The following is a 57,671-nucleotide window of genomic DNA, read 5'->3' as shown; positions in this document are numbered from 1 at the left end:
TATCTCCGTTTGCAAAATTAATTACAATAAAATCGGCTTCGGCTTTATTTAATTCAGGTATTAAGGCATCTTTTAAATCGTAAGCACTCATTTCGGGTTTTAAATCGTAAGTTGCTACTTTAGGCGACGGACACAAAATGCGTGATTCGCCTACAAAAGGTTCTTCACGACCGCCTGAAAAGAAAAACGTTACATGCGGATACTTTTCGGTTTCTGCCATGCGAATCTGTTTTTTACCAGCACTTTCTAAAACTTCGCCCAATGTATTTGTTACATTATCTTTGTTATAAACAACTTTAACATTATTATAGCTTTCATCGTAATTAGTAAGTGTAACATAGTTCAAATCTAATTTTTCCATACCAAACTCTGGCAGATCTACTTGTGATAACACTTCGGTTAGCTGTCTGCCGCGATCGGTTCTAAAATTAAAAAAGACCACAACATCGCCTTCATTAATTGTTGCAACGGGTTTATTGTTATCATGAACCATTACAATCGGGTCGATGAACTCATCGGTAACATCATTTAAATAACTGTCTGATATACTTAAAACCGCATTTCGCGAAGGCATTCCAATTCCCTTTACCAATAAATCATAAGATTTTTTAACTCGTTCCCAACGTTTGTCGCGATCCATGGCGTAATATCTGCCAACAACAGATGCCAGTTTTGCCGGAGAATTTGCTATGTGTTTTACTAAATTATCAATATGACCTGCGCCTGACTTTGGATCTACATCACGACCATCGGTAAAAGCATGTACAAAAATATCGTTCAAACCGAAATCATTGGCTGCATCTAATAATCCGAATAAATGATTGATATGTGAATGCACACCTCCATCAGAAACCAATCCTAAAAAATGAACTGGTTTGTTGTTTGCTTTCGCATAATTAAACGCTTCTTGCAAAACAGGTTCTACATTTAATGTTTTGTTTTGAACCGCCAGATTAATCTTTGCCAAATCTTGATATACAATTCTACCGGCACCCAGATTCATGTGCCCTACTTCGGAATTTCCCATTTGCCCGTCAGGCAAACCAACATTTAAACCGTCGGTTCGTAATTGTGCAAAAGGATATTTTTTATATAAACTGTCGATAAAAGGAGTGTTCGCATGATCTATGGCAGACACTTTTGGGTCGGGTGAATTTCCCCAACCATCTAATATCATTAAAAGGACTTTTTTGTTCATTTTGCTATTAAAAATATGGTTCAAATTTACTCATAGAATTTTAGATTTCGGTTTGTTTTTTTAACATTTTAGCAAAAACAAATGTTAAATATGTTTATTAAACATTAAATTAACAACTTGGTTTGTAATAAAGTTATTATATTTACGTTCAGAAGTTTAAACAACATTAATATAAGAACAAATGAATTTTAAATTATTGCCTATAATGATGGTGGGTCTATTATCGTTCAAACCAATGATAATTAATGATGCCAACGGAGATAACAATGGAAATGGAAATGGTAAAAAAGTTACAGTAGTTACAAAATCATCTACTATAAAATCTAAAGAGATTGCAGCTGTAACAAAAACAAATTTAAAATCTACAACAAGTAATTTAAGTGCTTTTGATAAATTAGTTTTATCGGAATACTTAGATTTAGACGAAAAAAAATTCGACAAGCCGGAAATGGAAAGCTTTAAAGCGGCATTTAAGGGTTACTACAAACTTAAAGAAGAAGGAAAATTAAACAAAGACCTTCTTACTATTATTGATTTTACTAAATCATCAACCGAACGCAGAATGTGGGTTATTGATATGAAATCGAATGAAATTCTTTACCAAACAGTGGTTTCACACGGAAGAAACAGCGGTAAAGAATATGCAACAGATTTTTCTAACACACGCGAATCGTACAAAAGCAGCCTTGGTTTTTATACCACCGCCGAAACTTACTTTGGAAAACACGGTTTATCGTTACGTTTAGATGGCTTAGAACCAGGTATTAACAGCAACGCACGCGAACGTGATATTGTAATACATGCTGCCGATTACGCGAATGAAAGAATGGGAAAAAATCAAGGTTATTTAGGCAGAAGCTTAGGTTGCCCTGCATTACCTAATGATGTTGCACATGATATTATAAACCTTATTAAAAACGAAAGCTGTTTGTTTATTTACCATGCAGACCAAAAGGGTTACCTTAATGCATCTAATTTATTGAATTAATCTTTTATACAATTTATTATCTAAAGAGTAAACGTCGTTAAGAATTTTTACATCGCCGGCATCATTGATTACGGCTGTAAAATACACTTGATGGATGTTTACTTTTTGGTTTAATTTAAAGTTTTTGGTCTTTTCTTTTACTGCCAATGTATCAATTTCGCTTTTTAATATATTTTTTCCTTCTATTTTAAATATTTTTTCCGCTAACCTAAACGGATCCTCTACACGAATACAACCCGAGCTTAACGCACGATTGTTTTCTATAAAACGTGTTCTGTTATTGGTATCGTGTAAATAAACCATGTGTTTATTGGGAAAATCGAACTTTATCTGACCCAAAGAATTTAGTTTACCGGTTTGTTGTACGTAACGATATGATCCATAATTAGCAGGAATCCAATTTTCGGGGCTTACTTGTTTTCCGGTTTTTTTGTCAAAGATTGTTAAACGGTTCGATGCGAAATAACCTCGATTAGCCGATGCTTTTGGAACAACGTCATTTTTAAGAATTGTTGGTGGAACTGTCCATTTTGGATTTACGATAATTCCGTTAAAAGCTGATGAAAGTATCGGGGTTTTACGTTCCTTTTTACCTATAATTATTTTGTATGAATCGGTTACTTTACCATTTTCAACCAATTGCAAATTATATTGTGGTAGATTAATCCAAACATAATTTTCGCCTAAATCGGGCGCTAACCATTTAGTTCGTTCAAAATTAACCCACACTTTTTTTCGCAACAATCCTTCGGCAGACAAGGTATCTTTAGAAGTTATGGGAACATACTTTGCGAATGCTTTTTTGTATTTTAGGTAGAGTTCGTTCTTAGGTTTGATCTCTTCTAAAGCATCATAAACTTTTTGATCTGCAACTGATTGGTTTAACAATGCTGCATAATCATTTTCCGGAATGTAAGGTTCCCAGTCGCCATAAAGTTTTTTTGGGTTTACTTTGCCTGTTGCCAATTGTTTTGCTATACGAAAAAAGTTTTCGCTGAAAATAACATCGGCTTTCTGTAATTCAGCAATACTTAAAACGTTATAGTTGTAATGTGCAGAAATTAATTTTTTTAAGGGATATTTTTCGGGCAAAACGGCATCATATCTACTATCAATAATAGCAGAAATTAAATCATTTCTATTTAAACTGTCTTGCCAAATAGTTTCAAAATTATTATCGGTATAAAACTTTACAACATTTTCATCTTTTCCAAACAGCATGATTTTTTCTACCCTTACAGTTTTTTCTGCATTTGATAAATTCTGTTTAGAATTGTTACTTGTACATGCAGAAAAAATAAGTGCCCCAACAATAATTTTTCTAATATTCATTTTTAAAAAACAGTTAATCTTCTTTCGGTACAAATTTAAACATAATTCTGTGAGAACCAATGTATGGAATTACCACCTGCTGCACATTTAATCGGTATCCGTTCTTTTTGTAAAAATTTACGGCATAATCGCGTGCAAAACACCAAATCATTACAGAACCTTTTCGGGAAATGTTTTCTTCGGCAAAATGCAACAAGCGTTTACCTATATTTTTATGTTGATGTTCTGGTAAAATAGACAACCCTGTTAAACGATACACCGGATGTACTTTGTAATTGTTTGTTTTTTTAGACATCATGGTTACGGCACCAACCAACGTATTGTTTAAAAATGCGCCAAAATGCTTGGTACCTTCGTCTAAATCGCCTTCAAAATGACAAACTTCTATTGGCTGACCTTCTTTTAATACGGTATGACGAATGTTTATAACATCGTTTGCTTTTATTTGTTTAAATGTTAACATGCAAAATTTATATTTTCAACAAGGTACTAAATAAAATAGATGTTATCATAATTAATCATTATTTTTATAATCGCAAAATTAACAGCTACCTCAAATGAAAAATTTATTACTTCAAAATATATCAAAACATATTACATTAACTTCACAAGAAGAAGAATTAGTATTAAATGCGTTTGAATCTGATAGCTTTAAGGCAAAAACTGTTGTTATTAAACCTGGAGACGAAGCACATTTCACTTATTTTGTTTTAAAGGGAATTTTACGCAGTTACACTATAGATGATAATGGTGCAATACATATTTTAAGTTTTGCAGTACCTGGATGGTGGGTTGCTGATATGTATAGTTATTTAACTGAAAAACCTGCAATTTTATATATTGATGTAATGGAAGATTGTGAAGTACTTATTTTACAAAGAAGCCATGCCGAAAGATTATTTAATGAAGTACCAAAATTAGAGCGTTTCTTTAGAATACTTACCGAAAACAATTTAATTTCTAACCAACAGCGCATTTTAGACAAAATGTCGTTAACTGCAGAAGAGCGCTATGAAAAATTCTTAAAAAAACATACCGATATTATTAACTGCTTACCTCAAAAAAATATTGCATCTTACATTGGCGTTACACCTGAATTTTTCAGCAAAATGAAAAGTAATTTACTACGCAAAAAATAGCTTTTAAACACTTGTTGTCATTTCTTAATATAGGTTAACAGCCAATTCATTTTTGTAAACTAACTTTACATTATTAAAATTAAAGAAAACAATGGCACAGTATATAATAGATTTAGGAACATCGAGAGGATATGCCGATCACGGTTGGTTAAAATCTTATCATACCTTTTCGTTTGCAGGATATTTCAACCCAGAACGTGTTAATTTTGGAGCTTTACGAGTTTTAAATGATGATTATGTAGCAGCTGGCAGAGGCTTTGGCGCGCATCCGCACGAAAACATGGAAATTGTTTCCATTCCGTTAGAAGGAAAACTGGCACATAAAGACAGTACCGGATCTGAAGGAGTTATACAAAAAAGCGAAATTCAGTTTATGAGTGCAGGCACAGGTGTTACCCACAGCGAAATGAATGGAAGCGTAACCGAAGCTGTAAAATTTCTGCAAATATGGATCATTCCAAACAAAATGAACATTACGCCGCGTTACGGTCAAATGGAATATGCCGTAAACGATAACGAAATTAAAACACTGATTCAACCAACAACAGCCGAAGGTACTTTGCGCTTACAACAAAACGCTTGGTTTAAAATGGCAAAGTTCGATTCTGATAAAGAAACCACCATTACTGTTGAAGATCCTAAAAACAACGGAATTTATATTTTTCTTTTAAATGGATCGATCGAAGTTGACGGAAATTCACTTCAAACCCGCGATGCTATTGGAATTTGGGACACAGACAAAGTGAGTATCAAAACAAATGATAAAAGTGAATTTCTAATTATAGAAGTTCCAATGAACTTAAATTAATTTAAAAATATTTATATTATGAAAAAATGGACAATTGATCCTACACATACCGAGGTAGGTTTTAAGGTAAAACACATGATGTTTACTAACGTAAAAGGAAATTTTAACGATTATTCGGCAGAAATTGATTTTGACAATGATTTAAAAGAGGCCAATTTACAGTTTGAAGCGAAAGTTAATTCAATTTTCACAAACAACACAGACAGAGACAACCACTTAAAAAGTGCAGATTTCTTTGATGCAGAGCAGTATCCTACCTTAAATTTTAAATCTACAAAAATTGAAGGTGACGGAAACGAATACCAAATCACAGGCGATTTAACCATAAAAGGCATTACAAAACCTGTTACATTAAATGCAGAATTTAGTGGTTTAATGACCGATCCGTGGGGAAACACCAAAGTTGGTATAAACCTAGACGGGAAAATTAACCGTAAAGATTTTGGCCTAACCTACAACGCTGCGTTAGAAACTGGCGGTGTATTAGTAGGCGAAGATGTTAAGTTAAATGCAGAAATTCAGTTAGTTGAGCAAAAATAAAAGTTAATATTTAATTGTTTTTTTGTAAAGTACAATCTTTCAACAGATTGTACTTTTTTTATGCCGATACTTTTAGTAAATTGCAACAAAACATAAGTAATGAATCGTAAAACAATCATTATGCTGTGCTTATTAGCAGGTGCAGCTACACAACAATCGTGTAATAAGAAGGAAAACACCGTAATGACATCAGGACAAGAAAACCCTTTAATCGCCGAATGGAACACTCCGTTTGAAGTTCCTCCGTTCGATAAAATTCAGAACAGCCATTTTAAACCCGCTATTTTAGAAGGCATTAAAGATCACCAAAAAGACATTCAGGCAATTGTAGACAACAAAGAACAACCATCGTTTGAAAACGTTATTGTAGCTATTGATAATTCTGGCGAAACGCTAAAAAAAGTTACCACCGTACTTTACAATTTAACAAGCGCCAATACAAATGACGAATTGCAGAAGCTGTCACAAGAAATGGCTCCTACCCTTTCAGAACACAATGACAACATTTATTTAAACGATGCGCTTTTTCAAAAAGTAAAAAACGTTTACAATCAATATCAAATTACAAAACCCGAAACTTTAAAGCTTAGCTCAGAACAACAAATGTTGTTAGATGAAACTTACAAACGTTTTGTGCGTAGTGGCGCAAATCTTTCGGCAGAAAATAAAGACAAACTTAAAAAACTGAATAGTGAATTATCTGTTTTATCATTAAAATACGGCGATAATTTGTTGAACGAAACCAATAATTACGAATTGGTTATCGATAAAAAAGAAAACTTGGCAGGTTTACCAACCGAACTAATCGAAGCCGCTGCCGAAGAAGCTAAAGCCAAAGGCAAAGAAGGTAAATACGTTTTTACGTTAAGCAATTCTAGCGTAATGCCGTTTTTACAATATGCCGATAATCGCGAACTGCGAAAAACAATCTGGAATGCATATCAGGTTCGTGGAAACCAAAACAACGGAAACGACAATAAAGAAAATGTGCTTAAAATTGCCAATTTACGTATGCAAAAAGCACAATTGTTAGGTTATAAAAACCACGCAGAATATGTGTTAGAAGAAAGTATGGCGAAAAATCCTGAAGCTGTAAATACCTTGTTAATGAAATTATGGGCACCGGCTGTTAATAAAGCAAAACAAGAGGCTACAGACATTCAGGCTTTAATGCGCAAAGAAGGAATTAATGAAGATGTTGCGCCTGCAGATTGGCGTTATTATGCAGAGAAAATTCGTAAGGAGCGTTATAATTTAGACGAGCAAGAATTAAAACCTTATTTAAGTTTAGAGAATGTTCGCAAAGGAATTTTCGATGTAACCAATAAACTATGGGGATTAACTTATAAGGAATTAACGAACGTACCTAAATATCATACAGATGTTACGGTTTGGGAAGTGTTCGATGGCGATAAAAAATCATTAGGTTTATTGTATATGGATATGCATCCGCGCGAATCAAAACGTGGTGGCGCTTGGATGACATCGTACCGCAACCAGCAAATGGAAAACGGTAAACGTAAAAATCCGGTCATTTCTATTGTTTGCAATTTCACAAAACCAACCGCAACCACTCCGTCATTATTAACTTTTGACGAAACAACTACGTTTTTCCATGAATTTGGTCATGCGTTGCACGGATTGTTATCAAACGTAAATTACAGAAGCTTAGCAGGAACAAATGTTCCAAGAGATTTTGTTGAACTTCCATCACAAATAATGGAAAATTGGGCTGCGGAACCTGAAGTTTTAAAAATGTATGCAAAACATTACAAAACGGGCGAAGTAATTCCTGATGCATTAATCGAAAAAATGAAAAAAGCGGGAACTTTTGATCAAGGTTTTGCAACAACAGAATATTTAGCAGCATCGTTTTTAGATATGAAATACCACACGGCAACCGAAGAAATTAAAGACGATATAAATACGTTTGAAATTAACGCAATGAAAGAAGCCGGATTGATTGATGCAATTATTCCACGTTACAGAAGTACCTATTTCAGTCACATTTTTGCAGGCGGATATTCAGCAGGATATTACAGCTACATCTGGAGTGCCGTTTTAGATACCGATGCGTTTGAAGCATTTAAAACAGCAGGCTTGTTCAATTCTGAAAAAGCATTGATGTTCCGTAAATATGTTTTAGAAAAAGGAGGAACAGAAGATCCTGCAGAGTTATACAGAAAATTCCGTGGTGCTGACCCGAAAATTGAACCGTTGTTGAAAAAACGCGGATTAAACTAATAAACAAAAAGCTCGATTTTAAATTCGAGCTTTTTTATTCTTTAAAGTTATTTATTGTTCCATACTAACACCAACTAAAGTACAAGGAAGTTCATCCATCCAAACTTTACCATATTGCTCTGTTAAAACATCAGCCAGTTTTTTATTATTTGTTCTGGCTTTACTAAATAAAGAAACATCAACAGCACAACTTTCAAACTTAATATCAACGTTATACTTTTCTTTAAACTTAATAAATTCTTCTGTGTTACTTTGATCGATAATACTAAAAACAATAAAACGTGCTAATTCTTTTGGTTTAGACACTTCGATATTTTGTTTCGTTGCTTGCTGTTCTTGGCTTTGACCATAACTTAACTGTAAAGTCAGCAAAGCGATCATTAAAACATATTTGTTCATAAGGTTATAATTTATTGCAATATAACAAAAAAGCGTTTCAAAATTGAAACGCTTCTTGTTATTTTAAATTCTTTAAGTTAATCACTTCTTGTTCTGTAAGAAAGCGCCACTGTCCGCGGGCAATTCCCCATTTTGTTAAACCGGCATACATAACACGGTCTAACTTTATAACGTTATAGTCTAACTTTTCAAAAATAGCGCGAACCACCTTTACGTTCGATGTTTTCAGCTTCACGCCTACTTCACTTTTTGGTTGGTTTTCTACATACGAAATTTCTTCAACCCAAACCTTATGTTCGTTGATATAAACTCCAGTTTGAACCTTTTCTAAATCTTCGTACTTTAAGTTTTTATCTAACGAAACATGATATAGTTTTGAAGAATGTTGTGCGGTATTGGTGAATTTCTGAATCATTTCGTTATCGTTTGTAAACAACAACAAACCAACCGTACTTTTATCCATTCTGCCAACAGGACGTAATACCGATGTTGATGCATTTCGAACCAAATCATACGCACTTGATACATTTTCATCGTCAGCTGTAGAAAACCCTTTAGGTTTGTTCAATAAAACATATACCTTTTTTTCAGGATTCAGCAAAACACCGTCGAAAACTACTTTATCGCCCGGTTTTACTTTGTAACCCATTTCTGTAATCGCTTCACCGTTCACGGTAACGTTTCCAGACTGAATATACAAATCGGCATCGCGACGTGAACACACACCTGAATTAGACACATATTTATTTAATCGAATATCTTCGCTTTTTAAAACTGCAGGTTTTGCTGATGATGGTGATGATGACGCAGGTTTATCATTAGTCCACTTCTTAAACGGCTTATCGTCTTTTTTATATGGTTTGCTGAATTTTGAACCCGATACAGATTTGTCACCTGTTTTGTTTTTGTCAGACGAACCTTTTTTTGTAAAAGATGATTTTTTATTATTTCTATTGCCGCTGTTTCCGCCTTGCTTATTCATTATCAAAAATTTTTACAAAGATAAGAGAATATTTAGCATCTTTACCATAAGTTTTAAATTGTAAATATGTTATGAGAAACAAATGGATCATTCTTATTTTAATTCAGGCAGTAATTAGTTTGGTTGCCGGAATTCTGCTATCTAAAATGTCGTTAATCGGTCGTATTGGCGTATCAACTTTTTATACCGAATATGGTTTTTTAAAAGATTGGTATAAAGGTTTTGCAGCTGTTTTTATTGTACAGTTAGTACTTATAGCCGTTTTATGGGTTGTTAAACGTACCACAACTTATAAAAACTTTAGCTTGGTAAACCTTATTTTTATTGTTATCGGGTTAATTGGGTTGCTTTATACGTTTTACGATTTTACATCTACAAGTCATAAATACATGAACAGCCAATTTCATACAGGCGGATATTTATTTTGGGCAGGCTGGTTTGTTACATGTTTATTTTTCTTTTTTGCTCGTGTAAAACCAAAACCTGCTAGTGCTCCTGCTACAGATTATACAACAAACACGACTGATACAACAAGTAATTTATAATTTCAAGATACTATTTTTCGTAAAACATTCGTTAATAATTATAAATAAGCGCTTTATGAAAAATAGTATTTCTCTACTTTCTAATTTAATAGAATATTTACTGATTATTGCTGTGTTATTTTATTGGCACGGAACATCAAACCTATTAAACCCATTTGCTATTGGACTGTTAGTAGTTTTAATCTTTCAGATTATTTTAAAAAATAATGTTATCGGTGTATTGATACCTTGCGTGTTGATACTTTTATCTATGTATATGATTTTGGCACTATTATCTGAAGTAAATGAGTTTGAAAGTTTTAACAGCGATGCACAAAGATTATTATATATTGGTCTTGCCTATTTTCTGGGAACAATTATGGTTTCGTTTTTAATGATCTGGAAATATTTGGTGAGATCAACCAACAAAACACTTGCTTATAAATAAGGAATTACCAGATTTGTTCCGTTAATGATCACATTTGGATCGATCAATACAATAGAAAGTACACCAAAAAGAATAATCAGTTTTAAAAGAATGTGCAGTTTTTTATATTCGGTTTGTGTTGATGCCTGATACAAGAATATTAAAAACGCTAGCAACAATCCGCTGCTTATATAAAAGTAATACTGCATATACCCCACTTTATAGTAAGTTATTAATGCAAATGCAGGTAGTAAGGTTAACAGCACTAAAAAAGCAATTAAACTTTTAGAAACATTCGTACCAAAACGTACGGGAATTGTTTGATAATTATTAGCAAAATCGCCTTTTAAATTTTCCAGATCTTTAACCGATTCTCTAATAAAAAGTATTAAATAAAGGTAAAATCCGTGTGCGAAAATTCCCCAACTAAAATTTTGAAAGTGCATTAAAATCCCAAAAAACGGAAGCAAAACTAGTAGCGAAGCCGTTATATTTCCAACAATAGGAAAACGTTTTAATTTGTGCGAATAAAACCAAAGCAGAAATATATACACGGCATAGAAAAATGCAGCGCGCCACGAAACCAGCCAGGCAATAGCCACACTTAAAAAATTAAGGAAGAAATACACACGAAACTGCGTTTCTTTACTTATTTTTTTATCTAAATTTGATTTGTATGGTCGGTTAATAAGGTCTTTCTCTGTATCGTAAAAGTTGTTGATAATGTACCCCGAAGCAATTGCCAGCGAACTGCTAAAAATAATCAAGAACAAACCGCCATCGGTTAAAACACTAATGGCTCTCGATTGCGATTGAGAGCCAAAAATAAAGATTGCCGAGAGATATTGTGCCAACACCACAACGGCGATATTGTATCCACGAACTACCGAAAAGAAACTGAGAAATTTTAATAAAGTTCTTTTAAGTTGTCGTGTCTGTGTCATTTTTTAAAATCTGTAAACCAATTCTAATTTGTAATCTTTCAACGCTTCTTTTGCTTTATTGTAATCTGGGGCAAAACCTAAAATGTAGCCTCCACCGCCCGATCCGCACAATTTTAAATAATAATCGTTGCTATCAATTCCTTGTTGCCAAACGTTATGGAACTTTTCAGGAATCATTGGTTTAAAATGACTTAATGCTATTTTAGAAAGTTCTTTAGTATTTGTATAAAGGGTTTTAAAATCGCCTTTCAAGAAATTCTCTACCGCTGCATCTGTGTACTTTGCAAATTGCGACTTCATCATATTACGGAAACCTTCGTTCTTTAAATTATCCATAAAAATATTGACCATTGGTGCAGTTTCGCCAACCATTTCAGAATCAAGCAAGAAAACAGCTCCCGTACCTTCTTCTTTTTGTGACGGAATACCCGTTGGTTCGATATGATCTTTTGAATTGATTAAAATTGGCAGACTTAAATAACTGTTCAACGGATCCAATCCTGAAGATGTTCCGTGGAAAAACGATTCCATTCTACCGAAAATCTTTTTCAGGGTCAACAGTTTTTCGCGATTTAAATTCTCTAAAACCGTGATTTTATCTGAAGCATATTTATCGTAAATCGCTGCAACCAAAGCACCGCTGCTTCCAACACCATATCCTTGCGGAATGCTAGAATCAAAGTACATACCTGCATCAATATCTCTATTCAAAGCATCCATATCAAATTGCACCAATTCGGTTTCGTTTAACGTTAACTGATTTAAATAAGAAGCAAATGCTTTTAAACTTTGGTTTGATTTCAATGCAATTTCACTCGGATTGTCATCAATTTTCAATGCACCGTTGTAAAAATTATACGGAATTGCTAAGCCTTTAGAATCTTTAATGATTCCGTATTCGCCGAACAACAAGATTTTCGAGTAAAATAACGGTCCTTTCATATCGTTTTATTTTGTATAACAAATGTAATGATTATAATAATACGTTAACAAATTATTTATGAATTCCGTATACACAATGGCGGCAACCGTTTTTGCAACAGCGTCCTTTTAAAAAATGATAGGTTTCGGTAAAAACAAAGTATCCGTTTTCCATGTAAAAATGCAAACCTTCAACCATTTCTGTCGGTCTTTTAGGGAATTTGTTGGTCAGTGAGAATTTGGTTAACTCGTCAAACTTTTTTAAACAATCGTTACACAAACAATCATGTTGTGTTTTATCATAGAGAAACTGAACGGTTTCGTCTAATAATTCCACTTTTTGACAATCACAATTTGATATATCATCTACATTGCAAACAATTGGTTTGCGGCAATGGGTACAGTTTTCTTTTTGCATATTAAGTCTAATCTTTAGGATAAAACTTCTGTTCCAAAGCCCATTTCATCATGTATAAATTGATTATTCTGACAATATTTCGCTAATTCATCTGCAATAAATTTCTGAACATCAGCTTTGTATTTATTCGGATACAGCACATGCACATTGGCACCGGCATCTAACGTAAAACAAACCGGAATGCTGGTTGTTTCTCTGAATTTCCAAATTTGATTGATGATTTCCAACGTATTTGGTTTCATTAAAATAAAATACGGCATCGAAGTCATCATCATGGCATGTAAAGTCAATGCTTCACTTTCTACCAAAGCAATAAATTGCTCTAAATTACCCGATTTTAAAATTTCTTTCAGCTTTGCGATATTTTCATGTGCTTGTTGAAAACGACGTTCTGCAAACGGATGATTGTGCATTAACTCATGACCAACCGTGCTAGAAACCTGTTTTTCGCCTTTATCAACCAATAAAATAGTGTCCTGATAGTTTTCGAAAACAGTGTTTACTTCATACGGAAATTCAACTCCGAACAAATCAGAACTATTTTCAATACTTTCGGTTTCGCCCCAAACTACAATGTTTCCATTAATACTTCTACATGCACTTCCTGATCCTAATCGAGCCAATATAGAAGCTTTTTGCAGGTAATAATCTTCGGTTTCATTTGGATTTACCAATTTTTCCAAAGCAATGATGTTTGCAGACAAAGCCGCCATGCCCGATGCCGATGAAGCAATACCCGAACTGTGTGGAAACGTATTTTTAGTATCGATTGTAAAATGATAGTCTAAAATGTACGGGCACAAATCCTGAATGCGTTCAAAATATTTCTGAATTTTTGGTCGGAATGATTCTTTAGTCTGACCTTCAAACAATAAATCAAATGAAATACCTTTTTCAGATTTTTGTTCAAATTGTAAAGTAGTAATTGTTTTACAATTATTCAACGTAAAACTTAACGACGGATTTGCAGGGATTTGATTTTCTTTTTTGCCCCAATATTTTACCAAAGCAATATTACTTGGTGCTGAATAGGTAAACGAACCTTTGGTTTCTATTTTTGAGTACTCGTTGGTTTTGAATATATCTAAAGTTGTCATTTTATCTTTTTAATTATTTTTTTGGTTCTCGACAAGCTCGAACTGACGTATTATAACAATCTCGTCACTTCGAGTAGCGAAATAAAATGAAGCATATCGAGAAGTTTACTTCATAATGGTTAATTTTTATTTTCTTTCTTAGATAAATTTGGTAAATCTTCAAATCTTCCTTCAATTAAGGCTTTCTTTTTAGCTTGTGACCATTTTTTTATCTGTTTTTCGAAACTAATTGCTTGCTCAATATCCATAAAATTACAAAAATAAACTAATTTCAACGGACGTCGATTATAAGTGTACGAACCGTAAAATCTACCATCCTGATGTTCATCAAAACGTTTATAAACATCTGCTGTAACACCTGTGTAATAAGTGTTATCTGAACAAAGAAGAATATAAACGTATGATGTTTTCATTTAATAATTTATTTGTAAAAGTTCTCGACAAGCTCGAACTGACGTCGTTTATCATTGTTCCGTCAATTCGAGTAGCGAAATGAAATGAAGCGTATCGAGAAGTTCTAGAAAAGTTTGAACTGACGATACTTCAACTATTCTTTAATATTTTGCTGCAATGGCATTCGATGCCAGAAAACCTGTTGTCCAGGCATTTTGAAAATTAAAACCGCCGGTAATGGCATCAATATTTAAAATTTCGCCGGTAAAATACAAATTATCCTGCAATTTGCTTTCCATTGTTTTAAAATTCACTTCTTTTAAATCAATTCCGCCGGCTGTTACAAATTCATCTTTAAACGTGCTTTTTCCGTTCACGTTAAATTCTGCTTGTGTTAATTGTTCTGCTAATTTCACCAACTGTTTTTTAGAGACATCTGCCCATGTTAGATCTTCCGAAATCATTGATGCTTTAACGAGTTGCTGCCATAAACGGTGTGTAAGACTGTACAACGGATGTTTTATAATAGTTTTTTTAGAATGCTGCTGTTTTTGCTGCATTAATTCTTCCAGAACCTCATCGAAAACAAAATCGTTTGTCCAATTAATTATTACCTGAAAATGATAATTTTTATCGAACAATTCACGTGCACCCCAAGCCGAAAGTCTTAAAATTGCAGGTCCGCTCATTCCCCAATGCGTTATCAATAAAGGTCCGTTTGCTTTTAAAGTTGATCCTTTAACTTTTAACGAAACCATTTCGGTTGAAACACCCATTAAATCTTTAATTCGATCATCTTTAATATTGAAAGTAAATAACGAAGGAACCGGATTTACAATGGAATGATTTACCATTTTAAGCATATCCCAAATTTTAACGTTGCTACCAGTTGCCATAACCAGTTGTTTTGCCTGAAAAGTGTCTTTTGATGTTTCGATCTTCCAAAAATCGCCTTCTTTTGAAAGCTGCTGAACAATAGTTTGTTTTATGATTTTTATATCAAAATTTTCAGCTTCGTCTAAAAAACAATCAATAATAGTTTGTGAACTATCCGATTCAGGAAAAACACGCCCGTCTTCTTCAATCTTTAATGAAACACCACGTTCGCTGAACCATTCCATAACATCGCCTGTACAAAAGGCATGAAACGGACCTCTTAATTCACGTTCGCCTCGCGGATAAAACTTCGTTAAAACGTTTGGAATAAAACAAGCATGGGTAACATTGCAACGACCGCCACCAGAAATTTTGACTTTAGACAAGACTTCGTTGCTTCGTTCTAAAATTGCAATGCGTAAATTAGGTTGTTGTTCGGCTAAATTAATTGCGGTAAAAAAACCCGACGCACCGCCACCTACAACAATAACATCAAAATTGTGCATATAGTTCTACAATAATTTTCTACAAAATGTGGATTAAATAGTAAAATAAACATTCTTAAAAGCACTAAAACATTATTTTACTTTTGGAATGATTTATGCTTATAAAATTTGTATCTTACAAAGATAATGAATCATAATCTCTACATTAAAATTATTATGAAATTAAAAAGTTTAATTTTTCTACTTTGTGTATTTACTATTGCATCTTGTAAAACAACGAAGAAAAATACTGAAAAGCAGAACGAAACAACCGCTAAAAGAGAACTAATTAAATCTGATAAAAAAGAAGAAGTTTTTTATACAGAACAAGTTAAAAACGATTTTAGATCGGTTACAGAAACTGCCCAAAGAAAATTTTTAGAATCGTACAATGCAACAGATAAAGAATACTCTATTTTATTTTTTACTCAAGGTTTTACCGGAGAAGAAGTTGTGGTAAAAAACGATAAAAACACCCTTTACAAGGGCATGGTTTTTACTGATAAAAGTACGGGATTGGCAAAAAACATGCGTATTGTTAATACCGATGTTACCAGTATTTATGACAAAGCTACCAAGAAAACCATTTATTTAAACACAGATAAGGCTAGTAAGCATAAATTTATTTATGTTATGAAAGGAAATGTTACTGATGCTAAGCCTTATAAAATTACTTACAGCGACAAATTACGCCCTGAAAGATAAACGTAACTAATTTATATAAACAACAAACACGTTTGAAGAACACCGAATAATCGGTGTTTTTTTTATAAAATCATGTCTTTGTAAGAACGTATAGTTTTAAAACCTTTTTCTTTAAAATAAGTTGCTGGATTTTCTTTACTGGCAACCATAACAAAATCGCCACCCCAACCGCCAAGGCTTTTTACCAATCCGTTAAAATCTGGGAAAAGTTCTTTTTGAATGGTCGGTGTTTCTAAAATTTCACTTAAGTTTTGTTCGTAACGTTTAAAAAAAGATACAAATGTTTCCAAATCTTCAATGTGCAATAATTCGTTGGTCATTTGTGAAACCTGCTTTATTTCATCAGATAAATTCTTCTGTTTTTTTCTAAAATTTGCAATAGCATCTTTACTGTCGCGCTTTTTGTTCAGATACACAAAATAAATTTGATCTTTGAAACTAGGATCGAAAGAAACCTGCTCAACAATAGGTTCATTATTTACAACCTGATACGTTACAGGCGTGTTGTTTTGCGCGCAGGCAATATCGAAACCACTGCCACCAAACGATTTTTGCAGTAATTTAAAAGCATCAATTTGAAACCATTGTGCGATATTGTTTATTAAAGTAGATGATGTTCCCAAGCCCCAATTTCGAGGAAATGTCAATTTGGTTTCAACTAAAAAGCCGTTATTTTCTAATATGGAAGGATTCATTAAATGTGCCTGATGCAGAATATCAATCAGCGTGCTTCGCACTTTATCATCACTTGACTGATTGTTTGAAATAATATCGTTTACAGCAATTTCATCGTTGTACCAAACCAATCCATCGGCATCGTAACTTTTCCAGCTTAAGGTTTTGGTCTTTAAAGGAAAAACGCTTAAATATTGACCGAACTTTGTAGGTAATGCAAAAACCTTAGCGCCTTCTAACACATAATATTCGCCTAAAATAAACAGTTTGCCGTTGCTGTAAAATTCCATAATTATTTTTTTAAAACACTTTTCTTGTGAGAAACTGAAACAAGTTCAGCTTGACGTGTTACGTCACTTCGAGTAATTTTTTTTAAATTCTGTATCGAGAAGTTTTATATTTAAGTTCTCGATACTTCGGCGGGCTCAGCAACCACAAGCTCGAACTGACGAAATCTATTATTACTAACATTTTAAGATAAATCTGTGCATCTGTGGTATCTCACAAAGCATTTACTTTCGTAAACTTTCAATAAAATCGACAACTGCGCTGTGGGAAACCGTTTTTTCTGCGAAATGTTGTAAAACAGTCGCTTTTTCATCTACCGAAGCATTAAACTGATTCAAAATATTCATTAAGTGCATTTTCATGTGTCCTTTTTGAATACCTGTTGTTGTTAATGATTTTATGGCTGCAAAATTCTGTGCCAATCCGGCAACTGCAATAATCTGCATTAAATCATCGGCTTTTGGTTTTTCCAATAACTTCATAGCGAATTTCACCATTGGGTGCAGATTTGTTAATCCGCCTACAGTTCCTAATGCCAACGGAAGATCCATCCAAAAACGGAATTCATCACCCACAATTTCAGCATGAGAAAGCGATGTGTATTTTCCATCTTTTGCAGCAAAAGCGTGTACACCGGCTTCAATCGCTCTAAAATCGTTTCCGGTTGCCAAAACCACTGCATCTACCCCATTCATAATTCCTTTGTTGTGCGTTACGGCACGATACGTTTCTATTTCGGCAATGCGAACCGCCTGCACAAATTTCTCGGCAAACTCCTGCGGATTTTCTATTTCTTTTGATTTTAAATCGTCGATTTTGCATGAAACTTCGGCACGAACCAAACAATTAGGAACGTAATTCGATAAGATCGACATTACAATCTGTAACGATTCTTTTTCATCATTAGTAAACAAATCAAAATTTGATACTTCTTCACGCAAAACATTCGCAAATTCTTCTAAACACGAATTAATGAAATTAGCACCCATGCTGTCTTTTGTATCAAACGTAGCGTGCAGTTGGTAGTAATTTTCAAGTTCGGCAGTTTTATCTTTTAAAACAATAGCAAGAATTCCACCGCCGCGTTTTTCCATGTTTCGAGTAATGTTTGCAGTACGAGATCTAAAAACAGGTTGCAATTTTTCAATAAACTGCGCTAGATTTTGTTTAGATCCGCCAAACATAAAATGTACGTTGCCAATTTTTTCAGTAGATAAAACGGTTGCCTTAAAACCACCGCGTTTACTCCAGAATTTAGCTGCATTTGATGCCGCCGCAACTACAGAACTTTCTTCGATAACCATTGGCACCGTGTACGTTTTGCCGTTAATTACAAAGTTGGGCGCAATACCCATTGGCAGGTAAAAATTGGTAATGGTATTTTCTATAAACTCATCGTGCAGTTTTTGCAGTTCTTCGTTGCTGTTCCAGTACGATTTTAACAAATGAACCACCGTTTGGTCGTTCTTAAAGTAGGTTTCAACCAGCCAGTTTATTTTTTGTTGTTTTGTAAGTTTAGAAAAACCATTAACAATATTCATGCGGATTTTTTTTTGCAAAGATACGTTTTTTTGGTTTTGGGTTTTATGTTTGATTTTATTACTACAGATACACAGATTTATTTTATTAGAAAAGATAGATTTGTATATTTGGCGTTTGTACTACTGATTTTAGCAGATAAATTAAAATGGCAGAAATTAAAAATTCAATTTTAGCAGGAATATTTTTTGGAGTTTCAATGGGAGTTTTTTTTACTCTAATGTATGATAGTAAATATGGAATAGCTTCTGGAATAACTTCAGGTCTAATTTTTGGAATTGCGATATATCTGTTTACTACGTCTAAAGCGGTTCAAAACCAAACACAAATTGAAAATATTGAAGGACAAAAAATAATTTATTCTGGAGGCGCAAATCATTTTGTAAACAAGGAAGCTGTGGGAGGTAAATTATACTTACTTACAGATCGTGTTCAATTCAAATCTCATAACTTCAACATTCAAAATCATAGTCAAACCATCTTACTAAACGATATCAAAGAAATTGGATTTTGTTACACTTTAGGTATCGTTCCTAACGGACTTTTCATAACCACAAATAGCGGTATTGAAAAATATGTTGTGAACAATAGAAAGATTTGGAAAGATAAGATAGAAATTCAAGTACGAAATATTTCTAGTAATTAATCTCCGAGTTATAGCTCCTGAAATAATTCAAAAAAACGGTTTCCAAATCTTATCAACTTGAAAAACCAAAAAAAAGAAGTAATTTGCCCTTTTTAATTTTCAGCTTTATTTATGAAGAAAATTTTACTGCTGTCAACACTTATTACAGCATCAATCACTACTATACAAGCGCAACAACAAATAGAAGTTGCTCAAATTTGGAACGGAACTTTTAGAACCAACCAGCTAAACGCTTTAAATACGCTACATACAAAAAACCAATACAGCGTTTTAGATTATAACCAAAACGCCAAAACATTTACTATTGATGCGTTTGATTTTACTACGTTAGAAAAGGTTCAAACGTTATTTTCTACTGCCGATTTTCCTGAAATTAAAGAAATTTCTGATTATTCCATCAATAAAACCGACGATAAAATATTAATTGCAACCAACAGCAATCCTATTTACCGTCATTCGTTTACATCGGTTTATTATCTGTTCGATATCGCTTCAAAATCATTAATTAAAATTAGTGAGAATGCCATTCAGGAACCTTTGTTGAACAAAAACGGATCTAAAATTGCCTACGCTTTTGAAAATAATTTGTATGTTTTTGATGTTGCTTCTAAAAAAACGACGCAGATTACCAAAGACGGAAAGAAAAACGCCATTATAAACGGTATTACCGACTGGGTTTACGAGGAAGAATTTGCTTTTGTACGTGCGTTTGATTGGAATACCGATGGAACAAAACTGGCGTATATTAAGTTTGATGAAAGCGATGTTCCTGTTTTTTCAATGGATATTTATGGCGAAGAATTGTATCCGCAGCAACAGGTTTTCAAATACCCTAAAGCGGGTGAAAACAATTCAAAAGTGAGCTTGCATTTATACGATGTTTCAAAAGCATCAACTCAAAATGTAGCTTTAAATGCTGAAAAAGATTACTACATTCCACGCATAAAATTCACCAATAATGCGAACGTTTTAAGTGTTCAAACACAAAACCGTCATCAAAATCAGTTGAATTTGTTGTTTGTTGATGCTAATTCAGGCAAAACATCAACCATTCTTACCGAAAAAGACAAAGCGTATGTTGATGTCACCGATAATTTAACCTTTTTGAACGACAACAGTTTTATTTGGACAAGCGAAAAAGACGGTTACAATCATATTTATCATTACAATAACGACGGATCGTTAAAAAAACAGGTAACTACCGGAAATTGGGAGGTTACAAACTACTACGGTTACAACAAAAGCAACGAAACCATTTATTATCAATCGGTTGAAAACGGATCTACAAAACGCGATGTGTACAGCATTCAGTTAAATGGATCGAGCAAAAAACAACTTTCAACAGAAAGCGGAACCAACAGCGCAACTTTCAGTCCTGATTTTAAGTATTTCATAAACAATCATTCGTCAAGCACCAAAGCACCTTCGTATTCGCTTGTTGATGCATCGACCGGAAAAAACGTCAAAGAAATTTTAAACAATACCTCATTAGAGGAGAATCTTAAAAAGTTTGATCTGCCTAAAAAAGAATTTACCACTTTTAAAAACGAAGTTGGAAATGATTTAAACGGATACATTATTAAACCTAAAAATTTCGATGCTAAAAAGAAATATCCGGTGTTGTTGTATCAATATTCAGGTCCGGGTTCGCAACAAGTAGCTGATAAATGGAACGATTCTAACGATTACTGGCACATGATGCTATCTCAAAAAGGATACATTATTGTTTGTGTTGATGGTCGCGGAACAGGTTTTAAAGGTGCCGATTTTAAAAAGGTGACTCAAAAAGAATTAGGGAAATTCGAAGTTCAAGATCAAATTTTTGTAGCGAAACAATTGGTAAAAGAATCGTTTATTGATAAAAACCGCATTGGAATCTGGGGTTGGAGTTATGGTGGATTTATGAGTAGCAACGCACTTTTCCAAGGAAACGATGTCTTTAAAACGGCAATTGCAGTTGCACCGGTAACATCGTGGCGTTTTTACGATTCGGTTTACACAGAACGTTTTATGACAACCCCGCAAGAAAATGTATCGGGTTATGATAATAATTCCCCAATTACACATGCCGATAAATTAAAAGGAAACTTTTTACTGATCCATGGTACCGCAGATGATAATGTGCATGTTCAAAATGCGATGGTGTTAATCAACAAGCTGGTTTCATTAAACAAAGATTTTGACTGGTTAATTTATCCCGATAAAAACCACGGAATCTACGGAGGCAAAACCCGTGAACAATTATATACAAAAATGACTAATTACATTTTAGAAAAATTGTAAAAAAAATAATTTACTTTTATAAAATAATTTAAAGTTGACATAACTATGAATCAAATTGAAGAGAGACTTGAACCACACTTAAATAAATTAGGAGCAAGCAACAAAACCGTATTTGGGCATCCGGCCGCATTATTTGTATTATTTTTTACAGAAATGTGGGAACGTTTTAGTTATTACGGTATGCGTGCTTTACTAACCGTTTTTTTAGTATCTGAAATTTCTAAAGGAGGCTGGGGCTGGACAAACGCAGAAGCAATGGGACTTTACGGCTGGTACACCAGTTTGGTTTACGCAACACCACTTATTGGAGGAATGATTGCCGATAAACTAACCGGATTTAAAAAAGCAATTTTAATAGGTGCGTTGTTAATGACTTTAGGTCATGCGTCGATGGCGTTGGAAGGCTTTGATGCAAATTTCTTTTACATTGGTTTAGGTTTAATGATACTTGGTAACGGAATGTTTAAACCAAATATTTCATCAATGGTTGGCCAACTTTACCCAGACACTAGTTCTAAAAAAGACGCAGGTTATACCATTTTTTATATGGGAATTAATGCCGGTGCCTTTTTAGGATCTTTATTATGTGGATACTTAGGAGAAAAAATCGGATGGCATTATGGCTTTGGCTTAGCAGGTGTATTCATGTTCTTTGGAATGTTACAATTTTATTTTGGTCAGAAAATATTTGGGGTTATAGGAAACAATCCTAAAAACGATGTTCCTGAAGTAACTAAATTACAAGATGAGGTTGAAGAAGTTATAGAAGAAGAGCCTATACCTGCAAATGTTGTAAAAGACCGTTTATTTGTAGTAGCAGTTTTAATGATTGCGAGTATCTTTTTCTTTTTAGCTTTTGAACAAGCCGGTGGATCTTTAAGTATTTTTGCAAAAGATTATACACAGCGCGTTTTAGAAGGCAACACAGCAACCACTTTTAAATGGATTGATGCCATACTAACCATATTTCCAATTGCAGTTGTAACCTTTGTTTTGTTTTCCCTTGCCAAAAAAATATTTAAAGAATACCCTTTAACCATCTTTTTTACCTCAATATCGTTTTTATCAATTGCGGTATTAGGTTTATGGAAAGTACAACGAGAATTTACTGCATTAGAAACAGAAGTAACCGTATCGTGGTTTCAAATTTTAAATGCATTCTTTATTGTAATGTTTGCATCGGCCTTTAGTAAAGTTTGGGAAAAATACTGGAATCCATCAGGACCAATAAAATTTGCTTTAGGATTATTTTTAGTCGGATTTAGCTTTGTAGTAGTAGCTTATGGTGCATCAGACATACCACAAGGCGCAGTTGCTGGAGCAGTACGTGTAAGTATGCTTTGGTTGGTGTTAGCTTATTTCTTCCAAACAATGGGCGAATTGTGTTTATCTCCAGTAGGTTTATCTTATGTAAGTAAACTTTCTCCAAAAAAATTAATCGGATTAATCTTTGGTTTCTGGTTCTTGGCATCGGCTATATCAAACAAATTAGCTGGAATGATGGGCGGAATGATCGATAAAATTTCACAAGAATATTCTTTATCAACATTTTTCTTAATTATTGCAATTATGCCAATGGCTGTAGCTTTAATTTTGGTTTTAATGAATCCTATGTTGAAAAAGAAAATGCACGGAATTAATTAAAAAATCATCTAAAAATAAAATTCTACAAAAAGCTGTCTTAAAATGTCAGCTTTTTGTTTTTATATAAATCATTTTATATATTTAAAAAAATAACCAAATCTATGTACAACTATCCATTAAATTTTGTATTTAAAATAGCTACCATTAGTAATGATTTTAGTGCGACCGATGCTTCAGGAAATATACTATTTTATGTACGTGAAAAAATGTTTAAGTTTCGCGACCATGTAAAAGTATATACAAATAGTAATAAAAATCAACTTTTATATGATATCGAATCTAATAAAATAATCGATTTTCAGCAAACTTTTACCATAACGAATCATCAAAAGCAAGTAGTTGGAAAAGTGCGTAAAAAAACATTTAGTTCATTTATAAAAGCTACTTATCAATTACAAGATGCTCAAGGAAATCATATCTATACAATAAAAGAACGAAGTGCAATGGTGCGTTTTATAGATAGTATTTTTGGCGAAATACCTATAATTGGTATGTTGTCGGGTTATGTTTTTAATCCAAAATATGTGGTAACCGATTTGAAAGGAGTTGAATTAGTTGAAATGGTTAAAAAACCATCTTTTTGGGGTAGAAAATTTGAAGTACAAAAACTAAGTAACACTTTTTTTAACGATGAACAAGTAGTTTTAAGTTTAATGTTAATGGTTATTCAGCAACGAGACAGAGGATAATTTACTAAAATATAAATCTTTAAACATTTATTTTTTTGATATTTTTAATACTAAAAATTAAAATAGTAAAGCACATTTTATAATGAACGCAATAGAATACATCAACAAACTAACTACCGGTAAAAAAAACAAAGTGAACAAATTAACGGTGCGCGAGGTTGAAGAAGAAACAAAAAATAATTTTATTGCATTTGTCGATGACGAATTGCATAGCTTTGATGTAAAAATTCAACTTGTAGAAAACCAAATTATCAACGCTTTTTGTGATTGTGAATCAAAAGAAACCTATTGTTTACATAAAACCGCTGTACTATTAAATTTGTTAGATAATGAACCAACAACTACATTAAAATCTCCTCGAAAAAAGAAAACCGTAAAATTTAACGAAGCTCAAGAAATTCTTAAACAATTAGATAGCAACGAAATTAGCAATTGGCTTTCAATGGTTTTATCAAATAACAAAGAAATTGAAATGCAGTTTTTATTACATTTTTCAAAAAAAACATTGTCTTATGAAGTAGCCGATATTGAAAAACTAATTGTGAATAGTTTTACATCTATCATGCTTAAAAGAAAAAAAATCGAACTTAATGAGTTAAAAAAAATTCTAGAACTTTTAAACAAAGTACTTGCTCCGGTTTTTGATTATTTACAAACAGAAATTACCCAACGAAAAAGCTTAACCTTGTTATCAGCACTTGTAGAAGCGTTAATAATACAAGAAGGTAAATACACCGTTCCGGGCACTCGGTATGAAAAATACATTCGTTCGCTTATAGAAAAATTTGCGCTTTTGTTTAATAACGTACAAGACGAAGATGCTTGGAAAAAACAAGTAAAAGCAATCGTTGATGATTTTTTTAATACAGAAATTTTAATTGGAACTTACGCCACAGATCTTCTAGCTTTTACTCATTCATTTGCACCAACAAATCGCAAAAAATTCATTTCGGAATGTATCAAAAAAAATCTTTTGGAATATATTGAAGATGATTTTACACTGCGTTTAGAATTTAATTCTATTTTGTTAGACATTGTTACTGAGAACAACGATTTTGAAGCGGTAAATGAATATTTCACTATTTATCCTTATGAAAATGCCTTCAATATAAAATTTTTGAATGCTTTAAAAAACATCAATCCAGAGCTAACAATTGCGTATTGTTCAAAATGTATTTCAAGCAATAGTAAAATAGATTATAATTTACCGTATCTACTTATTTTAGAGGAAATTTTTACAAGCCAAAACAACCTTAAAAATTTAGCTTTAGTGAAACACGATAAATTTCAAATCGATCCAAATTTTGAAGATTATCAATTTATACAACAACATTTAGATGACAAAGAGTATTTGTCAAAATTTAGAGTTACCACCTTATCTAGATTTAGAAATTTATTTTATAAAGAAGATGTGCATGTAGATATTTATTTTGAAATTTTGCACAACGAGCAGAACTACAAAAAAATGCTAGAAGTTATTGAAAAAGATATGATTCCGTTTCGGGTACTAAACCGTTATTTAGATATTTTATTTAATCTTGATCATATAAGTTTACTGCAAAACATTTTTAATCGATTGATATTTATAGCTATTGAAGAACAACCAAATGAAAATTTTAATGAAACACAAGCTTTTGTAGTTAAGCATTATTCGCAGAATGATATTCAAGTGATTTTAAATGATGCTTGGTTTAAGAAGTATTCTTTTTATCCCAAATATTTAAAATTAGATATTCTTGAAAAATTCAAAGTTTAATTTTAAAAAAATAAAAAAACACCACAACGTTGTATGAGGCTTACGAATATTTTACTTTATTTGTAAGTTTTAAACTTTCTTAAAAATATGTTAGAAAACAAAAAACCTTCATTGTTTAGTACATTAGGCTCTTTTAATAAAAATTTCTGGATTGCCAGTTTCATGGAGCTGTTGGAACGTTGGGCATGGTACGGTATTTACACTCTTTTGGGTCTTTATTTGGTAGGATCTACCGATACGGGTGGTTTAGGATTTGATCACGTTCAAAAAGGAAACATTATGGGAAATATTGTAGGAATACTTTATTTTCTTCCCTTATTTTTTGGTGTTATTGCAGACAGAATCGGCTACAAAGTTTCATTAACAATTGCGTATATCATCATGATTTCCGGCTATTACCTGTTAGGCGAAGTAAATACGTATTGGAGTGTTTATATGGTTTTCTTGTTGGTTGCGGTTGGTGCGGCGTTTTTTAAACCGGTTGCATCGGCAATTGTTGCCCGAAATACCAATGAAACCACAGGAACAATGGGCTTTGGTATTTTTTATATGATGGTTAATATTGGTGGTTTTATTGGTCCGGCAATGTCATCGGGTTTACGAACTACATACGGTTGGAAGATTATTTTTATACAAGCTGCAATCGTAATTGGTATCAATTTAATCATTTTATTACTTTTTTATAAAGAACCAAAAGTCGAAAAACCTAAAAATTCAATAGGTGAAGCCATTAAAGAATCAATCTTAGGAATTTTTGAAGCCTTGAAAGATGTTCGTTTAGGCATTTTATTGTTGTTAATGGTTGGTTTCTGGACTATGTTCAATCAATTATTCAACACGCTTCCAAACTTTATAGAAGACTGGGTAAATTCTGCTGCAATAAGTAATTGGCTAAACGATAATCTGCCTGCATTAGGTGGTTTACTAACACAAGACGGACAAGTAAAACCGGAATGGTTCACAAACATCGATTCGTTGATGATTATTCTTTTCCAGATTACTATTTCGTTTTTTGTGATTAAAATGCGCCATATCAACGCGGTAATTCGTGGAGCTGTTATTGCAACAATTGGTATTGGTTTAACCTTTTACTCGGGCAATCTTTGGTTTACCATTATAGGAACCATGATTTTTGCTATCGGAGAGATGATGTCAAGTCCAACTGTATCATCTTTTATCGCTTTAATCACCCCAAAAGGAAAAGAAGGTTTATACCAAGGAACTTATTTTTTACCGGTAGCGGCAAGTTATTTTGTAACAAGTGTTATTTCAGGAAGTTTATATCAATCATGGTCTGATAAACTATCGTTATTGAAAAAAGAAATGGCTACCCGAAACATTGAAATGCCCGAAGTTGTTACAAAAGAACAATTTATAGAAGAAGGTTCAAAAGCATTAAACATCTCTATTTCAGCCTTTGAAAAACAATTCAACCTAAAAGCCGAAACAATTGATTGGGCTGTTGTATCAAATTCGTTAAAAGATTATGCAACTACAAAAAGTATCGATATATCACAAGTACATTTACCATTTTCTAAAAACGAATACTTTGCATTGGCAGAACAAAAATTAGGAATGGATCACTGGCAAATGGTTGATATGCTTTGGAATACCTACAACCCTAACAAAATTTGGTTTGTTATTGTAGGTATTGGGTTATTTTCAATTATATCATTATCAATTTACGACAGGTTTATCATTAAACCTCTAGAGCGTAAGCAACGAATGGTTTAAATGAAAAGTTCTTGATCTTTAAAAGCAATAAATTAAATAAATTAAGTATCTTTCAAAACTTTTTATAAAAACATTAAAACTAAATCAATGGCAACAGAAACAGCTAATCCTGATTTTTTTAAATCAAATGTTTTAGGACATCCTGCCGGATTATTCGTTCTTTTCTTTACAGAAATGTGGGAGCGCTTCTCGTTTTACGGAATGAGGGTTCTACTTGTTCTATTCTTAACAGCCGCATTAAGTGGCAACAATCCAGGAATGGGTTGGTCTGCAGAGCATGCAGGCGCATTATATTCAACCTACGCAATGCTTTTATATATTACCCCTATTTTTGGTGGTATTATTGCCGATAGATTCATAGGTTATCGTTGGGCAGTTGTTATTGGTTCTATTGTAATGACCATGGGACACGTTATTATGTTTTTCGATTCTGAAATTGCATTGTACTTTGGACTTGGATGTTTAGTAATAGGAACTGGATTCTTTAAACCAAATATGACTTCTATTTTATCTGAAATGTACAAGTCATTCCCAGAAAAAAAAGACGGTGCTTACACAATATTTTACATGGGTGTAAACGCAGGTGCCTTTTTTGGTATGATGCTTTGTGGATATCTTGCAAGAGAAATGGGCTGGCATTATGGTTTTGGATTAGCCGCGGTTTTCATGGGGTTAGGTACTTTGCAGTTTTGGTTGGCTAAACCATTATTCGGAAATATTGGTGATGTACCTAAAAAAGAAGCAAACACAACCAATGTTGTAGATTTAACCAAAAAAGAAGGTGAATCAGACGATGATTATGTTGAAAGAGTAAAAGACGGTAAAAGAAACCATTTTACAACTTTAGATTATATACTAATAGGTTTTACAACAATTGTAGGTTTATTATTTGCGTTTGATGCACCATTATATGTTATTGGCGGTATAGACTTTTTACCAACAGTTGATCTTTCTTCGTTAGGATTTGATACCGTTCGTGGAATGTATTTGTTAGTAATTCTTGGCTTATTTATCTTTATAGGATTAATTATTTCTAGGTTAATTAGATACGAAAAAGTAATTCGCGATAGAATGATCGCTGTTATTATATTCGCATTTTTTACCATTTTCTTTTGGATGAGTTTTGAACAAGCAGCATCATCTTTAGTATTATTTGCACGCGATAGCGTAGACAGATCTTTAGAAGGAACATCGTTAACTATTTTTAATATTGTAAATACTTTATTAACTGTTGTTCCATTATTATTTATTTCTTGGGTTCTTTATCTATTAGCTAAACAAACTTGGAATAAAGCCGCAACTACTAACATAGTGCTAATTATAACCTTTTTAGGTGTTTGGGCAGTTGCTCTTTGGATGTTATACAACGAATTTACTAAAGAAGCATCAGAGATCGATCCTACTTGGTTCTCTATCTTAAACTCATTCTTTATCATTGCATTTGCGTCATCTGTATCAAAAATATGGGATTCTAAATTTAATCCACCAGCAGCTGTAAAATACGGTATGGGATTAATTATTATGGCTATTGGTTTTGGACTATTAGCTTATGGATCGCACGGTATTACAGAAGGCATTAAAGTTTCAATGATTTGGTTAATCCTAGCATACCTTTTCCATACACTTGGTGAATTATGTTTATCACCAGTTGGTTTATCATATGTTTCTAAATTAGTACCTGCGCGTATGATTGCCTTTATGTTTGGTATGTGGTATTTAGCTATTGCTATTGGAAACAAACTAGCAGCATTATTAGGGGGACAAATTGATAATATTACACAACAATATTCATTATCAACCTTCTTCTTAATATTTACAGTTGTACCAATTGCAGCAGGTTTATTAGTAATGATGCTAAATCCGGTTCTTAAAAAATTAATGCATGGTGTTAAATAAGGCATGCTTTTTGAAAATAACAAATCCGATAGTTTTTGCTATCGGATTTTTTTTATATTTACGTAATTAATTTTTAAACAATGAAAAAAAGCATTTTTTTAGTATTATTTACTATGGCTTGTTTTGTTAGCCAAGCACAAGAAATTAAATGGATGAGCATGAAAGATGCACTTACGGCTCAAAAAAAGAATAAAAAACCTATTTTTATTGATGTTTATACCGTTTGGTGTGGACCTTGTAAAATGTTAGATAAAAACACCTTTTCTGACGCAAAGGTTATTGAAGTAATTAACAAAAAATACAACGCCGTAAAATTTAATGCCGAAGGTAACGACGAGTTTCAATTTGGTGGTACATTGTACAAAAATCCAGATTACAATGATGCTCGTAAAAATTCAAGAAACGGAACACATCAGTTTACAAGTTTCTTAAAAGTTCCTGGATACCCTACAATGGCTGTTATAGATTCGGAAGGAAAAATAACAAAAGGAATCGTTGGTTACAACACTCCAGAACAATTATTACCTCAATTATAATTTATCACATAACTTCCCTTAGTACGCATATCGTGGTAAGGGATTTTCCTTTTCTTAAAATATTCTACATACTCATCAACCAAATATTGATAGTTTCCGTTGTGCAGTAAAATCATTTTAGGTTGAACATTTTGCATTAATCGATCTAAATTAATTTTTGGATTTTGGTGTAAAACCACATAATCAAACTGCTGTTTAGGATACACTGCTAAACTGTCAATGATTAACCACTTTTTATCATTCAGAACAAAAGAATTTTGCAACGAATCAATACTTTTAACTTTTGAATTTGTATGGAGTTCGTAATTTTTCAAACTTTGTAATGTAAACTTATTTACTTTGCCAATTTGATGAATTTTTGACCCTACTCTATTAGTAATAACCACATTATTCGCATCGCTCATCACAACAACTTCTTGTTTGTTTTTATTTTCGGTTATATTTTTTAAAGTTATCAATTGAAAAAAAACTACAATCGAAAGAAAAACATAAACCTTATACAGTTCCTTTTTTTGGAAAAACCAAAACAGTGTAAAAATCATTAATAAAGCCAAAACAGTTTGTAAGATTGTGATATGATAATCAATTGTTTTAACTGAATAATAATCAGATAATCTGCTTAAACTATCAAAACAAAAAGTACTAATCCAACTTAAAAACGGAGTGAAAAATGCAAAAACCTTTACTGAAATCAAACTTAAAAGCATCTGTATAAACCAAGCACAAAGCAAAAATGAGGTTATTGGAATGGCAATGATATTTCCAATTAAAAACAATAACGGAATCTGTTTAAAATAATAAATACTTAATGGTAAAACTCCTAATTGCGCAACCAAAGAAACCCCTACAAGCTGACCAAAATAATTTAAAATCCAGTTCTTAAAAGTAAAATAATGTTGAACAACCGGATAACAGAACACAATGGCAAATACCGCAAGATAGCTTAATTGAAAACCAACATCGAACAAATAATTAGGATCAAAAAGTAGAATTAACAGCATACTGCCAACCAAAAGATTAATTGTATGAATTCTTCTTCCTGCGAATGTTCCAATAATCGTCATTAAACACATTAAGGCTGCACGAACTACCGATCCTGAAAAGCCTGCCATTAAACTGAAGATCAACAGGAAAATAATTAAGATTATGGTTATTAGATTTTTTGAAAGTCGTAATTTTCTTAAAACATAAGAAATAGTAGAGAACAATAATACAACGTGCATTCCCGATACTGCAAGTACATGTAAAATTCCGAAATCTTTAAACTGCTGCTGAATTTCATCATTTAAATTGGTTTTAATGCCAAACAGAAGCGCCTGAATAAAACCTTGCGTTTTCTCTGAATATCCTAATTTATAAAATTGTGCGGTAAGATAATCTCTACCACTAACAATTACCGATTGAAAAGATTTTTCTTCGGCAATTTTAAAAGATTGGTTATACGTTGTTATCTGATAATGAATATTCTTTAAACTTAAATATTCGCTGTAGTTAAAATCGTAAAGATTCCGTGGTTCAGGCACTTTCTTAATGGTCCCTACCAACTTATAAACGTTTCCGACTTTAGGAATTGGTTCTTTGTTAGAAAAAGTAACCAAAACTTTAGGCTCTTGTTTTTCTGAAACCAAATCGGCATACATTCGATGAGAATAAGCGTTTGATTTTAATACATCGGTAACTTTTATAGTGAATTCTTTTTCATTTAAATTATCAATAATTACAGGCTTGTTGTTAAAACTGTACGATAGAAATCCAAGCGAAGAAAAAGCAAAGAAGACAGACAGAATCGTTAAAACATTCAACTTGCGGTTAAAACCTTTATTTCGCTGTAAAATATAAAGAAAAAGTAACCCCACAAAAGACAAAAGGGCAATTGAAAGCACAAGCGAATTTGGAAGCTTAAAATAAAAGCCACAAAAAATCCCACTAACATAAGAAAATGTAATGGGATAAATTGGATATTTCATTACCTTATTCATTAAAATAAAGATATGAAAATTTGAATATTAAATAACTAACTATAATACTTGTCTGTCGTAAACGCGGTTTATTTGTACAAACCCTTTACTGTAATACGCTTCTTTTGTTGAATTGATTGAAACACCTTTAGATGTTGCAGAGTGGATAAACTTAATATCGTCTCCATCTACCTCAATTACAATACCTACATGATTAATCACTCTTGAACCACCATTTTTAAAGAAAATCAAATCACCAGGTTTAGCATCTGAAGAAGATACGCGTTCACCACGTGATGCCATTTCTTTAGAAGTTCTTGGCAAATCGATATTAAACTGATTGAATGCGTTTTTTACAAAACCCGAACAATCCATTCCTGTACGAGACATTCCGCCCCATTGGTAACGTATCCCCTGATAATCATTGGCTACATTAAGTAATTGTTCTGTTAAATAGCAATATTTCAACTTTTCGACTTTCTTAGACCCTTTATTGTCTAATTGATCGTCAATTGCATTCATTTGTTTATTAATATTTGCAATTGTAGCCTCTTCTTTTGCTTTCTGTATTTTTGATGTAGTTGTAACAGTAGTCTTTTTTACTTGGGCAGAAACTTCTGTACTTAAACATACAGTAAACAAAGTTACTAACGTTAAAGCTAAATTTTTCATTAATTTAAATATGTTTTGAAATAAGAATTTATAATTTGCTTTGGTATAACACAAATATAGCTTTTTTAATTTTCTTAAACTTCCTAAAAAGGTCTTAAAGTTTTCTTAATTATGTTGATAACTCGCTCACTTGCACCACCGCCACCCAATAATTCACTTAATTCATGGTACTTTGCAAGCATTTTAGATCGATCTAAATTGTTGATAACTTTATCGAATTCTTTTTTTATGGTTGCTGTATTACACTCTTTTTGAATTAATTCGGTAACAATTTGTTCATCCATTATTAAATTTACCAGCGAAATGTACTTTAATTTAATCACTCGTTTAGCAATTTGATACGATATTTCGTTGCCTTTGTAAACCACCACTTGGGGCACATTAAACAGCGCAGTTTCTAACGTTGCCGTGCCCGACGTTACTATAGCAGCGTAGGCATTGTTCAACAGATTATACGTATCATTCAAGATTAACTGAACGTTTTCTTGTTTGATAAACGGTTTATAGAAATCGGCATTTAAACTTGGTGCGCCTGCAATAATGAATTGAAACTGCGGATAGGAATCTACAATTCGAAGCATTTCGGTAAGCAGTTTTGAGATTTCCTGCTTGCGACTTCCTGGCAACAAAGCAATAATTGGTCGATCATCCAGCCCATAAACTTCTTTAAAATCTATTGACTGATTTTTTTTGAACGATTCTATAGCATCCAACAACGGATGTCCAACGTAATGTACCGGATAATTGTGCTTGTTTTCATAAAAATCTTTTTCGAAAGGAAGAATCGTGTACATTTGGTTTACATCGCGCTTTATCGCTTTAATCCTGCCTTCTTTCCAAGCCCAAATTTGTGGCGAAATGTAATAATGCGTATCAAAACCTTCGTTCTTTGCCCATTTGGCAATGCGCATATTAAAACCGGGATAATCAATAAAAATAATTACATCGGGATTAAACGCTTTGATATCCTTTTTACATAAATCGATATTCTTAAAAATGGTTCTAAGGTTTGCCACAACTTCTGCAAAGCCCATAAAAGCCAAATCTTTGTAGTGTTTTACCAATGTACCACCCACCTGCTGCATTAATTCGCCACCCCAAAAACGCACTTCTGCATTGGGTTCTTCCTTAAAAAGCGCTTTCATTAAATTGGCTCCATGTAAATCGCCCGAAGCTTCGCCGGCTATAATGTAATATTTCATTAACTAAAAATAATGTAGAAGGCTATTAGAATAAACGAAAAAATAACTCCGCGTGCACTGAAATAATTTTCGCGATTTAAAAACAAATAAAACAAACCGATATTTGGAATTGATCCTAATGAAAAGGCTTTTGTTGATATATCGGTCATTTTAAAGATTAAACCATCTGTTAGCGGATTCATCTTTGTAAATAAATAAAACACAATGCAGCCGCATACAAACGAAACTGCCAATGCGCATAAAGTTCCTAATAAAAATTTAAAAAAACGGTCCATTACAATTCCCATGTATTAAGTTGTTGTACTGCGTGGTAAGCAGTTAAATCATATTGCACAGGCACTACCGAAATATATCCGTTTGCAAGCGCCCATTCGTCGGTATCTTCACCTTTGTCATGATTTACAAAAGTTCCGGTTAACCAATAATATTTTTTCCCATGCGGATTGGTACGTTCATCGAACTTTTCAACCCACGTAGCTTTTGCCTGTCGGCATATTTTTATTCCTTTGATGCTTTTTTCTGCCAGTTTAGGAAAATTCACATTCAACACAACGCCTTCTGGTAAACCATTTTTAAGAGTTTCAAGGGTAATTTGTTTTACGAATTTTTTAATAGGCTCAAAATCGGCGTTCCAACTGAAATCTGCCAAAGAAAAACCTATTGCCGGAATACCGCTCATACCTGCTTCTACTGCTGCAGACATAGTTCCCGAATAAATCACGTTTGATGCAGAATTGGACCCGTGGTTAATACCCGAAACACAAATATCTGGCTTTGCTTTAATAATCTGATCTATGGCAATTTTTACACAATCTACGGGCGTTCCCGAACAGGCGAATTCCTTAATCTCGTCTTTATCAATATAAACCTGCTCTAAAAACAAGGTGTTGTTCACGGTAATTGCATGCCCCATTGCCGATTGCGGACTATCGGGAGCTACAACAACCACCTGACCAATTTCTTTCATAATACTAATTAAAGTACGAATTCCCGGAGCTGTAATTCCGTCGTCGTTCGTTACTAAAATCAATGGCTTTTTCATAAAAAATCTTTTGTTACCGTAAAAGTAATCATTTTAATTAAAAAAGCCTTTTAAAACACATATTCGCCTAAAAGAGTTAACAAAATTTTATTTATCCTTTAATAGTTTTTATAATAAGAATTTAGTTACTTTAGTTGAAAATTATTTGATGAATGCTATTTGGCAATTTATGAAGAGAAATTATAAAGTACTGATACTAATTGTGGCACTTTCTGCTGCATTATGGAGTTTTGTTCCATTTAAAAAAACGGCTGAACCCGATCCGGAAAAAGAGGCTTTTTTAATGGGCGTATTAAGTTTTGTTTTACAAAACGCACATTACCAACCTGCCGATATTAATGATTCTTTTTCAGAGAAAGTTTATACCAACTATTTAAAAATAATAGATGGCAATAAACGCTATTTACTACAATCGGACATTGACGGTTTGAACAAATACCAAACCTTATTAGATGACGAGTTTAAAGAACAGCGTATTAACTTTTTCAACGAAAGTTATCCATTATTTGAAAATCGTATTCAAGAAGCGAAAACGTATTATAAAGAAATTTTGGCATCGCCTATAGATTTTAGTATTAAAGAATCTATTAATACCGATTACGAAAAACAACCGTGGGTAAAAAATAAAACAGAATTAAAAGAACGCTGGCGTAAACAACTGAAACTAAATGTGCTTTCAGGAATTGAAGATAAACTAAAACTTCAAGAAAATGATTCTTTAAAAAACGAACCTAAAAAAACGTTTGCAGAACTTGAAAAAGAATCGCGTGAAACAACATTAAAATCGTTGAACGAATTTTTTGAATTTTTTGAAGAGATTTCTCGTGACGAATGGTTAACCATTTACATAAACACACTTTTAGAACAATTTGATCCACACACCAACTATCTTGCTCCTGATGATAAGAAGAAATTCGACGAAAGTATGGCGGGTTCTATGGAAGGGATTGGTGCACAGCTTCGTAAAAAAGATCAAAATACCGAAATTACCGAAGTTATTCCAGGCGGACCTGCCATGAAACAAGGTGAATTAGAAAATGGCGACATTATTTTAAAAGTAGGTCAGGGCGAAGAACTACCCGTTGATATTACTGGTATGCGCTTAGATAAAGTGGTTAAAATGATCAAAGGTAAAAAAGGAACCACTGTAAAATTAACCGTTAAAAAAGTAGACGGTAGTGTAAAAGTTATTGCAATTGTACGCGACAAATTTGAAATGGAAGAAACCTTTGCAAAATCGTCGGTAATTGATACACCTGAAGGTAAATTTGGAATTATTCACTTACCAAAATTCTATATCAGTTTTGAAAACCGTGATGGTCGTGATGCCTTTAAAGATGTTGCTAAAGAAGTGGAATATCTAAAAGAACAAAAAGTAGAAGGTATCATTGTAGATTTGCGTAACAACGGCGGTGGATCGTTGCAAACCGTTGTTGATATGGTAGGTTTATTTATACCAAACGGACCTGTAGTTCAAGTTAAAGCAAAATCGGGCGAAAGTGATGTATTGTACGATCGTGACAATAAAACACAATGGAATGGACCTTTGGTTGTTTTAATTAATAATTATTCTGCATCGGCTTCAGAAATTTTTGCTGCGGCTATTCAAGATTACAATCGTGGTTTGGTTTTAGGATCTAAACATTCATACGGAAAAGGAACCGTTCAAAACTTATTAGATTTAAACCGTTTTGGAAATAAGAAAATTGGCGACTTAGGTGCTATGAAATTCACAAGTCAGAAATTTTACCGTATTAACGGTGGATCTACTCAGCTTAAAGGTGTAGAAAGCGACTTGGTTTTACCGGATCGTTTCTTATATGTTGATACCGGCGAGCGCGACAACGAAAATGCAATGGAATGGGATAAAATAGCCAAAGCAAAATACAACGTATTTAACTACAATTTTGCACCTGTTGTAAGCAAAAGTAAAAACCGCGTTGCTGCTAAAAATGAATTTAAATTGATTGATGAAAGTGCGAAATGGGTAAAGTCTCAGCAAGAAGACAATACATTTCCGTTAGAATACAATGAGTATTTGGCAAAATCTAAACAATTAGAAGAGCAATCAAAACGTTTCAACGTTTTAAAAGAATATAAAAACAGTTTGGCATTCACCTCATTACCACACGATGAAGCATTAATTAAAAACGATACCGTGCTGCAAAACAAACGCAAACGCTGGTTTAAAAGCCTAAACAACGATGTTTATGTAGAAGAAGCCGTTAATGTTTTAAAAGATATTAAAACAAGTGAATTTAAAATTGGTTCATCAACAAATTTAGTCAAGTAATATATCAAGTACGTCAGTTCGAGCTTGTCGAGAACTAATTAATTAAAAGCTTCTCGATACACTTCACTGCGTTACGCTACTCGAAGTAACGGTTTAAGTAGATATATAATGGCGTAAGAGTTCTGATAGTCATTTAAAAAATAAAAAAGTGTTTAAAAAATTTGTCTCGGCAAATAAAAAAGCGCTCCAAAAATTCAAAAGAAATTCTTGGGGCGTTTTTTCATTAGTCTTTATCGTAGTTTTAAGTTTATTTGCATTGGGTGCCTATATTATTGCGCCCGATAACACCGTAAATGCGAACAACGGCGATGTTTCCATAAGTACGCAAAAACCGGGCTTTACAGTTAAAACAATAAATATTCCGTTGGGAAATAAAAACAAATCATCGGTTTTTGATTATTTTACCGGCAAAGAAATTAAAGAACAGTTTATTCCCGTTTTATCTTATACTTTTAAAGGCGATACGCTTTATTACAAAGAATTTTCGGTTGATCCATCTACTTCACAAACCAAATACGTACTTACCAACGTATTTCCCGATGCGGATCAAAAATCGATAGAAGAAAACCACATCAAGACAAAAAAATATCTGTTAGGAACCGATAATCAGGGGCGCGATTATTTAAGTCGGTTACTGGTTGGCGCACGCGTTTCGCTGGCAATTGGTTTTATAGCTGTGTTTATTTCATTAATCATTGGCATTACACTTGGTGCACTTGCGGGTTATTTCGGCGGAAAAACCGATGCTTTTATTCTGTGGCTTATTAACGTAATATGGTCTATCCCTACCCTTTTGCTGGTTATTGCAATAACCTTGGCATTAGGAAAAGGATTCTGGCAGGTTTTCATTGCCGTTGGTTTAACCATGTGGGTTGAAGTTGCCCGAGTAGTCCGCGGACAGGTTTTAAGCGTAAAGCAAATGCAGTATGTAACCGCAGCACGCGCTTTAGGTTTTTCGGATCTACGCATTATTTTTAAACACATTATACCCAATATCATGGCTCCGGTTATTGTAATTTCGGCAGCCAATTTTGCATCGGCAATTCTGGTAGAAAGCGGTTTAAGCTTTTTAGGTTTGGGCGCACAAGTACCCGTACCAAGCTGGGGCGGCATGATTAAAGAACACTACAACTACATTATTTTAGGAAAACCACATTTGGCATTAATTCCCGGCTTGGCAATGTGTTTGGTTGTAGTTGCTTTTATGATGATTGGTAACGCATTACGAGATGCGTTGGATGTGAAGGGGTAGATTTTTATTGTCACGGATTGCAAATCCGCGACATCGGGTTTTTTAATCTTTTGAGCAACTTTTTCTATAATGCACTACGGGTTAAACCGGAGTTAAACAACACAAAACGGGTCAGTAGCAACACAAAACGGGTACTACAAAATACAAATCGGCTCGGTAGCAACACAAAACGGGTCGGTAGCAATGCAAATCGGGTCGGTAACAATGCAAATCGGGTCAGAAGCAACACGAATCGGAACAGAAGCAACACAAACCGGGTGCTACAAAATAGAAATCGACTACTACAAAATACAAATCGGGTTCGAAGAAATGCAAATCTACAGGGAATTAACTCTCTGCTACCCCACGAATATCGTGTGGAGTTAAAGAGTATTTGTATAGCGGAATATTAAGTGCAGTAAGTTTTGTATATTTGAGTGTTTAATTAAATTTTAATGATTTTTAAAACGCCCTATTACATATCATTTCAACTTAAACATATATAAAATGAAAAGTATTTTAACCTTATTAGCGAATTTGCAAAATCAGTTTATAAACACCGCCCGAATTGCAATTTTAATTGTCATGGTTTGGATTGGCGGTCTTAAAGCGTTTCAATACGAAGCTGATGGAATTGTTCCTTTTGTAGCTAATAGTCCGTTAATGTCTTTTTTCTATTCAAAGCAAGCTCCTGAATACAAAGAATATAAAAACCCGGAAGGTAAAACGGTTGAAAAAAATATTGCTTGGCACACAGAAAACAACACCTATCTTTTTTCTTACGGATTAGGAACTGTGATTATAATAATAGGTTTACTAACCTTTTTAGGAATATGGAATGCTAAAATAGGATTAATTGGCGGTTTACTAACATTTGGAATGTCATTAGTTACCTTAACTTTTTTAATTACCACACCCGAAGTATATGTTCCGAAATTAGACGGAGATTTTCCTACACCACATTATGGATTTCCGTATTTATCAGGTGCCGGAAGATTAGTGATAAAAGATGTTATTATGATGGCAACCGGACTTATTTGCGCAGCCGATTGTGCTAAGAGAATAGTAGCTATGAAATTTAATCATACTAAAAACATCTTATAAAAATCTACTGAATAACAAACTGTTTTAAATCGTAGCGATCACCTCTAAATATATTTAAATCTACTTTGGTTTCAATGCCGTTTACGGTGCCTTTATCGGTAAACTGCCAAAAATGCCAGTCATTGTTCATTTTTTCGCTGAACAAGCTGTATTTAGCAATCCATATTTTATATTCGGGAAAATATTCTTTTAAATGATGTTGGTAGAAATTGGCACCCGAATAAATAATAGGTTTTACGCCGTAATGCTTTTCTACAATTTGCAGCCAGTTTTTTAAACCTTCGCGCATTTTTTCTTTCGATTGTTCTTTTGAAAGTTCCTCAATATCCAACACCGGAAAAAAATCTCCAGGTTCTAAAGGTGTGTTTTTAATGAAGTTTAGTGCTTGTTGGGTACTGTTTTCATCAGGTCGATAATAATGATAGGCGCCACGAACCAACAAACGACTTTTGGCTTTTTTCCAATTGTACGTAAACTTGGTATCAACCCCATCGATTCCCATGGTAGATCGTAAAAAAACATAATCAACCGCAAATTTTCCATATAACGAATCAATTTCCTTCCAATTAATATCGTACTGATAATGCGATACATCAAACCCAAACAAATGATCGTTGTGCTTGTCTAAAATTTCAATGGCGCGGAAATCGTGAACTGTTACTTCCTTGCTGTCTTCCTTTTTAAAAATTCGTTCATACAAATCGGTCACAAAATAGCCAATTCCATCTCGGTAATGAAAAATTAAAAAAGCAATAATTAATAGCGAATACGCCAAAACATGCCATTTCCATACAGCTGTTTTTTTCTTTTTAGGCGCACGCTTGCGAACATATTTTTTAGGTTTTGGAACTGCCATTTTAGAATTTGCTTAAAGCTTAGATCGGTTAAAACCAAATAATTCGGCACGACTATCGGGTTTCCCAATAATTAAATTGCCAATAACTTGCGCTGCAATCATACTAAAGGTTATACCGTTTCCGCCGTATCCTAAAGCAAAATACATGTTTGGTTTGTTGGGATACGTACCAATATACGGCAAGCCATCTGCTGTAGAACTAAACGTTCCTGCCCAAGACATATCGGTGACAAAAGGAATTTCGGGAAACATTTTTTTGAATTTTTTTTCTAAAACCGCTGCTTTATCTGTTAAAGCTTGATCTCTTTTCAACGGATTATTGTACTCTTCATCTTCACCGCCTACAATAATGCGGTTATCGTTGGTGGTACGCATATACAAATATGGAGTTTTGGTTTCCCAAATTAAAGCACGGTTTTTCCAGAGATATTTTTTATCAACCGGATGCGAAACAATGGCGAAAGTAGAAAGCAAATCCATTACTTTTTTAGGCAGAAACTCACCTGCTTCGTAACCTGCGGCAATTACCACATTTTCGCAAATAATTTTATTGCCGTTTTCGGTTACCAACTCGTAACCCGATTTTGTTTCTTTATAATTGGAAACTAATGTATGTGAGTATAATTCTAATTGATTTTTCTTTAAATAATGATCTAAAATGTAAGTTGCGCCTTTGTAACAATCTAATTGCGCAGAGGTCTTGTTATACAAACCCGCTAAAGCATCAATCCCTAACTGGGTTTTAATTTGTTCTTTGGTAAGATGTTTCACAGGTAAACCAGCATCTTTTCTAGCTTTGAATTCTTTTTCTAAAAGATTTTTTCCTGTTTTATTTGATGCTAAAAGATACGTTGGAACTCGCTCAAAATCTGGATCTTTTTCAATAGCTTTAAATACATTTTCCACATCGGTTATGGATTGTAAACAACATTTATAAGCGTCGATTGCCTTTTTTTCTCCCACTTTTTCGATCAAATCTACCAAAGGAACATCAATTTCATACTGTAACTGTGCGGTTGATGCTGCGGTGCTGCCTGTGCCAATTGTTCTTTTATCAATTAAAATGCATTTTACACCTAAACTACATAAAGTATGTGCTACTAATGCACCGGTAATGCCGGAACCTATTATTACAGTGTGGGTTTTTATATTTTTTTTTAACGGATTGTAATAATTGTACAAAGGATTTAATACAATCCAAAAGGGCATACCAGAATGTAGATCCATAAATAATATTTTAGTTAGATAAATCTACCTAAAAATTATGTGAAAACAACGTGAGTGACGCTCTTTTACAAAATATATTTTTCCTTGTGCCTGATAGTCTTTCAGAACTTTTTCTAATTTCTGTTCTAATTTAGTATTTACTTGTTTTTTATGATTAAAACGGATGTAAGAAATATCTACGGCACCACCAAAACAATGTGAACTATCGTTAGAAGATGCGTTAGAATTTACACGGCGTAAACGTTTTTGATCGGCTTCGGTTCTGGTTAACGATGTTACCACAAAGAAATTTTGCCCCGCTGTTTTTACAAAATCGCGCGCAATGGCATTTAAAACGGTGCGTCCTTTTGGCACCAAATATGCATGGCTATGTGTTAACTTATCAACCCGATAGCCGTATCCGCGTTGTTTTATAGATACTAGTTTTCCTTGTTTTACTAATTTATTTAAATGCGTTTTATCTTTAACCAATCCCACATTATGGCTCATGGCGGCATTTAAATGAGTGGTATATTCTTTAGATGGTTTTGTTTGTGCAAAAAACGTAAAGGGTATTAATAATAATACTAAGGCAAAAATAATACGGGTCATTAAATTTTCTTTTAGCACAAAAATAGTATTATTAATACGTAACGACAAAATTAAGCGCTAGGTAATCTGGAAAAAATCTAACTAATGACTTTGTATTGAAAAACAGTAAGTAGAAACTGTTTTCGTCTATCGGTTGGTAAGTTTTCTATTGATTTTAGCACAATGTTTCTACAACTAATTGCTAAATCGGTATGAAAAATCAGTAAATAATACAGGTTAAAATGAATTTCGTTAATTGACAAACTTGATAAATACTTGAACAAAAACTCTTCGATAATGTCGTTTTTATCTTCGCCATTATCAATTTCCATATTGTATCCTAAAAATTTAAAAATGGTATTTACATGAAAAACATATTCGTCGATTACATTTTCGCTAAAGGCAATTTCTTTTTCGTAGGCAAACAAATCGCTTAACTGTAGGTTTTTTATGGTGTGATGCTCTTCTTTAAAATCTACAATACTTACAAATACATTAGAAACTTGGTATTTTAATTTAATGGCATCGCCCGGATTTACAGGTTCGATATATTCACCATTATATTTAATCTTCTTTTGAGAATTATTTTCCAGTTTAAACTTCTTTAAACTATCGATCAAATAAATAAAATAAGGCTCTAATGACTGGCGAATGTTTATTTTAACCTGCAGTTGTAAAATTTCGCTTTGTCTTTTATTAAATTCATACTGAATATAAAATGCCATAAAGGTAAAAATTACACCGCATGTTCCAATAATTGGTGCTGTGGTTCCGCCAATAGCATCGCCTAATTCATTTTTTCCAGTTAAATCTATAATCCAACTTTTATGCGTAAACAAATAAGCTAAAAACGGCACCATAACCACCATGATAAGTGCCATAACCAAACCCATAAAAACCACACTTTTTTTCATTCTTAAATTTTTGTTTTAAAGATAACTATATTTCCTTCTAAATTTATTTGCTTGTTATTACCAAACATAAATTTTAAGATCAATCTATATACTTTCTTCAACTAACTCACTTGTGACAGGATTTTGTTTAAATGTTTGATTTTGAACACTAAAAGCACTTTTGTTTTTATTCAACTGCTCTAAATAGGCAAACATTTGCTTTAATTCTAAAACATAGTCCGCTTCTGGTTCCCAAAGATCGGGTTGTTGCGTTTTTCCATATTCTGCAATTAACATGGCATCTTTTTTATCCGTTTTGGCTCTACTCATTCGCATTTGTGAAAACCTTCTGATTACTAGTGGGTTTATAACACTTACGGCAATTCCTCTATCACTCAGAAAAGTAGCTAACTTCAGATAATAAACACCACTGGCTTCCATTACACAAATATCTTCTGATGTGTTTAAAAGTGTTAAAAACAAATTAAACCCTTCTTCGTTATTACTGAATTTATAATACCTATACTTGCTATCTTGATTATAAATAGCTACATCAAAAGTTAATTTTGAAATATCAATTCCAACATAATGATTACTTTTTTTCATACATTTGATTTTAGACAAATTAAAGTAAACGGAAGAAATCTGCTTTAGACTTATCAATCCTAAATACGGTCTTTATGACCAATGACAAAATTTAGCTTTTATCTTTCTCTTTCTTCTGTTGAAATAAATTTATTAAATATTCAAAGAACTTCCTCTTGCAAACATAGGATGACAAAAAATGAATGTTATAAATATAATAAAAAAGGTGTTAAAAGCCTACGCTTTCAACACCTTTTAATTGTTAATGGTTATTTTTTAATTAATTTTTGCTGTGCAATGTTTACACCATCTGCTTGCAGGGTTACTATATAGATAAACACTTTTTGTTGCGCACACGTCCTTGATGGTTGAACATCACGCCTGTTACCCACACCACCGGACCTCACTTCACATTAAAAATTTTGATTTCAAAAAAACAGCTTTTATATCAATTTATAAAAAGATTAAGACGAAAGTTTTTATCCTTATGAATCAAAAACACTAAAAAACCTCAGTGCATTATCCTTTTATATGTAATAAACTGAAAAACAACAGTTGTTTTTTTTTACCGCATAGATTCTGTATTTATCGTAGAACAAATTTCAGGTTACATCGTTTTTGTTGTCTGTAAGCTGTTAATAAATCCGTAAATAACTATGTTTTCTGTTGTGGTTTAAAAAATATATAAATTCTGTGCATTAGTGAATGTTTTATAATGTGCTACGGGTTTAAAATACTATTTACAGATCAAGTTATATGTTTAAAGATTGTATTGCACCATCAAGAATAGTGGTCTGCACAATCATATACCCTTCAAAAAATGAAAAATAATTAGGATTCCCTAAGTAATATTTCGTTATCCCTAACTTTTAGTCATTTGAATTTCAGAATTTTACAAAACAAACCCAAATCATTGTATCATGTGTAAAATTCCATCCCCTTCCAGACCAGTCGAACGATGCTTCTGCACTATGTTGCTTAAGACTAAAATTGAGTGCATAAATAATTCCGTTACGACACCTTTCAATTTCTATAAGACACTATTAAATGCTCCTTATTTTTAATATTCACCATACTAAATAAATTATTATGAAAGACTCTATACAAACCTCACACAAAAGCAAAAAGCACGAGAATGCGTATGCCGTTTATCAAAAGAAAGATTCCGTATTATACATCACCTTTAAAAAACAGACGGTACTTACCCATGACGCGGCTGAGAAGATAGTAAAAGACCGAATGAATTTCCAAGCATACGCAAGGTACAGCGTTGTATGTGATGTTAGCGGACTTACAGCCATAACCTACGACGCTCGTGAATACCTCTCCACCGACGGATCCAATATGCTAACCGCCGTAGCATTAGTTAGTAACAACCCTACAATCTATGCCATGGGTCGCTGTTATCTTTTTTACAACCGTCCAACAGTACCCACCCGAATTTTCAAAAATCAGCAAGAAGCAGAAAAATACATCAACCAAATAACAAAGACGCCATGATACATATTGAAATTAAAAAAAAGCGCTGGGACAACCTTATGCAGAGTTTACTGGAATTAGGTTACGGACGTGTAGATCAGCAATTGGAGATCACCGGGAACAATGATGAATTTGAAACTATAGAAGTTCTTTTCAACATGATGTGCGAAGAACTGAAACACCGCCTGCTGCATCTTTCCTTTACCAAACCTGCAGCATTCCAACGGTATTTAAACCATTTCATCATTATTACAGATAAGAACTTCAAGATCAAAAATATGTGCGAACATTTTGTTACTAAGTATCAATTGGACGTGAACCAACTTAAAGACAGCCCTTTTTTAGACCTGATTGAAAAAGAGACCGCTAACCAAATCACAGCAGCACACAGTTCGACAAATGAAGAATCTGAGAAGGTACACCGACTGACCCTTTTTAACGATACCTTTTCATTAAGTATAAAAAAAATGGAGGCCGACATACTCATACTTAACCTGTACCAACTACACATGGATATTAAAGATATCCAAGTTCCTTATGAAAAAAGAACCAGACAGAAAGCAAAGCTTACGCAACGAAAGCGCAACGAAGATCTGTTAGAGCAATTTAAAGAAGACCTTTCCAAATATCCCTTAAGTAAAAAACTGGATCTGGATGAACTATACCAAAAGTACCCTACCAACAAAAGCATGCTGAAAAAATTATTTAAACAGCAGTACCAGTGTGGAGCTTACGAATTCCATCTGTCGTTACGGATGAACTATGCGTACGACCAGATCGCGCACACCGAAGTCCCGTTTAAAGAGATCGCACTGGATGTAGGTTACGCCAACTATCAGGCCTTTGTAAAATACTTTAAAAAGTATTACAATATTCTGCCAACAGACCTGCGCAATAACGGACAACGTTTAAAAAAGTCTGAAGCAGAAGAAGGTTAAATCATTCATTTTAAATTAAAAAAACATCCAAACAGACACCATATCTATTTTACAAGATACTTTTTAATCTATTGAATTACAGAATTTTACCATACACCAAACAACAAAGATTATGCGTAATATTCTATCAATCAGTAAACAGACAGTTATCTACTTCTTCATTATACTATTTGTATACGCAGCAGTAAGCAAGTTGGCCGATTTTGAAAACTTCCAAGTTCAGGTGGCACAGTCGCCTTTACTTAGTGCTTTTGCAACTTTTATTGCGTATGCCACCGTTATCGGTGAACTGGTTATAGCCCTGATGCTCTGCTTTACCAAAAGCAGACTGTTGGGGCTATATCTTTTTCTGGGAATGATGAGTGCCTTTACCGTATATATTTACCTGATATTAAACTACAGTCCGTTCGTTCCCTGTTCATGTGGTGGGGTTTTAGAGAAAATGGGGTGGCGGGAACATTTGTGGTTTAATGGGGTTGTTTGTTTAGGTACGGTTTTCATAATAATGACGGAGAATGAAACCATTTCTTCTTCTTTTGTGACCAAAAGAAGCAAAAGTCTTTTTTCTTTAATCTTGCCGCGGTCTTAAATCGGTTAAATAGCGTTTTACAAGCTACCTAATCGCGGTTCGACAGGCTCACCGACCAACCGATTAGTTTTCGCTTGTTTCAACGATTTAACGTTCGATTTAATCCCAATGGCGCTCTGATTCAGGTTCCTTATATATTCCGTTTTGTTTGAAAGATATTACCTGAAAGATCTTAATGGTATTCATGAATCTTCAATTTCGCTTCGCCTCAAATGCAAACAATAGTGCAGCATTCATGAGAACAAAAACAAATATAAACGCTCGAATAAACAAGCATTTTGTTTTTAACGTATAAAAACCATCGGCGCTTAACGCTTTTTTTATAATGTCAGTTTTTCAGATTGTAGTTTAATTTAAAATTCGGTTTTGCTTGAAGAGATAAAAAGAGAATTGGGGATGGATTATAATAAAGCACATTTACGATAGAACTTATAACCTAAAAACTATAACCATAAACTATAAAATCATGAAGAAAAAAATATTTTATATCGTATTAACCATGATCATCAGCAGTGCGGTGGTGGTTGCATTGTTTGTGAGTTCGGAGCATATCATGAAAAGAGAAAATCCGTTTACAAGAAGATTCCTACCGCATCCGTTAAGTCCATTAAAAAGAATTGAATTACCCTATAATTCCTACTATATTGCAGGCGTATTTGAAGATAAAATATATTTAGGAAATACCACAGCTCCCCTACATGGGTTAGTTATTAACTTCAAACCAGAAATCATTGATACTCTAACTCTAAATTTCAGTAATTTTCATGATTATTCCTTCTCCTCAATTAAATGGGATCTTGTAAAAGACACACTTCTTTTAAATGACCATACTGTTAGTACCTTTCTAAAAAGTACTGTTAGCGACCCAAACCTACAGCTATGGCAGAAAACAGACACAATAGCCTACTCCCAAGCAATTCCATTTTCAAGTAACAAGTACCTACTGCGTACCTATAACAATAAAAGAAATAATGTAAACCTGAGTATTCTAAATTTTGACAGAGGGTTAATGAAAATGGAAGGTATACTTGATGAGGAGAACCAACCAAGAGATTTGTTTTCAAATGACGGAATCTTACTATACAATCATGAATTAAAAAAGACAATTTACGTATTCTACTATAAAAATAAAAGTTTTGTTTTTGATAACAACTTACAAAACAAACAAATAATCCGAACAATAGACACTATTTCAAAGCCTAATTTCGATGTAATTTATCTTGCAAAAACGCAACAGTTAAAGATGTCTGAAAACAGTATAATGGTAAACAAGTTAGCCGCTACTTCCGGAAAATATCTTTATATCGCCAGTGACCGTCTTGGACGAAATGAAAATAAAGCCATGTACCGTCAAGCCACAATCATTGATGTTTATAACCTTTTAACAGGCACTTATGAAAGTAGCTTTTACTTTTATCATTATAAAAACAAACCAATTAAACAACTCTACATTACAAACAGATACGCTGTAGGTGTTGGAAGTAATTTTCTGGCAATAGGGCATTTTAGAGATTCAATTTTCGATTAAAATATTATTGCGCAATAATCAGGACTAAGCCGAAAACCTGTAAAAACGAGTAGGCATCAACAAAAATTTAATTAAATGAAAAATTTCAAACAAAGTCTGATACCATTGGGAGTAATGGTATTGGGCGCAGTGGCAGCTTTCGCTTCGCAGAGCGGTCCAGAGAGTAAATTTGTACCTGAGTACGGATACGCTACAATTAATCCCAGTATGCCTTGTGCTGAAAGGGTTGAATGTGACGACACAGGCAGTGTTTTATGTACCGTTCTTATAGGAACGAATTCACATACTGCCTACGGCAAGGAAAATCCTAATGATTCTTGGTGTAAAAAAGAACTATTTGTCAAACAAGTTAATTAAATTAAGAAAGAGGCTATTGAGCCTCTTTCACTTTTTAAGATATTACTAAATTATTTTAATTTGTCCTCAAAAAAAACAATAATTCGTTCTGTGAGATCTTTTTTATTCTCCGATTTAGTTAAAAAATGACGTTCATCTTTGTAAATCAAAAGTTCGGCCTCCTTTTTCTGCCTCCATAAACCCAAATACATTTTTATACTGTGTTCCTTTCTAATCCTATAATCATTTTCGCCTGTCCAAAGAAGCATAGGTGTTTCAATATTACCAACATATTGTAATGGATTCATTAAATTGAATTTGTCATTAAAAAAAGGAGCCTGCGTTTTAAACTGTACATTCTCTACTGTAAACATTCCTAAACTCCCTTTATCCTTGTCGGCAAAATACAGATCGTAAAGATCTGATACACCCGCACCCGCAACAGCTGCTTTAAATCGATGTGTCTGTCCTACCAAATACATCACTTCATAACCACCAAAAGAATGACCTATCATACCGAGTTTTTCTTTATTTATACTTGGAACTTTTTCAATAATATGATCTAAAATTTCGTTAGTATCCTTCAATAAAAATTTCGTCACTTCGTTTTCAGCGTAACGCATATCCATATAAAGAACAAACAAACCTTTTTGTGACAGCAATGTACTATTGAATCCATCTAAATTGTTATAAGTAGGCGACCTGTAAAACATACCGTAAGGTGACGTTTTTTCATAATAATATACAATCAAAGGATACTGCTTATCAGGCTGCCAAAAAGCTGGGTAAATTAAGGTAGCATTGGTATTTACTCCGTCGCTCAATGATATGTTGAATAGTTCTGACTTCCCCCATTCGTACTTTTTGTAGTGTTCGTTGGTTTGTTTTAATCTTGTTTCAGCTGTCGACTTTCCGGTGACCACAAATTGTGGAGGGATTAAATGGTTCTCCCTCTTTATAAGATACCTTCCTTGTTTTAGCGGAACCACCCCGAGTATCCTAAAAGGTTCCGCGGGCAAAAGCTCTTTCAGATCATGGTGTTCGTTCATAAAAAAAAGAGCCGTTTCATGTGTCTTATTGTTCCTTGCCTTTATTAGCAGTTGTTCCGTATTTACTATGTGGGTGCTAAAAAATGTATCACGAAACTGATTGTCTTTCAGACTTGTGTCTCCGGAAAATCTGTACGATACGTTTTTAGGTTCGCCATCTGTACATTTTACTACGGAGTTACCATCCAAATCTAACTTCCATATATCAAATGCGTCATAAACCAACATAGTTTTGGTATCGGCAGAAAAGCCTAAGATCCCGTAGTGGTCTGTATCGGACAGATAACTTTTTGCACGATCACTAAAGTGCCATTGTAAATTTTCTGTAAGACATTTCTTTTCATCAGTTATTAAATGATAGGACCACCAATGTCCATTTTTGTAATAAGTGACATATGGTTTATTTTGATGTATAAGAAAGTTCTTATTGAGTTTTACAATTTCCTTTTCAATAAGAATGGGTTCCTTACCATTTTTTAGTAAGTAAAAATCTGCCCTGTCCATACCTTTGAAGTCTCGGGGGTCATAGTTTCGGGTTGAATATCCGATAAAATACCCCTCTATTGAAGAAACCAAGACATCTGTCATGTCTTCTCGGTTTAAAGTTGTAAGACTATCTGTCTCAAAATTCCAATAATTATACAGATATAAAGAAGGCTTGGGTCTACTGGTTAAAGAATTACGTATTTCCACTCCACTACCAACTTCGGGTTCGTCTACTTTGACTTCATTATTTTTAGAATAGAAATACAGATGCCTTTTTATGCCATCCAAAAAGCACCAACTTCCCGAACTGTAAAACCCGGGGGGTCGGGTTGACATCTTTTTTACCTTCCAGCCGTTATCATCATAAGCAACCTGAATATCGGTTTTTCCCGAATTCATCACATATGTTCCCATTAGGCTTTTAGAATCTTCACTTAACCTAATATCCTCAAGTAAAGGATTTAGACCTTTTAATGGGGTTTTTGTATTTGATTTAAAATCCCAGATATACCATCGTACTTCGCTTTCTTGGTTTTTTTTCAACAATGCCCATGTTTTCTGATTATGTACGGCGACAATTACTTCGTCTTTAAAAAATGTCTGTTTTAATGTGTAGGGATTCATCAGTGCAACGGATTCCTTATACTGTAAAAGCAGCTGGCCTTTGTCAGACAACCAGTAATACGAAAGGATCTTAGGCAGTACAGACACTTTACCCGATTTTAAGTTTTTAAGCAAGCCTTCCTTTTCTTTCTGTATAAAAAGGAAGCGGCTGTCGTCCGAAAAATCGAACTGTTCAACTTCTTCTATACGCTCTTCCTTATTTTTATCCAAATCATCGAGGTAAATGACCGAAGCATTATCCGACCTAACATGAGCAAGCCACTTTCCGTCTCCTGAAGCTTTAACCTGCCTGATTTCATACCATAAGTCATAATGTTCGGGACGTATACTGTCTTTCATCTGGGCTTTTGCGTGCAGTGCTACCAAAAAGAAGCATGCGATGGCAACTATAGTTTTAATAACCTTCATTTTGCGGTAATAAATTAGGGTTCAACAATAATTCTGCCTGCGGTATGGGTAAAAGATCATAATGCTTGTGCCATATAGGCTTGTTTTTAATCATTTCAGCAGACAGTTTTCCCGTACGCTTCAAATCAAAAAAACGAAAACCAAGTTCACAGAAAAACTCAAAGCGCCTCTCTTCCAATAAAGAATCTTCCCAGTTTTCGGGAATGGCAGTGTAAGGAGACATACCGTATCTCATTCTTAATAAATTCCAATCTGCAAGCGCAAGATCCATCCTGCCGGTATTCAGGTAAGCTTCCATTCTGTTGTAGTAGGCTTCCTCTAAACGAAAGACAACCGAGTATTCTTTAGACGAGGCAGTATTCTGTCTTTCCTTATACTTAAATGCGTGAAAAAAGGTATTTGTCTGATTGTCTTCCACTGATTTAATCCAATGTTCCTTACGCAGATCTGACGGGTCAAAAGCATTTACCAGCTGTTCGGTAAGGGAAATACTTGGAGGTGGCGCCGTATTAAAGATAAAGTATCGTCCTTCATGCGTATTATTACCTTCAACTGGTGTTTTAAGATGCCATACCGTACCTGTACTCTCCTTTAAGAATACCTTATCCAGATCTTCTTCCAGCTTATACTTCCCGTTTAAAATAAGCTGATCGCTGTATTCTATCACCTGCTCCCAATTTTTCAGACACAGATGAACGCGGCCTAGTAAGGCTGCAGTAACATCATTATTTATCTTTGTACGGCCTGCCCCTACCGGCTGTGCTTCCAGCAGAACAGCCGCCGACTGTAAATCTGCAACAACATTCTGATACACGGCAGCCTGCGGTGTTCTTTTCACCGTACTGTTTACCTTATGATCTGTTGTTATTATGTAAGGTATGTCACCAAAAAGCTGCGCCATATAAAAATAGACCATGCTGCGCACTACCAACGCTTCGCCTTTGATTCGTTGTTTAGTTTCATCGGGAACGTTATCCGACTTATCTAATCCTTCCACTATTTTATTAGTGTTATACACCAATGTATAGGAATTGTTCCAAATTTGTGAAAGTATATTATTAGCAGGCGAGACGGTATTTGTGTAAAAACTCTGGTCTGTTCCATTGTTAATTCTCCAATTCTGCAGTTCGTCCGTATAAAGTCCCATAAGTGCACCCATACCCGTTCCTGTCCCAGTAACAAGAACCTGATCTCTTAAGCCTATATAGGTTTCCTGTAATGCTGCTTCAGCCGTTTGAGCGTCGTTAAACACCTGGCTTCCGGTTATCTGCGTATCAGGCACATCGGCCTCAATAAAATCTTCACAGCCCGCTATAATAAACAGTATCACCAATACCATTATCTTAAAATTACCTATCGTTTTCATGATTTTCTTTTTTTTAGGTTAGTATGAAAATGTCGCACCTAAGCTCCACACTTTTAGCGGAGGTACCGAAACATTGCTCTGACTCTCGGGATCAAGTCCCCTGTATTTTGTTATTGTAAGTACATTCTGTCCTGAAATATAGATGTTCCCCTTTAGCCCTGAAGCTTTAAAAGCAGGAAGACTGTAGTTCAATACTATATTTTTAAGGCGTATAAACGACGCGTCTGAATACGCAGCCTGACTCTGCATATAAAGGTTGTAATTTTGAAAAGCCTGGGCATCAACTCCTGTAGAAGGTTTTTGGATCGGACTTTGGTCATAACCTTGAGGCTGATTAATCATCATTCCCGGCATTCCCCATCCCATCTGATAGTTTGGTGCTGTTTGCTTTACTGCCTGAAAAAGGACGCTTAACGACCAGTTCTTATACGATATATCCTGACCAAAACCTGCAAAATACTTAGGTGCCGTCTGTACAATCAGCTGCATATCTTCATTAGCCGTAATTTTACCATCACCGTTAAAATCTTTAAAGGTATACATACCCGTTTCTTCATCAACACCTGTGAATTCATAAGCATATTTCATTGATGTGGGATAATTTACTGCGTAGGTGTACTTATAGGTAGATTCCTTTAATCCGGGAAAATCAATCAGCTTATTTTCATTAAAGCTAATGTTTCCAAACACACTCCAATTCCAGTTGGTTGTTGTTAAAAGTTTCGCATTCATTTCAAATTCCCATCCACTGTTTCGCACAGTTGCAGGAAGATTTGCCTGAATACTGTTAAACCCTGTTGTTCCCGGCAGGGGAATTCCAACCAATTGGTCAGAAGATTTATTTTGATAATATGCAGCCGATGCATTAAACCTGTTACGGAAAAGTGCAAATTCCAAAGCAACTTCTTTTTTTATATTTGTTTCCCAGCTAAAATCGGGATTATAAAGCCTCAACGGTCTAAGTCCGCCTACCTCGTATATTCCTCCCGAATAACCGTATGTATCCATGTATTGATAATCACCTATACGGTCGTTACCAGCAGAACCATAACTCGCCCGCAGCTTACCAAAGCTCAGCCATGAACTTTCTTCAAACAATTTTTCGCGACTGAAGAGCCATGCACCGGCAACCGCTCCAAAATTCGCCCAACGCCTGTTAGGTCCAAAACGACTGGATCCGTCGCGTCGCGCTGTGAGGTTGACAATATACTTGTCATTGTACTGATAATTCAGACGTGAAAACAATGCCTGATATGCATATTTGTTATTTAAACTACTAACAATCTGAAGTGTTTTAGCTGCCGCAAGGTTGGTGATCTGGCTATTGGAACTAAAATCAGATGCCCGCCAGACATACTGTTTTTTTTCATGTTTTAAGAAAGTACTCCCTGCCAATACGCTTATCTTATGTTTTTTCCATGTTTTATCAAAATGAAGCTGTGGTTCGATATTCCAATTATTACCGGAACTGCTGTTACGCATACTATTGGAATATGTACTTGTAAGCCCCCATGACGGATCATGTATGGTATGAGGTGAAAGCCTTTGCTCTTCGCCTACCATTTCGTTATAGCCCGCCTGTAATTTAAATACTAGCCCTTTAGTAATACTACCATCAATATTCCATGCAGTAAGCCATTGCGTACTTTTAGACCTGTACGTTTCATTTATCCATCGAAGCGGATTATCCCACGTACTCTTTTCCCAATTCAGATTACCTTCGTCATCATAAAGAGAAGGCGCATTTGGAGCCAGTGTAAGAGCATCACGAGTGAGATCGGTTCCCAGAAGGCTGTTATTGCTTTCCCCCCTAACAAACTGCGTCTGTATCTTCCATTTTTCACCAGGTGTTGTGTGCGCAAACTGCGCCAGTAAATTGTTTCTTTTATTGCCATACTCACCTGGAAATACCGTACCGTCTTTTGCAATGCTTCCCATAATCATGAACTGGCTGTTTTTGCTACCACCCCTTACATTTGCCGAAACCTGTTGGGTTACTGCTTTACCACCGATCAGTTCTTTCTGCCAATCGGTGTATCGTTCCGGGTCCCAGTTACCATTTACATCATGCGCCGCAGCGGGATATTCGGTAATTCCGTCATTGGCATAAGCACGTTTCCGCAATTCCAGATAATCTGCCGTTTCAAGCATTTTCATAAATTTAGGAACCACACCAATTGCAGTATGGCTTTGCAATGTAAAAACAGTTGCTTGTTCCACTCCTTTCTTTGTTGTAATCAGCACAACCCCATTAGCACCGCGCGAACCATAGATCGCCGTAGCATCGGCATCTTTCAGCACCTCGATGCTTTCAATATTATTTGGATTAATAAGTTGTAACGGATTGTTTTCGGTTGATTTCAAACTTCCTGCAGAAAGGTAAGAATGACTTGTACTCTCACTCAGGTACGGCACACCATCAACGATATACAGGGGCGCATTTCCCTCGGTTCGTAAACTGTTGCGCCCCCTGATCTGTATATCGAAGCCGCCGCCGGGGGTACCGCTGCTCTGCGTAATGTTCACCCCTGCCATACGTCCCTGCATTGCGGCCAGCGGGTTGGCAACTGGTTGTTGGCCAATTTCCTTTGCGGTGATCTTTGAAATGCTTCCCGTACGTTCTTTGTCTTTCACGCTGTAATAACCTGCGTTTATGACTACCTCATCTAGCAGGTCATCGTCGGTCTGCAAGGTTACGTTAAGTACAGGGCCTGCCGGTTTAACCGTTTGCGTTTTGTAACCAAGGTATTCAAAGGTTACGGGAAGACTGTTGCTGACTTGAAGTGTGTAGTATCCTGTTTCACTGGTCTGGGTACCATTATCAGTGTCTTTCTGCCACACGGTTACGCCTTCCATCGGGGTACCGTCGGCACTTTTTACCACGCCGCTCAAAACGGTTGTTTGTTGCGCGTGTAGTTTGTTGCTGTTAAAAAAAAGTAATAAGAGCAACACCCACATAAGGGGTACAGCAAGTGCTGCAAAAGTAAATTTTTTCATACTTTTGTGGTGTTAGTTAGTAATTAATTGACTTGATCCCTTCTGCGAAGCGCCAACTTGTGTTAGAGGGGATTTTTTTTGGATTTTATCCGATTTTGTTTTGGTATTTTATCATGTTTCTGTTTTTACAGTTAAACATTCGGTTTTATTATTTCTATTGTTCATTTTTGTCTTGACACAAAAACGAACCAAAAAGGTCAAGACTCTATTTTTTAGACGGTCAAAATATGTTTCATTTCCTAAAAGAAATAAACTCGAACTCCGTTCTCAAACAGCATTTCTTTTCACGGAAACTTCAACATTTTCGACACTCGTCGAAAAACTAATGTCAGTTCTTAGATTCTCGTGATTAGACCAGCAAACTCTCTATCAAAATCCAATAGTTAATGCGCGATGTCATGCTGCACTTCCGCTAAAGCGAGACAAGCAATCAGCATCTCATCCAGTTTTTTACCTATCGATTTTCACTTTCAGCTTCGGAATTTAATAAAGCCAAAGCTTAAATGGGGCTTTTCCATATAGCCCAAAAAAAAGCTTTGGGTTTATGGTCTTGTTCTGGTTTTTTCAGAGCTTCGGCACATAACTTTTTCCGATTTTAACTACTAAATAAACTAACAAACTTTAAATTAATATTCAATTATGATGGTTTGGATGTGGTTATGTGCTTGGCTCTGACCTTAGCAAACTACTTTTTTGTATTATGATTTGTTTTTAGTTGTAAGGTTTTATCTTTTTTATTTTTTGTTGTTATCTTGAACGGTATGAAATGGAGTGAAAGATCTCTTTCGGTTTTCAACCACCATTGTTTGTAAATCACCCGTTCCGTTTTTCTGTACTTTTTAGAGACAAAAAGTACCAAAAGTCTTTTGTTGCGGCGATCTTTTAATCGGTCGATTCTCAATTCTAAAGCTACCTAATCGAAAAGTATTCATTCTTTGCTATTTTATAATAATGTATTCATGAACCTTCGGTTTCGCTATACTCCCCGATTAGTTTACGCTTTATTCATTGGTTCGACGCTCGATCAAAACCTCATACCGCTTAGTTTATACTCCTATTCTATTTTCAATCAAAATCCTATTGTTGAACATTTGGGATTTTAAAGCGACATTAATTTTTCAGCGAGTGTCAACTCTTTGAAGAAACAATCGTTCACGGCTTCCAAAATATACAATAACAAACTAGACGTAAAAGGCATAGATCAAATACGACCGAAGGGAGCGAAATCGCAGATTCATGAATACCATATCATTAAATAAGCGATAATGAATAATATTTGATTGCCTTTTTGAAAAGTTTGTTGACCGTTGAAAAAATAGAGTCTTGATTTTTTGTAACTTTATCTCTACTTTATTATTTTCAAATTAATGAATCGATGAATCTTCGATTTGTATCAAGACAAAAGTTAGGTAAAGAGTTTTAAAAACTAATTTTCTTCAATTTGTGAATCTGGTTTCAATGAACTCAATCTCAAAGAACAAATTGTATTTAATCTTGTAAAAAAGCATTTTTGCAAACGGTGTTTTTGCCATTTGTTTTTAATTTGTTATCTTTAACTGTTTTTGACTCCCAAAAACGGTGATTTTTCCTTTTTTGAATTTTCGGTATTTTTGAACTAAAATAAAATTTTTAGAATAATTTTCTGTTTTTATACGTTTTTCCAGAAAATGTGTTTCATGCACTATCTATGCCTTTACTATGCTTTATCTACTTAGTATCCTCCTACCTGCGTATTTAGAAAATCTTTCGGTTTGTGATTTTGTCAAAATGCTTGAAAATTGATCTCTTTTTCTAGTCTATTTTTACTCAAAATCCGGATTTTGAATTATTCTGGATTTAGGAGTTAGATTATTTTTTCAATTGCAAATCTGGTTACAATAAACATATCATTATCTTCTTTTTAATCTAAAATCCAATAGATCCACTGTCACGGTCATGCTGCACCTGATGCAGCATCGCATCCTATTTTCCGTTTAGATTGTCATCTTGAACGGAGTGAAAGATCTCTTTCGTTTTTCGATCTCCATTGTTCGTGATTGATGCATTTCGGTTTCTTTGTACTTTTATGTCCTCTTAATATTTTACAGCTTGGAAGCCATGAACCTTTTAGGTTTCATGCCCGAAAAGTACCA

49 protein-coding genes and 1 pseudogene (1 of these 50 running past the window's edge) are annotated in these 57,671 nt (G+C 34.1%); 24 read left to right on the top strand and 26 right to left on the bottom strand.

Annotated features, from left to right (window positions below; translation table 11 throughout):
• Positions 1-1,198: the 5' portion of a 2,3-bisphosphoglycerate-independent phosphoglycerate mutase gene (gene gpmI, locus EG242_RS08895; RefSeq protein WP_124899545.1), read on the bottom strand. 320 nt of this gene lie to the left of the window's left edge; the window shows 1,198 of its 1,518 coding nt (coding positions 1-1,198); the start codon lies at positions 1,196-1,198; the stop codon falls past the left edge of the window.
• A gap of 181 nt (positions 1,199-1,379) precedes the next feature.
• Here gpmI and EG242_RS08890 point away from each other — a divergent pair, with 181 nt between their 5' ends.
• Positions 1,380-2,186 (top strand): murein L,D-transpeptidase catalytic domain family protein, encoded by an 807-nt coding sequence (locus tag EG242_RS08890; protein ID WP_124899544.1) that lies wholly within the window; start codon positions 1,380-1,382, stop codon positions 2,184-2,186.
• Here the strand turns inward: EG242_RS08890 and EG242_RS08885 are convergent.
• Together EG242_RS08885 and EG242_RS08880 are read right to left on the bottom strand one after the other, a co-directional pair.
• Positions 2,175-3,518, bottom strand: coding sequence for a L,D-transpeptidase scaffold domain-containing protein (locus tag EG242_RS08885; protein WP_124899543.1), 1,344 nt, complete (start codon positions 3,516-3,518; stop codon positions 2,175-2,177). The two genes, EG242_RS08890 and EG242_RS08885, sit on opposite strands and share 12 nt — an antisense overlap.
• Positions 3,519-3,531: 13 nt before the next feature.
• Complete coding sequence (locus EG242_RS08880; RefSeq protein WP_124899542.1) at positions 3,532-3,981, bottom strand: GNAT family N-acetyltransferase; 450 nt, start codon at positions 3,979-3,981, stop codon at positions 3,532-3,534.
• A 94-nt stretch (positions 3,982-4,075) separates the two neighbouring features.
• On the opposite strand from EG242_RS08880, the gene EG242_RS08875 reads away from it, so the two are divergent.
• From EG242_RS08875 to EG242_RS08860, 4 genes are all read left to right on the top strand, one after another.
• Positions 4,076-4,657, top strand: a complete 582-nt coding sequence (locus EG242_RS08875; protein ID WP_124899541.1) for a Crp/Fnr family transcriptional regulator — start codon at positions 4,076-4,078, stop codon at positions 4,655-4,657.
• Between the two features lie 91 nt (positions 4,658-4,748).
• Positions 4,749-5,465 (top strand): pirin family protein, encoded by a 717-nt coding sequence (locus tag EG242_RS08870; protein ID WP_124899540.1) that lies wholly within the window; start codon positions 4,749-4,751, stop codon positions 5,463-5,465.
• Between the two features lie 18 nt (positions 5,466-5,483).
• Positions 5,484-6,005 (top strand): YceI family protein, encoded by a 522-nt coding sequence (locus EG242_RS08865; RefSeq protein WP_124899539.1) that lies wholly within the window; start codon positions 5,484-5,486, stop codon positions 6,003-6,005.
• A 99-nt stretch (positions 6,006-6,104) separates the two neighbouring features.
• Positions 6,105-8,249 carry a M3 family metallopeptidase gene (locus tag EG242_RS08860; protein WP_124899538.1) on the top strand — a complete coding sequence of 715 codons (2,145 nt, stop codon included), beginning with the start codon at positions 6,105-6,107 and terminating at the stop codon, positions 8,247-8,249.
• 51 nt (positions 8,250-8,300) lie between these two features.
• Here EG242_RS08860 and EG242_RS08855 read toward each other — a convergent pair whose 3' ends face one another.
• Positions 8,301-8,648, bottom strand: a complete 348-nt coding sequence (locus EG242_RS08855) for an FEKKY domain-containing protein (RefSeq protein ID WP_124899537.1) — start codon at positions 8,646-8,648, stop codon at positions 8,301-8,303.
• 58 nt (positions 8,649-8,706) lie between these two features.
• On the bottom strand, positions 8,707-9,630 hold the full coding sequence (locus EG242_RS08850; protein ID WP_124899536.1) for a pseudouridine synthase: 924 nt from the start codon (positions 9,628-9,630) through the stop codon (positions 8,707-8,709).
• 71 nt (positions 9,631-9,701) lie between these two features.
• Between EG242_RS08850 and EG242_RS08845 the strand changes: the two genes are divergently transcribed.
• Both EG242_RS08845 and EG242_RS08840 read left to right on the top strand, forming a co-directional pair.
• A complete protein-coding gene (locus tag EG242_RS08845; protein WP_124899535.1) occupies positions 9,702-10,175 on the top strand; it encodes a hypothetical protein in 474 nt (157 codons plus the stop codon).
• A gap of 55 nt (positions 10,176-10,230) precedes the next feature.
• The gene (locus EG242_RS08840; protein WP_124899534.1) at positions 10,231-10,602 is read left to right on the top strand and encodes a hypothetical protein; all 372 of its coding nucleotides are present in this window, start codon (positions 10,231-10,233) and stop codon (positions 10,600-10,602) included.
• On the opposite strand, the gene EG242_RS08835 is transcribed toward EG242_RS08840, so the two are convergent.
• The 6 genes from EG242_RS08835 to EG242_RS08810 all read right to left on the bottom strand — a co-directional run bounded on the left by EG242_RS08835 (position 10,593) and on the right by EG242_RS08810 (position 15,736).
• Positions 10,593-11,525, bottom strand: coding sequence for a geranylgeranylglycerol-phosphate geranylgeranyltransferase (locus EG242_RS08835; RefSeq protein ID WP_124899533.1), 933 nt, complete (start codon positions 11,523-11,525; stop codon positions 10,593-10,595). The genes EG242_RS08840 and EG242_RS08835 overlap by 10 nt on opposite strands.
• A gap of 3 nt (positions 11,526-11,528) precedes the next feature.
• Complete coding sequence (locus EG242_RS08830) at positions 11,529-12,467, bottom strand: mevalonate kinase family protein (protein WP_124899532.1); 939 nt, start codon at positions 12,465-12,467, stop codon at positions 11,529-11,531.
• 52 nt (positions 12,468-12,519) lie between these two features.
• Complete coding sequence (locus tag EG242_RS08825) at positions 12,520-12,864, bottom strand: cysteine-rich CWC family protein (protein WP_124899531.1); 345 nt, start codon at positions 12,862-12,864, stop codon at positions 12,520-12,522.
• Positions 12,865-12,878: 14 nt separating this feature from the next.
• Positions 12,879-13,961 carry a diphosphomevalonate/mevalonate 3,5-bisphosphate decarboxylase family protein gene (locus EG242_RS08820; RefSeq protein ID WP_124899530.1) on the bottom strand — a complete coding sequence of 361 codons (1,083 nt, stop codon included), beginning with the start codon at positions 13,959-13,961 and terminating at the stop codon, positions 12,879-12,881.
• 119 nt (positions 13,962-14,080) lie between these two features.
• Complete coding sequence (locus tag EG242_RS08815) at positions 14,081-14,374, bottom strand: GIY-YIG nuclease family protein (RefSeq protein ID WP_124899529.1); 294 nt, start codon at positions 14,372-14,374, stop codon at positions 14,081-14,083.
• Positions 14,375-14,515: 141 nt separating this feature from the next.
• A complete protein-coding gene (locus EG242_RS08810) occupies positions 14,516-15,736 on the bottom strand; it encodes a BaiN/RdsA family NAD(P)/FAD-dependent oxidoreductase (RefSeq protein ID WP_124899528.1) in 1,221 nt (406 codons plus the stop codon).
• A gap of 156 nt (positions 15,737-15,892) precedes the next feature.
• On the opposite strand from EG242_RS08810, the gene EG242_RS08805 reads away from it, so the two are divergent.
• The gene (locus tag EG242_RS08805) at positions 15,893-16,420 is read left to right on the top strand and encodes a hypothetical protein (protein ID WP_124899527.1); all 528 of its coding nucleotides are present in this window, start codon (positions 15,893-15,895) and stop codon (positions 16,418-16,420) included.
• Positions 16,421-16,482: 62 nt separating this feature from the next.
• Here EG242_RS08805 and EG242_RS08800 read toward each other — a convergent pair whose 3' ends face one another.
• Complete coding sequence (locus tag EG242_RS08800) at positions 16,483-17,385, bottom strand: GYDIA family GHMP kinase (RefSeq protein ID WP_317124944.1); 903 nt, start codon at positions 17,383-17,385, stop codon at positions 16,483-16,485.
• Between the two features lie 222 nt (positions 17,386-17,607).
• Positions 17,608-18,924, bottom strand: a complete 1,317-nt coding sequence (locus EG242_RS08795; protein ID WP_124899525.1) for a hydroxymethylglutaryl-CoA reductase, degradative — start codon at positions 18,922-18,924, stop codon at positions 17,608-17,610.
• A 146-nt stretch (positions 18,925-19,070) separates the two neighbouring features.
• On the opposite strand from EG242_RS08795, the gene EG242_RS08790 reads away from it, so the two are divergent.
• From EG242_RS08790 to EG242_RS08755, 8 genes are all read left to right on the top strand, one after another.
• Positions 19,071-19,568 carry a hypothetical protein gene (locus EG242_RS08790; protein ID WP_124899524.1) on the top strand — a complete coding sequence of 166 codons (498 nt, stop codon included), beginning with the start codon at positions 19,071-19,073 and terminating at the stop codon, positions 19,566-19,568.
• A 111-nt stretch (positions 19,569-19,679) separates the two neighbouring features.
• Entirely contained in the window at positions 19,680-21,851 is a 2,172-nt protein-coding gene (locus tag EG242_RS08785) for a S9 family peptidase (RefSeq protein ID WP_124899523.1), read from the top strand.
• Positions 21,852-21,896: 45 nt separating this feature from the next.
• On the top strand, positions 21,897-23,495 hold the full coding sequence (locus EG242_RS08780; RefSeq protein ID WP_124899522.1) for a peptide MFS transporter: 1,599 nt from the start codon (positions 21,897-21,899) through the stop codon (positions 23,493-23,495).
• A gap of 101 nt (positions 23,496-23,596) precedes the next feature.
• A complete protein-coding gene (locus EG242_RS08775; RefSeq protein ID WP_124899521.1) occupies positions 23,597-24,184 on the top strand; it encodes an LURP-one-related family protein in 588 nt (195 codons plus the stop codon).
• 82 nt (positions 24,185-24,266) lie between these two features.
• Positions 24,267-25,940, top strand: a complete 1,674-nt coding sequence (locus EG242_RS08770; protein WP_124899520.1) for a hypothetical protein — start codon at positions 24,267-24,269, stop codon at positions 25,938-25,940.
• 87 nt (positions 25,941-26,027) lie between these two features.
• Entirely contained in the window at positions 26,028-27,674 is a 1,647-nt protein-coding gene (locus EG242_RS08765; RefSeq protein WP_124899519.1) for an MFS transporter, read from the top strand.
• Positions 27,675-27,761: 87 nt separating this feature from the next.
• Positions 27,762-29,570, top strand: coding sequence for a peptide MFS transporter (locus EG242_RS08760; protein WP_124899518.1), 1,809 nt, complete (start codon positions 27,762-27,764; stop codon positions 29,568-29,570).
• A gap of 80 nt (positions 29,571-29,650) precedes the next feature.
• Positions 29,651-30,106, top strand: a complete 456-nt coding sequence (locus tag EG242_RS08755; RefSeq protein WP_124899517.1) for a thioredoxin family protein — start codon at positions 29,651-29,653, stop codon at positions 30,104-30,106.
• Here the strand turns inward: EG242_RS08755 and EG242_RS08750 are convergent.
• The 5 genes from EG242_RS08750 to surE form a co-directional block, all read right to left on the bottom strand.
• A complete protein-coding gene (locus EG242_RS08750; protein WP_158608859.1) occupies positions 30,097-32,073 on the bottom strand; it encodes a ComEC/Rec2 family competence protein in 1,977 nt (658 codons plus the stop codon). The genes EG242_RS08755 and EG242_RS08750 overlap by 10 nt on opposite strands.
• Positions 32,074-32,124: 51 nt before the next feature.
• A complete protein-coding gene (locus tag EG242_RS08745) occupies positions 32,125-32,736 on the bottom strand; it encodes a C40 family peptidase (protein WP_124899515.1) in 612 nt (203 codons plus the stop codon).
• An 83-nt stretch (positions 32,737-32,819) separates the two neighbouring features.
• The gene (gene lpxB, locus EG242_RS08740) at positions 32,820-33,938 is read right to left on the bottom strand and encodes a lipid-A-disaccharide synthase (RefSeq protein ID WP_124899514.1); all 1,119 of its coding nucleotides are present in this window, start codon (positions 33,936-33,938) and stop codon (positions 32,820-32,822) included.
• A complete protein-coding gene (locus tag EG242_RS08735; protein ID WP_124899513.1) occupies positions 33,938-34,225 on the bottom strand; it encodes a hypothetical protein in 288 nt (95 codons plus the stop codon). Before EG242_RS08735 ends, lpxB begins: the two co-directional genes overlap by 1 nt.
• Positions 34,213-34,980 carry a 5'/3'-nucleotidase SurE gene (gene surE / locus EG242_RS08730; protein ID WP_124899512.1) on the bottom strand — a complete coding sequence of 256 codons (768 nt, stop codon included), beginning with the start codon at positions 34,978-34,980 and terminating at the stop codon, positions 34,213-34,215. Before surE ends, EG242_RS08735 begins: the two co-directional genes overlap by 13 nt.
• 148 nt (positions 34,981-35,128) lie before the next feature.
• Between surE and EG242_RS08725 the strand changes: the two genes are divergently transcribed.
• The 3 genes from EG242_RS08725 (at position 35,129) to EG242_RS08715 (ending at position 39,608) form a co-directional block, all read left to right on the top strand.
• Positions 35,129-37,273 (top strand): carboxy terminal-processing peptidase, encoded by a 2,145-nt coding sequence (locus EG242_RS08725; protein WP_124899511.1) that lies wholly within the window; start codon positions 35,129-35,131, stop codon positions 37,271-37,273.
• A 148-nt stretch (positions 37,274-37,421) separates the two neighbouring features.
• Positions 37,422-38,525, top strand: coding sequence for an ABC transporter permease (locus EG242_RS08720; protein ID WP_124899510.1), 1,104 nt, complete (start codon positions 37,422-37,424; stop codon positions 38,523-38,525).
• A 486-nt stretch (positions 38,526-39,011) separates the two neighbouring features.
• On the top strand, positions 39,012-39,608 hold the full coding sequence (locus EG242_RS08715) for a DUF417 family protein (RefSeq protein WP_124899509.1): 597 nt from the start codon (positions 39,012-39,014) through the stop codon (positions 39,606-39,608).
• 4 nt (positions 39,609-39,612) lie between these two features.
• Here the strand turns inward: EG242_RS08715 and EG242_RS08710 are convergent, their stop codons facing one another.
• The 5 genes from EG242_RS08710 to EG242_RS08690 all read right to left on the bottom strand — a co-directional run bounded on the left by EG242_RS08710 (position 39,613) and on the right by EG242_RS08690 (position 43,760).
• A complete protein-coding gene (locus EG242_RS08710; protein ID WP_124899508.1) occupies positions 39,613-40,464 on the bottom strand; it encodes a GH25 family lysozyme in 852 nt (283 codons plus the stop codon).
• A gap of 12 nt (positions 40,465-40,476) precedes the next feature.
• Positions 40,477-41,691, bottom strand: coding sequence for an NAD(P)/FAD-dependent oxidoreductase (locus EG242_RS08705; RefSeq protein ID WP_124899507.1), 1,215 nt, complete (start codon positions 41,689-41,691; stop codon positions 40,477-40,479).
• A 24-nt stretch (positions 41,692-41,715) separates the two neighbouring features.
• On the bottom strand, positions 41,716-42,282 hold the full coding sequence (locus tag EG242_RS08700) for a DUF5715 family protein (protein ID WP_124899506.1): 567 nt from the start codon (positions 42,280-42,282) through the stop codon (positions 41,716-41,718).
• Between the two features lie 77 nt (positions 42,283-42,359).
• Positions 42,360-43,175, bottom strand: a complete 816-nt coding sequence (locus tag EG242_RS08695; protein ID WP_124899505.1) for a hypothetical protein — start codon at positions 43,173-43,175, stop codon at positions 42,360-42,362.
• 84 nt (positions 43,176-43,259) lie between these two features.
• Positions 43,260-43,760 carry an IS110 family transposase gene (locus EG242_RS08690; RefSeq protein ID WP_124899504.1) on the bottom strand — a complete coding sequence of 167 codons (501 nt, stop codon included), beginning with the start codon at positions 43,758-43,760 and terminating at the stop codon, positions 43,260-43,262.
• 1,068 nt (positions 43,761-44,828) lie between these two features.
• On the opposite strand from EG242_RS08690, the gene EG242_RS08685 reads away from it, so the two are divergent.
• From EG242_RS08685 to EG242_RS08665, 5 genes and pseudogenes are all read left to right on the top strand, one after another.
• The gene (locus EG242_RS08685; RefSeq protein WP_124899503.1) at positions 44,829-45,239 is read left to right on the top strand and encodes a DUF7793 family protein; all 411 of its coding nucleotides are present in this window, start codon (positions 44,829-44,831) and stop codon (positions 45,237-45,239) included.
• Positions 45,236-46,156 (top strand): helix-turn-helix domain-containing protein, encoded by a 921-nt coding sequence (locus tag EG242_RS08680; RefSeq protein ID WP_124899502.1) that lies wholly within the window; start codon positions 45,236-45,238, stop codon positions 46,154-46,156. Before EG242_RS08685 ends, EG242_RS08680 begins: the two co-directional genes overlap by 4 nt.
• 112 nt (positions 46,157-46,268) lie before the next feature.
• Positions 46,269-46,643, top strand: a pseudogene (locus EG242_RS08675) (MauE/DoxX family redox-associated membrane protein); the annotation flags it as partial.
• Positions 46,644-47,211: 568 nt separating this feature from the next.
• Positions 47,212-48,273 carry a hypothetical protein gene (locus tag EG242_RS08670; protein ID WP_124899501.1) on the top strand — a complete coding sequence of 354 codons (1,062 nt, stop codon included), beginning with the start codon at positions 47,212-47,214 and terminating at the stop codon, positions 48,271-48,273.
• Between the two features lie 75 nt (positions 48,274-48,348).
• The gene (locus EG242_RS08665) at positions 48,349-48,630 is read left to right on the top strand and encodes a DUF6520 family protein (protein ID WP_124899500.1); all 282 of its coding nucleotides are present in this window, start codon (positions 48,349-48,351) and stop codon (positions 48,628-48,630) included.
• Positions 48,631-48,680: 50 nt separating this feature from the next.
• Here EG242_RS08665 and EG242_RS08660 read toward each other — a convergent pair whose 3' ends face one another.
• Genes EG242_RS08660 through EG242_RS08650 form a run of 3 tightly spaced genes read right to left on the bottom strand, consistent with a single transcriptional unit; the run spans position 48,681 to position 55,500 of the window.
• Positions 48,681-51,176: an alpha/beta hydrolase family protein gene (locus EG242_RS08660; RefSeq protein ID WP_124899499.1), complete on the bottom strand. Its 2,496-nt coding sequence runs from the start codon at positions 51,174-51,176 to the stop codon at positions 48,681-48,683.
• Positions 51,163-52,542: a RagB/SusD family nutrient uptake outer membrane protein gene (locus EG242_RS08655; protein ID WP_124899498.1), complete on the bottom strand. Its 1,380-nt coding sequence runs from the start codon at positions 52,540-52,542 to the stop codon at positions 51,163-51,165. The genes EG242_RS08660 and EG242_RS08655 overlap by 14 nt, the downstream gene beginning before the upstream one ends.
• An 18-nt stretch (positions 52,543-52,560) precedes the next feature.
• A complete protein-coding gene (locus EG242_RS08650; protein WP_262673722.1) occupies positions 52,561-55,500 on the bottom strand; it encodes a SusC/RagA family TonB-linked outer membrane protein in 2,940 nt (979 codons plus the stop codon).
• Between the last annotated feature and the right edge of the window lie 2,171 nt (positions 55,501-57,671).

The organism is Paenimyroides viscosum, assembly GCF_003858535.1.
Taxonomy (GTDB): domain Bacteria; phylum Bacteroidota; class Bacteroidia; order Flavobacteriales; family Flavobacteriaceae; genus Flavobacterium; species Flavobacterium viscosum.
The sequence above is the reverse complement of the archived record's forward strand: the minus strand, read 5'-3'. Positions and strand labels throughout refer to the sequence as shown.

Coding starts and splice junctions, on each gene's coding strand:
- EG242_RS08780 (WP_124899522.1), top strand. CDS start 21,897: ATGAATCAAATTGAAGAGAGACTTGAACCACACTTAAATAAATTAGGA.
- EG242_RS08830 (WP_124899532.1), bottom strand. CDS start 12,467: ATGAAAGGACCGTTATTTTACTCGAAAATCTTGTTGTTCGGCGAATAC.
- EG242_RS08790 (WP_124899524.1), top strand. CDS start 19,071: ATGGCAGAAATTAAAAATTCAATTTTAGCAGGAATATTTTTTGGAGTT.
- EG242_RS08705 (WP_124899507.1), bottom strand. CDS start 41,691: ATGGATCTACATTCTGGTATGCCCTTTTGGATTGTATTAAATCCTTTG.
- EG242_RS08815 (WP_124899529.1), bottom strand. CDS start 14,374: ATGAAAACATCATACGTTTATATTCTTCTTTGTTCAGATAACACTTAT.
- EG242_RS08785 (WP_124899523.1), top strand. CDS start 19,680: ATGAAGAAAATTTTACTGCTGTCAACACTTATTACAGCATCAATCACT.
- EG242_RS08865 (WP_124899539.1), top strand. CDS start 5,484: ATGAAAAAATGGACAATTGATCCTACACATACCGAGGTAGGTTTTAAG.
- EG242_RS08835 (WP_124899533.1), bottom strand. CDS start 11,525: ATGACACAGACACGACAACTTAAAAGAACTTTATTAAAATTTCTCAGT.
- EG242_RS08760 (WP_124899518.1), top strand. CDS start 27,762: ATGGCAACAGAAACAGCTAATCCTGATTTTTTTAAATCAAATGTTTTA.
- EG242_RS08755 (WP_124899517.1), top strand. CDS start 29,651: ATGAAAAAAAGCATTTTTTTAGTATTATTTACTATGGCTTGTTTTGTT.
- EG242_RS08885 (WP_124899543.1), bottom strand. CDS start 3,518: ATGAATATTAGAAAAATTATTGTTGGGGCACTTATTTTTTCTGCATGT.
- EG242_RS08690 (WP_124899504.1), bottom strand. CDS start 43,760: ATGAAAAAAAGTAATCATTATGTTGGAATTGATATTTCAAAATTAACT.
- EG242_RS08860 (WP_124899538.1), top strand. CDS start 6,105: ATGAATCGTAAAACAATCATTATGCTGTGCTTATTAGCAGGTGCAGCT.
- EG242_RS08735 (WP_124899513.1), bottom strand. CDS start 34,225: ATGGGAATTGTAATGGACCGTTTTTTTAAATTTTTATTAGGAACTTTA.
- EG242_RS08840 (WP_124899534.1), top strand. CDS start 10,231: ATGAAAAATAGTATTTCTCTACTTTCTAATTTAATAGAATATTTACTG.
- EG242_RS08660 (WP_124899499.1), bottom strand. CDS start 51,176: ATGAAGGTTATTAAAACTATAGTTGCCATCGCATGCTTCTTTTTGGTA.
- EG242_RS08700 (WP_124899506.1), bottom strand. CDS start 42,282: ATGACCCGTATTATTTTTGCCTTAGTATTATTATTAATACCCTTTACG.
- EG242_RS08845 (WP_124899535.1), top strand. CDS start 9,702: ATGAGAAACAAATGGATCATTCTTATTTTAATTCAGGCAGTAATTAGT.
- EG242_RS08820 (WP_124899530.1), bottom strand. CDS start 13,961: ATGACAACTTTAGATATATTCAAAACCAACGAGTACTCAAAAATAGAA.
- EG242_RS08695 (WP_124899505.1), bottom strand. CDS start 43,175: ATGAAAAAAAGTGTGGTTTTTATGGGTTTGGTTATGGCACTTATCATG.
- EG242_RS08850 (WP_124899536.1), bottom strand. CDS start 9,630: ATGAATAAGCAAGGCGGAAACAGCGGCAATAGAAATAATAAAAAATCA.
- EG242_RS08855 (WP_124899537.1), bottom strand. CDS start 8,648: ATGAACAAATATGTTTTAATGATCGCTTTGCTGACTTTACAGTTAAGT.
- EG242_RS08710 (WP_124899508.1), bottom strand. CDS start 40,464: ATGGCAGTTCCAAAACCTAAAAAATATGTTCGCAAGCGTGCGCCTAAA.
- EG242_RS08805 (WP_124899527.1), top strand. CDS start 15,893: ATGAAATTAAAAAGTTTAATTTTTCTACTTTGTGTATTTACTATTGCA.
- EG242_RS08750 (WP_158608859.1), bottom strand. CDS start 32,073: ATGAAATATCCAATTTATCCCATTACATTTTCTTATGTTAGTGGGATT.
- EG242_RS08685 (WP_124899503.1), top strand. CDS start 44,829: ATGAAAGACTCTATACAAACCTCACACAAAAGCAAAAAGCACGAGAAT.
- EG242_RS08670 (WP_124899501.1), top strand. CDS start 47,212: ATGAAGAAAAAAATATTTTATATCGTATTAACCATGATCATCAGCAGT.
- EG242_RS08770 (WP_124899520.1), top strand. CDS start 24,267: ATGAACGCAATAGAATACATCAACAAACTAACTACCGGTAAAAAAAAC.
- EG242_RS08680 (WP_124899502.1), top strand. CDS start 45,236: ATGATACATATTGAAATTAAAAAAAAGCGCTGGGACAACCTTATGCAG.
- EG242_RS08880 (WP_124899542.1), bottom strand. CDS start 3,981: ATGTTAACATTTAAACAAATAAAAGCAAACGATGTTATAAACATTCGT.
- EG242_RS08775 (WP_124899521.1), top strand. CDS start 23,597: ATGTACAACTATCCATTAAATTTTGTATTTAAAATAGCTACCATTAGT.
- EG242_RS08745 (WP_124899515.1), bottom strand. CDS start 32,736: ATGAAAAATTTAGCTTTAACGTTAGTAACTTTGTTTACTGTATGTTTA.
- EG242_RS08715 (WP_124899509.1), top strand. CDS start 39,012: ATGAAAAGTATTTTAACCTTATTAGCGAATTTGCAAAATCAGTTTATA.
- EG242_RS08665 (WP_124899500.1), top strand. CDS start 48,349: ATGAAAAATTTCAAACAAAGTCTGATACCATTGGGAGTAATGGTATTG.
- surE (WP_124899512.1), bottom strand. CDS start 34,980: ATGAAAAAGCCATTGATTTTAGTAACGAACGACGACGGAATTACAGCT.
- EG242_RS08810 (WP_124899528.1), bottom strand. CDS start 15,736: ATGCACAATTTTGATGTTATTGTTGTAGGTGGCGGTGCGTCGGGTTTT.
- lpxB (WP_124899514.1), bottom strand. CDS start 33,938: ATGAAATATTACATTATAGCCGGCGAAGCTTCGGGCGATTTACATGGA.
- EG242_RS08890 (WP_124899544.1), top strand. CDS start 1,380: ATGAATTTTAAATTATTGCCTATAATGATGGTGGGTCTATTATCGTTC.
- EG242_RS08765 (WP_124899519.1), top strand. CDS start 26,028: ATGTTAGAAAACAAAAAACCTTCATTGTTTAGTACATTAGGCTCTTTT.
- EG242_RS08655 (WP_124899498.1), bottom strand. CDS start 52,542: ATGAAAACGATAGGTAATTTTAAGATAATGGTATTGGTGATACTGTTT.
- EG242_RS08725 (WP_124899511.1), top strand. CDS start 35,129: ATGAATGCTATTTGGCAATTTATGAAGAGAAATTATAAAGTACTGATA.
- EG242_RS08800 (WP_317124944.1), bottom strand. CDS start 17,385: ATGGAATTTTACAGCAACGGCAAACTGTTTATTTTAGGCGAATATTAT.
- EG242_RS08870 (WP_124899540.1), top strand. CDS start 4,749: ATGGCACAGTATATAATAGATTTAGGAACATCGAGAGGATATGCCGAT.
- EG242_RS08795 (WP_124899525.1), bottom strand. CDS start 18,924: ATGAATATTGTTAATGGTTTTTCTAAACTTACAAAACAACAAAAAATA.
- EG242_RS08825 (WP_124899531.1), bottom strand. CDS start 12,864: ATGCAAAAAGAAAACTGTACCCATTGCCGCAAACCAATTGTTTGCAAT.
- EG242_RS08650 (WP_262673722.1), bottom strand. CDS start 55,500: ATGTGGGTGTTGCTCTTATTACTTTTTTTTAACAGCAACAAACTACAC.
- EG242_RS08875 (WP_124899541.1), top strand. CDS start 4,076: ATGAAAAATTTATTACTTCAAAATATATCAAAACATATTACATTAACT.